Here is a 57,671-nt window from a genome sequence, read left to right as displayed (position 1 = left end):
CTGGACATCGACGCGACTCCCGCTGACACCACCGTTACCGATGTACAGGACACCACCGGCCTGAGCCTGAGCGCTACCGATTCGGTTGCCGAAGGTGGTCAAATCACCTACACCGCAACCCTGACCAACGCCGCTGGCTCACCAGTCACCGTGACCCTGAGCAACGGCGCCGTAATCAACATCGCTGCCGGCGCCACCACTGGCACAGTCACTGTCGATGCGCCAAAAGACGACGTCTACAAAGATGCTGGCAAAGTCGAAGTCAGCATCGACAACGCCACCGGCGGTAGCTTTGAGAACCTCGTTCCGAGCACGACTCCGGCAGTGACTGATGTCACCGATACCATCGATACGTCGACTGTCAGCCTGACCGCGACTTCCTCCGTGGCTGAAGGCGGCACCGTGGTTTACACCGCTTCGGTCAACGCGCCAGTCACCGGCGCTCCGTTGGTCGTAACGTTGAGCAACGGCCAAAGCATCACCATTCCAGTCGGCTCCAGCTCCGGTTCGGTGAACTTCGTTACGCAGAACGATGCCCTTGCCGGCGGCGACAACCTGAGCGTCAAGATTGATGATGCTCAGGGCGGCAACTACGAAAAACTGGAGATCGACGCGACTCCGGCGGACACCACCGTTACTGATGTGCAGGACACCACTGGCCTGACGCTCTCGGCCACTGACACCGTTGCCGAAGGTGGTTCTATTGTTTACACCGCAACCCTGACCAACGCCGCTGGTTCACCAGTGACCGTGACTCTGAGCAACGGCGCAGTGATCAACATCGCTGCCGGCGCTACCACCGGCACTGTGACCGTCGATGCGCCAAAGGACGACGTCTACAAAGACGCCGGCAAAGTCGAAGTCAGCATTGATAACGCCACCGGCGGCAACTTCGAGAATTTGGTGCCAAGCACCACGCCAGCCGTCACCGACGTGACCGATACCATCGACACTTCGACTGTCAGCCTGACCGCGACTTCCTCCGTGGCCGAAGGCGGAACCGTGGTTTACACCGCTTCGGTCAATGCTCCGGTTACCGGCGCTCCGCTGGTCGTAACGTTGAGCAACGGCCAGAGCATCACCATTCCGGTCGGCTCCAGCTCCGGTTCGGTCAACTTCGTGACCCAGAACGACGCCCTTGCTGGCGGCGACAACCTGAGCGTCAAGATCGACGACGCTCAGGGCGGCAACTACGAAAAACTGGACATCGACGCGACTCCAGCGGACACAACTGTCACGGACGTGCAGGACACCACCAGTCTGACGCTCTCGGCCACTGACACCGTTGCCGAAGGCGGTTCGATTGTTTACACCGCAACCCTGACCAACGCTGCTGGCTCGCCAGTCACCGTGACCCTGAGCAACGGCGCTGTAATCAACATCGCTGCCGGCGCCACCACCGGCACCGTGACCGTCGATGCGCCGACTGACGACGTCTACAAAGACGCTGCCAAAGTTGAAGTCAGCATCGATAACGCCACCGGTGGCAACTTCGAGAACCTCGTTCCGAGCACGACTCCGGCAGTGACTGATGTCACCGATACCATCGATACGTCGACTGTTAGCCTGACCGCGACCTCCTCCGTGGCTGAAGGCGGCACCGTCGTTTACACCGCTTCGGTCAACGCCCCGGTCACCGGCGCTCCGCTGGTGATCACCCTATCGAACGGTCAAAGCATCACCATCCCGGTCGGCTCCAGCTCCGGTTCGGTCAATTTCGTGACCCAGAACGACGCCCTTGCTGGCGGCGACAACCTGAGCGTCAAGATTAATGATGCCCAGGGCGGCAACTACGAAAAACTGGACATTGATGCCACTCCGGCTGACACAACTGTCACGGACGTGCAGGACACCACCGGTCTGAGCCTGAGCGCTACCGATTCGGTTGCCGAAGGTGGTTCGATCGTTTACACAGCGACATTGACCAATGCTGCTGGCTCACCAGTCACCGTGACCCTGAGCAACGGCGCCGTAATCAACATCGCTGCCGGCGCCACCACCGGCACCGTGACCGTCGATGCGCCGACTGACGACGTCTACAAAGACGCCGGCAAAGTCGAAGTCAGCATCGATAACGCAACGGGCGGTAACTTCGAAAACCTGGTGCCAAGCACTGCACCAGCGGTGACTGATGTCACTGACACCATCGACACCAGCACCGTTTCGCTCACAGCGACCGCGAATGTGGCCGAAGGCGGTACTGTCGTTTACACCGTCTCGGTCAATGCCCCCGTGACCGGCGCTCCGCTGGTGGTCACCCTGTCGAACGGCCAAAGCATCACCATCCCGGTCGGCTCCAGCAGCGGTTCGGTCAATTTCGTTACCCAGAACGATGCCCTTGCCGGCGGCGACAACCTGAGCGTCAAGATTGATGATGCCCAGGGCGGTAACTACGAAAAACTGGACATTGATGCCACTCCGGCTGACACAACTGTCACGGACGTGCAGGACACCACCGGCCTGACGCTCTCGGCAACTGACACCGTTGCTGAAGGCGGTTCGATCGTTTACACCGCAACCCTGACCAACGCCGCTGGTTCGCCAGTGACGGTGACCCTGAGCAACGGCGCTGTAATCAACATCGCTGCTGGTGCCACCACTGGCACGGTCACTGTCGATGCACCAAAAGACGACGTCTACAAAGACGCCGGCAAAGTCGAAGTCAGCATCGATAACGCCACCGGTGGCAACTTCGAGAATCTGGTGCCAAGCACCGCGCCAGCCGTCACCGATGTGACCGACACTATCGACACCAGCACCGTTTCGCTCACTGCGACCGCGAATGTAGCTGAAGGCGGCATTGTCGTTTACACCGCCTCGGTCAACGCTCCCGTGACCGGCGCTCCGCTGGTGATCACCCTGTCGAACGGTCAGAGCATCACCATTCCAGTCGGTTCCAGCAGTGGTTCGGTCAACTTCGTCACCCAGAACGACGCCCTTGCCGGCGGCGACAACCTGAGCGTCAAGATTGATGATGCCCAGGGCGGCAACTACGAAAAACTGGACATCGACGCGACTCCCGCTGACACCACCGTTACCGATGTACAGGACTCGACCGGCCTGACCTTGAGTGCAACCGATACCGTTGCTGAAGGCGGTTCGATTGTTTACACCGCAACCCTGACCAACGCCGCCGGTTCACCAGTCACCGTGAGCCTGAGCAACGGCGCAGTAATCAACATCGCTGCCGGCGCGACCACCGGCACCGTGACCGTCGATGCACCAAAAGACGACGTTTACAAAGACGCCGGCAAGGTCGAAGTCAGCATCGATAACGCCACCGGTGGCAACTTCGAGAATCTGGTGCCAAGCACCACGCCAGCCGTCACCGACGTGACCGATACCATCGACACTTCGACTGTCAGCCTGACCGCGACTTCCTCCGTGGCCGAAGGCGGAACCGTGGTTTACACCGCTTCGGTCAATGCTCCGGTTACCGGCGCTCCGCTGGTCGTAACGTTGAGCAACGGCCAGAGCATCACCATTCCGGTCGGCTCCAGCAGTGGTTCGGTGAACTTCGTTACGCAGAACGATGCTTTGTCAGGTGGTGATTCGCTGAGCGTGAAGATCGACGACGCCCAAGGCGGCAACTACGAAAAACTGGACATCGACGCGACTCCCGCTGACACCACCGTTACCGATGTACAGGACACCACCGGCCTGAGCCTGAGCGCTACCGATTCGGTTGCCGAAGGTGGTCAAATCACCTACACCGCAACCCTGACCAACGCCGCTGGCTCACCAGTCACCGTGACCCTGAGCAACGGCGCCGTAATCAACATCGCTGCCGGCGCCACCACTGGCACAGTCACTGTCGATGCGCCAAAAGACGACGTCTACAAAGATGCTGGCAAAGTCGAAGTCAGCATCGACAACGCCACCGGCGGTAGCTTTGAGAACCTCGTTCCGAGCACGACTCCGGCAGTGACTGATGTCACCGATACCATCGATACGTCGACTGTCAGCCTGACCGCGACTTCCTCCGTGGCTGAAGGCGGCACCGTGGTTTACACCGCTTCGGTCAACGCGCCAGTCACCGGCGCTCCGTTGGTCGTAACGTTGAGCAACGGCCAAAGCATCACCATTCCAGTCGGCTCCAGCTCCGGTTCGGTGAACTTCGTTACGCAGAACGATGCCCTTGCCGGCGGCGACAACCTGAGCGTCAAGATTGATGATGCTCAGGGCGGCAACTACGAAAAACTGGAGATCGACGCGACTCCGGCGGACACCACCGTTACTGATGTGCAGGACACCACTGGCCTGACGCTCTCGGCCACTGACACCGTTGCCGAAGGTGGTTCTATTGTTTACACCGCAACCCTGACCAACGCCGCTGGTTCACCAGTGACCGTGACTCTGAGCAACGGCGCAGTGATCAACATCGCTGCCGGCGCTACCACCGGCACTGTGACCGTCGATGCGCCAAAGGACGACGTCTACAAAGACGCCGGCAAAGTCGAAGTCAGCATTGATAACGCCACCGGCGGCAACTTCGAGAATTTGGTGCCAAGCACCACGCCAGCCGTCACCGACGTGACCGATACCATCGACACTTCGACTGTCAGCCTGACCGCGACTTCCTCCGTGGCCGAAGGCGGAACCGTGGTTTACACCGCTTCGGTCAATGCTCCGGTTACCGGCGCTCCGCTGGTCGTAACGTTGAGCAACGGCCAGAGCATCACCATTCCGGTCGGCTCCAGCTCCGGTTCGGTCAACTTCGTGACCCAGAACGACGCCCTTGCTGGCGGCGACAACCTGAGCGTCAAGATCGACGACGCTCAGGGCGGCAACTACGAAAAACTGGACATCGACGCGACTCCAGCGGACACAACTGTCACGGACGTGCAGGACACCACCAGTCTGACGCTCTCGGCCACTGACACCGTTGCCGAAGGCGGTTCGATTGTTTACACCGCAACCCTGACCAACGCTGCTGGCTCGCCAGTCACCGTGACCCTGAGCAACGGCGCTGTAATCAACATCGCTGCCGGCGCCACCACCGGCACCGTGACCGTCGATGCGCCGACTGACGACGTCTACAAAGACGCTGCCAAAGTTGAAGTCAGCATCGATAACGCCACCGGTGGCAACTTCGAGAACCTCGTTCCGAGCACGACTCCGGCAGTGACTGATGTCACCGATACCATCGATACGTCGACTGTTAGCCTGACCGCGACCTCCTCCGTGGCTGAAGGCGGCACCGTCGTTTACACCGCTTCGGTCAACGCCCCGGTCACCGGCGCTCCGCTGGTGATCACCCTATCGAACGGTCAAAGCATCACCATCCCGGTCGGCTCCAGCTCCGGTTCGGTCAATTTCGTGACCCAGAACGACGCCCTTGCTGGCGGCGACAACCTGAGCGTCAAGATTAATGATGCCCAGGGCGGCAACTACGAAAAACTGGACATTGATGCCACTCCGGCTGACACAACTGTCACGGACGTGCAGGACACCACCGGTCTGAGCCTGAGCGCTACCGATTCGGTTGCCGAAGGTGGTTCGATCGTTTACACAGCGACATTGACCAATGCTGCTGGCTCACCAGTCACCGTGACCCTGAGCAACGGCGCCGTAATCAACATCGCTGCCGGCGCCACCACCGGCACCGTGACCGTCGATGCGCCGACTGACGACGTCTACAAAGACGCCGGCAAAGTCGAAGTCAGCATCGATAACGCAACGGGCGGTAACTTCGAAAACCTGGTGCCAAGCACTGCACCAGCGGTGACTGATGTCACTGACACCATCGACACCAGCACCGTTTCGCTCACAGCGACCGCGAATGTGGCCGAAGGCGGTACTGTCGTTTACACCGTCTCGGTCAATGCCCCCGTGACCGGCGCTCCGCTGGTGGTCACCCTGTCGAACGGCCAAAGCATCACCATCCCGGTCGGCTCCAGCAGCGGTTCGGTCAATTTCGTTACCCAGAACGATGCCCTTGCCGGCGGCGACAACCTGAGCGTCAAGATTGATGATGCCCAGGGCGGTAACTACGAAAAACTGGACATTGATGCCACTCCGGCTGACACAACTGTCACGGACGTGCAGGACACCACCGGCCTGACGCTCTCGGCAACTGACACCGTTGCTGAAGGCGGTTCGATCGTTTACACCGCAACCCTGACCAACGCCGCTGGTTCGCCAGTGACGGTGACCCTGAGCAACGGCGCTGTAATCAACATCGCTGCTGGTGCCACCACTGGCACGGTCACTGTCGATGCACCAAAAGACGACGTCTACAAAGACGCCGGCAAAGTCGAAGTCAGCATCGATAACGCCACCGGTGGCAACTTCGAGAATCTGGTGCCAAGCACCGCGCCAGCCGTCACCGATGTGACCGACACTATCGACACCAGCACCGTTTCGCTCACTGCGACCGCGAATGTAGCTGAAGGCGGCATTGTCGTTTACACCGCCTCGGTCAACGCTCCCGTGACCGGCGCTCCGCTGGTGATCACCCTGTCGAACGGTCAGAGCATCACCATTCCAGTCGGTTCCAGCAGCGGTTCGGTCAACTTCGTCACCCAGAACGACGCCCTTGCCGGCGGCGACAACCTGAGCGTCAAGATTGATGATGCCCAGGGCGGCAACTACGAAAAACTGGACATCGACGCGACTCCCGCTGACACCACCGTTACCGATGTACAGGACTCGACCGGCCTGACCTTGAGTGCAACCGATACCGTTGCTGAAGGCGGTTCGATTGTTTACACCGCAACCCTGACCAACGCCGCCGGTTCACCAGTCACCGTGAGCCTGAGCAACGGCGCCGTAATCAACATCGCTGCCGGCGCCACCACCGGCACGGTCACTGTCGATGCGCCAAAAGACGACGTCTACAAAGACGCCGGCAAGGTCGAAGTCAGCATCGACAACGCCACCGGTGGCAACTTCGAGAATTTGGTACCGAGCACCACCCCAGCCGTCACCGACGTGACCGATACCGTCGATAACACCATCGTCAGCATCACCGGCAGCACCTCGGTCACCGAAGGCCAGGCCGCGACGTACACCGTCAGCCTGACGAACCCGGCGCAAACCGAAGTGACGCTCAAGATCGTCTACAGCGGTACCGCCGCCGACGGTACGGACTTCACCGGCGTCTACACCGTGAAGATTCCGGCCAATGCCACCAGCGCCACTTTCAACGTGGCGACGCTGGACGACAAGATCACCGAAGGTACCGAAAACTTCGTGGTCAAGATCGACTCGGCCACCGGCGGCAACTTCGAAAACCTGGCCGTCAGCGGCACCAACGGCAGCGTCAGTACCTCGATCATCGACAACGATGCACCGCCGGTACTGGACCTGGATGCCAACAACTCCAGCGGCAAGACCGGCGCCGATTACCAGGTGACCTTCACCGAAGGCACCACCGGTCCGGGCGTGTCCATCGGCGACACCGACCTGAAAATCACCGACCCGGACAGCACGATGCTGACCGGCGCCACCATCGTGCTGACCAACCGTCAGCCCGGCGATGCGCTGAACCTGGGTAACAGCGTCAACGGCATCAGCATCAACGCCAACAGCACCAACGGCACGGTCACCCTGACCCTGTCGGGCAATGCGACGCTGGCCGACTACATGCAGCAAATCAAGAACATCAGCTTCACCAACAGCAGCGACGACCCGAGCACCGTGCCGCGCATCATCACCGTGACGGTGACCGACGGTACAAACTACTCCAACACGGCCACCACCACCGTGAACGTGGTCGGGGTCAACGATGCGCCGGTCGCAACCGGCGGCGCGGTGACCGGTACCGAAGACACCTCGTTGATTCTTGGCTGGTCGACCTTTGGTGTCAGCGATGTGGACAGTTCGGCATCCAGCCTTGGGGTAAAAATCACCGGACTGCCCGCTGACGGCAAGTTGCAGTATCTGGACGGTGCAACGTGGAAGGACGTGGCCAACAACCAGACCTTCACCAAGGCCGACATCGACGCCGGCAAACTGCGCTTCACACCGGATACCCATGAGTCCGGCGCCAACGGCAACGCGAACGGCGTGGGCGATCAGAAATCCGATTACGCGCAGATCAAGTTCCAGCCAACCGACGGTCAGGCGCTGGGCACTACCGGCACCGTGAAGATCGACATCACGCCGGTCGCTGACGCACCAACCCTCAACGTAGCCGGGAACGCCGTAAACTCCACTGGCCTGATCAAGGAAGTCTGGACCGGTCTGTCGGGCCTGGGCACCGATGGCAGCGGTGCGCCGTCCGGTACGCTGAAATCGGTGATCGATGCCGCCGGAACCCCCAACAGCAGCACCACCGTGAACAACGTGCAGTCCGACAGCAACGTGAATCCGGGCACCGCGTCGAAAACCTCGGGCCTGATTTTCCTCGAAGCTGGCAAGACCTACACCTTCAGCGGTACCGGCGATGACAGCCTGTTAGTGACCATCGGTGGCAAGGATGTCGCGGGCATCACCTGGGGAGCGGGCGGCAAGCTCAATGGCTCGTTCACCCCGACCACCAGCGGCTACTACACCCTGGACATCTACCACCACAACCAGACCGGCCCGGGCAGCTATGACGTGAACCTGTCGGTCAACGGCAGCACCCCGACCGACCTGAGCAGTGCCGGCGTGCCGCTGTACACCGGCGTGGCTGATCTGGTGAATGCGGGCGTGACTGTTTCGGACCTGCACGGCACCAATGGTGAAGGCTACTACGACGGCTTCAAGCTCAACGAAGGCGCCGAAGGCGGCAGTGTGAACCTGTCGAAGATCACCACGGCGCTGACCGATACCGACGGCTCCGAAAGCCTGAGCGTGAAAATCGGCGGGATCCCGGAAGGCAGCGTGCTGAGCGACGGTGCCGGCCACACGGCGACCGTGGGCAGCAATGGCGAGGCCTCGGTCACCGGCTGGAATCTGGGCAGCCTGACCCTGACGCCACCGACCTACTACAACGGCCAGTTCAACCTGACCGTAACCTCGACTTCAACCGAAGCCCTCGGCGGCTCGGCAACCACCACGGCGCAGATTCCGGTCACGGTTCATCCGGCGGTCTACACCTCCGCCACCGCCACCTCTGGCAGTGACAACGTCACCGGCACCGACGGCAACGACATTGTGGTCGCCGACATCGGCGGGCTGACCGTCGTGCCAGGCGTCAACTACAACATCGCCTTCATGGTCGACAGCTCCGGCAGCATGAGCGCAGCGTCCGTCACAGCCGCCAAGGACTCGTTGACGTCGGTGTTCAACACCCTCAAACAGAGCATGGGCGGCAACTCCGGGACGGTGAACATCTTCCTGGCGGACTTCGACAGCCAGGTGAATAAAACCGTATCGGTCAACCTCAATGACCCGAACGCCCTCGTGCTGCTCAAAAGCGTGCTGGACTCGATGGTGTCCGGCGGCGGCACCAACTACGAGGACGTGTTCAAGACCACGGCCAACTGGTTCAAGAGCAGCGAAGCGCTGAGCAACACCGGCGCGACCAACCTGACGTACTTCATCACCGACGGCCAGCCGACCTACTACCAGTCCGGCGAGCAGACGAACCCGACCTTGTATGGCGACGTGAAGCTCGACAGCCTCATCACGACAGCCAACTACAAGCTGGGCCAGACGTTCAGCGCCGACCTGGACAGCAAGCATCGCATCCAGGTCGACACGGACGGCAACGTCACGCTGCAGTCCTGGCACAAGTCCTGGGGCGGTTACTGGAGCAGTGAGGAGCTGGGCACTCTGCGCGCCCAAGGTGATGGTACCTACGAGTTGTCGTACCGCGACGGCACTGGCAGCAGCACCAGCTCGACCACCACCAGCAACTCCCTGAGCGCTTTCGCGCTGTTGAGTTCGGTGTCTGGCGTGGAAGCCATCGGCCTGAACAAAGGCGTGACGCTGGATGACCTGAAGGACTACGACTCGGACAAGACTCCGCAGACCAACATCGATCCCAAGAACCTGGCCGACTCCATCATCGGACACACCGAAGCGACCCTGCCGGGCGCTGACACAGTCAACGGGGCAGACGGCAATGACATCCTGTTCGGCGACCTGGTGAGCTTCAATGGCATCGCCGGCGAAGGTTATCAGTCCATTCAGGCCTTCGTGGCCCAGCAGAGCGGTGTGGAAGTCAGCAAAGTCACCACCAGCAACGTGCACCAGTACATCACCGAGCACTACAACGCTTTCGATGTGTCCGGTGCCAACGATGGCAATGACACACTGCTGGGCGGTGCCGGTAATGACATCATCTTCGGCCAGGGCGGCAACGACCTGCTCAACGGCGGCAAGGGCAATGACATCCTGCTCGGCGGCAAAGGCAACGACACGCTGATCGGCGGCCAGGGCAACGACACCCTGATCGGTGGCCTGGGTGGCGACACCTTTGTCTGGAAGTCCGGCGACACCGGCACCGACGTGATCAAGGACTTCAAGGCCAGCGAAGGTGACCGGATCGACCTGCGGGATCTGTTGCAGGGCGAAACCGGCAGCACCATCGACAACTTCCTGAAGATCAGCACGGTCGATGGCGTGTCGTCGCTGCAGGTCAGCACCTCCGGCAAGTTCAACGCGGGCGACGCCGCAGCGGCCACCCCTGATGTGACGATCAAGCTGGAAGGTAACAACTGGTCGAACATCAACCTGAACTCGTTGATCGCCGGCAGTGATCCGACCATCAAGGTCGATCACAACAACAGCTGACCGTGGCTTAACGGCCGCCCTTAGGGGCGGTCGTACCGGGCTGCATTCAGGATGACGATTTTGTCGCCACCCTCCATACTCGCGCACAGTTGGCCTATGCTGCCCAGCATGACGCCGCTTCATACATGAGGGATGCCCGATGTTTTATGTGCAACGCGATGCACAAGGCCTGCTGGTGCGCGTGGAAGCCACCGCTTATGCGGAGGCCACCGAAACCCTGCCGGCCGACAGCCACGAAATCCAGGACTGGTTCGCCAACCAGGCGGTAGAAAACAGCCTCAAGCAGCTCAAGCAGAGCGACCTGGAAATGATCCGGGTACTCGACGACTTGATCCAGGTGCTGACCAGCAAAGGCGTCATCCGCGTCACCGACCTGCCCCCCGCAGCCCAGGCCAAGCTGATGGACCGCAACCAGGCCCGGGAAGCCTTGGGCGGGTTGAGCCGGTTGATCGATGATGATGAGAAAGGGTTGATCTAAGCCTGGTTCATCGGTGTCGGGGCTGCCTTCATCGCGAGCAGGCTCGCTCCCACAGGGGGATGGGGTAAGTCGCAGATGTTGCCGTCACGCAGTTCTTATGTGGGAGCGGGCTTGCTCGCGAAAGCGGTGGGTCAGTTTGCGATGATGCTGGATGTGCCGACGCCTTCGCGAGCCTGCTCGCGATGGCAATCGTCAATCCACCACAGGCCTGTCAGTTCGACGCTTGCACTTCAAGCCGATCCATCGCCCGCTCCACCAACAAATGCACCCCGTCGGCCATTCGGCTGATCGCCAGGATCACGCTGCGGCGCGAGCCGTCGACGTCATCAGCCAGGTCGGCTGCGATGGCGCTGATGGACAGCAGGTCTTCGGAGGCATTGGCCAGTAGGGTTTCGGTGTCGATGTTCGGGGATACGATGAAGAGCTGGCCCGCTTGGGCCTCGTCGACGGGTTTGGGTTTGAGATAGTAGTCGAGAGCGCGCTCGGCGGCTTCGTCGAGTTTTTTTGCTTGCAGGGTTTCGACTCGGGATTTGGATGAGGGCTGTGGAGGGTTAGGCGTAGCTTTGAACATGGTTTGGGCTTCCTATTCAATTCAGAGCCGCCCTGGCTCGCTTGCACGCGATGAAGGGTGGCAGCTATGTGCGAGTGTGCAAGACCGAGTAAGACAACGCCCAAAAACCTCGGCAGACCCGAAGGTCTCCCGCACACAGCTGCCATAAAACATGAGCACGAATGCACGATAAGTGGCTGGTGATATTGTTGGGCGTCTTTCTAACCGGCTTGCACGCCGGTGTCACCGTTTTTTCAGTGACAAACCCAGACTAGCCACGGGGCAGACGCCGGACAAGTTCACCAAGTTCGCCACAACTCGAAGGAAATCTCCTAGGACCTGACTTTTAGAGGGGGTGTATATCCGTTTCTGCGGTAACGGCTACTGGCGGTTCCGCTCTTACAGCGGGTCACTTTCGAAAAGCGCGAAAGTAACCAAAGCGCTTTTGCCGGTATGACTCACCCACATGGGTTACAAATCAGTTCACGCACATAGGTAACAGTTTTTAACTGGCAGGGTCGATTTCGCGAGGATCTGACCATGCCCTGGAGAGAGCTGAAACCTATGGACCTCAAAGTGATGTTCATCGCTGAGTATCTGTCTGAAAAGCACAGCTTTAGCCAGCTGTGCCAGGACTATCAGATCAGCCGAAAGACTGGCTACAAATGGGTCGAGCGCTATGAACTGGAGGGTCCCAGTGGGCTCGACGAACGTAGCCGCCGACGGCACAACCAAACCTATGTGGTGCCATTGGTTGTGAGGCAGGCAATCATTGAGTTTCGCTCTACTGGCGAAACAGTTCCGGGTCCTAAAAAGATCCAGAACGACCTGATGAAACGCTTTCCGGGGCAGGATCCGCCGTCGAAAACGACCATCTACAACATCCTTAAGGCAGCGGACTTGATTCTGTCTCGACCGTTACGCCAGCGTGTTGCTGTCTACCCCAAGCCTTTGCGTAAGGCAGAAACGCCTAATCAGCTCTTCAGCGCAGATTACAAAGGCCAATTTCTCACCGGGGCGGGCGTTTGGTGCTATCCACTGACGATCATGGATCATGCCAGTCGCTTCTTGCTTGCCTGCGAGAGCATGGCCAATACCAATCTCAAGGAGACCCAGCAAACCTTCGAGCGCGTTTTTCGTGAATACGGGATGCCTGAACGTATCCGCACCGATAACGGCGTGCCGTTTGCCAGTACGGGTCGTGCAGGGTTATCGCAGTTGTCGATCTGGTGGTTGCGCCTTGGGATTATTCCTGAGCGAATTGAGCCCGGTCGGCCAGATCAAAATGGGCGTCATGAGCGCATGCACCGAACATTGAAAAGTACTTTTCCCAAACCGCCAGCCATTGCCTGGGAGGCTCAGCAAAAACACTTTGATCGATTTATGCAGCACTACAATCACGAGCGGGGACACGAGGCGCTCGGCCAGAAAACCCCGGCCTCCTGCTATACACCCTCAACCCGAGCTTACCCGGAAAAACTACCGGAAATGGGCTATGCGAGCCACGTTGAGTGTTACCTGGCTGATAGTTGCGGAATCATTAATCGAGCGGGTCTGCGGATATACGTGGGGAATCTGCTCAGGCATCAAAACATTGGAATGGAGATGATCAAAGATGGGGTATGGAATGTGATCTTCGGTCCGGTGATCCTAGGTCACGTCAACGCTAGGGACGCAAAGAATGGCTATGTTTCAATCAAAGTGTCACCTATGTGAATGCACTTTTTTGTAACCCATGTGGTTGTCCCGTACATGCCCCACCACTCGGCACCTCGCTTAGGCTCGGTGTGCCCGAACGAAGGCATTGCTCCGGGGGCCCGCCGCGAAGGGCCATCCATGGCCCAGCGCGGCTACCTCGGCATCCATGCCGAGGTGCCCCCTACGCAATGCCTGCGTTCGGCCAGCGTGGTTAACGGGGCGTCCCAGATCAAAAGCTTGGCGAGGCGGCCTGACAGCCGACCTGTTTTTTGATGACCGCGTTCATCCTGTGGGAGCAAAGCTTGCCCGCGATGGCGGTGGTTCAGTTGATGAAGATGTTGAATGTGTCGGCCTCATCGCGAGCAAGCTTTACTCCCACAAGTGCCTGCTCAAACAGGTTTGATTGATGCACAGCCGCAAGAGACAGGCCGGCTGTCAGGCCGCCTCGCGAGCAAGCTTTGCTCCCACAGGGAATTGAGGGCAGTCGCGGATATTCAAACCAGCACAAAACAAATGTGGGAGCGAGCCTGCTCGCGATGGCGGTGTATCAGTCAACATTGATGTCAACTGAACCACCGCTATCGCGAGCAGCCTCGCTCCCACAGGTTTTTGTGCGCTGATCACTCCCTCGAGGGAATGATCAGCAACAGTCAATCAAACATTCGGGCAAGGCACCGGTGCCCAGTCACCCAGGTCCGGGTTTTTGCACATGCTGTTGACCTGGCTGGTGCCGGCGCTGGCGACCTGCTTGCTTTCATCCTGCTTGGCCTTGGCGGTCTGCAGGGTTTTCTCAGTGGTTACCGCTTCTTTCGGCACGGTTGGCAACACCGGTTTTTTCGCCGGTTTCACCGCTTTTTTGGTCTTGGTCGAAGCCACAACCGGCTTGGTTTCGGCGGTCGCTACGGTCACCACGTCAGTACGCTGCACACCCACTTGTTGCAGGTCTTTTTCATAGGCCTGGGTGTAGTTGTTCAGGTCTTCGGCGGCTTTGCCGTTGACCGCGACGATCAGGTCGTTGGACTCTTTCAGGCCGGAGACGATTTCTGCCAGGCGCTTGCGGCCTTCAGTTTCGTTGACGGTCTTGGCCTTGCGGTCGGCCACCAGCTTGGTGAACGCGCTCTGGTAGCACTGCTGCGAAGCCTTGGCGTACGCGGTGCTGCGATCGATATCGGCGGCGCTTTTGTTGACGTCAGCGGCGTAGGAGGCGATGCGCTGGTTGTCATCGGCGATCTGCTTCTGACGTTCGGTGTAGTAACCGGTTGCGCCACCGGCCAAGGCACCACCGGCGGCGCCGATGGCGGCGTTGCGGCCACGGTTTTCCGAATCGGTCAGCGCACCCAACAGGGCACCACCAACCGCACCGACGGCTGCGCCGGTGAGTACCGATTTGGTCATGTTCCCCTCGGTGGAGCGCAAGTGCTGCACCGGCTCGTAGCAGTTAGGGTAGTACTCGACCTTGGTGCTCGACGCGACCTTGGAAGTCGGCGACGTAGCGCAGCCGGTCAAGACGGTGCTGAAGCCGACAGCGACCATCAGCAGGTGACGCTTGGAAACCGAAGCAAAAGGTTTACGGGAGAAAAGCATGATTGTGTTCTCTTTTTAAGTGTTGACCAGCTCAGCACGGCCCACCGCCGTCTGAGTCCCTTCCAAGCTCGCTGACAATCAACGATCAAGACCGCTGACTGCTCGATGCGAGCAGTTCCTTCAATATCGCCGCCGGGTCGGCTCGTTTTTGCTGACGATACTGACCGACATGGCGAACGAATAACGTTGCGCGCGCCACCAGGCTCTTGCCCAGCACCGGCTTGCGCTCCAATTCCTCCTTGATGCGTTGAAACTGCGCCTGGATCACGGCATCGGTGTAACGCGTGCCGGTGGCCAGGTTGTCGATGTAAATCGCCACGGCGCCATCGAGCGCGCTGCGGCCGTTGTTGATGGCCGTGGCGAACAGCTTGGCGCTGGCCTCGTCCTTGGCGTCCAAGGCCTGCTGGCGACTGTTCTGCAAATTGGTCAGGCGAATGTTGTAGTTATTGATGGTCTCGACCACCAGGGCCGCCGACTGGATCAGGTTGCCTGCCGCTTCCTCGCGCTGCTGGGCGATGAGCGAGACGTTGCGCTTGAGCTCTTCGTTGACCAGCCCCAGCTCGGCCTGCAGGCGTGGGTCGACACTGGCGGCGATGATGCTGTCCAGGCGCTTGGTCGGGTCTTCGGCTTCATCGATAGCATCGGTCAGGGATGCGAGGCGGCCTTCCTTCTCCCATTGGGCGAACAGCTCTTTGTAACGCGAACGCGGCGCCAACAACGCCCCGACCGCCACGCGGAACCCGGTGGTTTCGTTGCTTTGCTCGGTGCCGTCGGCGGCGAACAACGGATACTCGCGGCGCATTCCGGTGAACAGCGTGCCTTCGCCTTCCAGGTAGTTGCCGCCCTTGACCACGAAGCCACCGTAGGCGCCCTGACGGCGACCGGCATGCACCAGTTGGAAGGACTCCTGAACCATCTCGGCGGCGTTGCCAATCACGTCGAACAAACCGATGGGGTTCGGCAGTTTGATGCCAACGGGCATCAGCCGCGCCGCCTGGCCGGTGCCGCCAGCGACCTGATTGAACACCGCCCAGTCAGCCAGTGGTCCGTCGCTTTCACTGCCTTCCAGACGCCGGGGAAACAAGCGCCCCTCCAGGTCCTGGCGGCTGACGGCTTGCCCGCCACGGGCGGCGAATTCCCACTCGACTTCGGTGGGCAAACGCACGAAGCCCAGCCCACCGTCCTCGGCCGAGCTGCCGCGACCGCTCACCGGCAGCAGATCCTTGTGGTATTTCATCAGCCAGGCGCTATACACCGCCGCAAAACGTTCGGCCTCGAACTTGGACAGTTTCACCTTGGGCAAACGCCCGGCCATGCCTTGGGGCAGCTCGGTTTTGAGGGTCTCGCAGGCCGGCGCGGGTTCGCCGCTAGCCAACGACTGCGCCTGGGCCATGACCTGGGCGTATTGGCGAGCGGTGACCTCGTATTTACCGATGAAGTACAGCATCGGTTTGAGCGGGGTCTTGGCGTCAGCCTTGGGCATCAACGGCGCGATGGTTTTGTTCCAGTCCTTGGGCAGGTCCTTGAGGGTGAACTGGCCGTTGATGAAGTCCCGACGATAACCGGAAATGAACGACTGCTTATAGCCGGCCTCGCCCTCGCTGAACGGGTAGCCAAGGCTGATCTCCCGATCATCCAGGGTGCCTTGGGCGAGGATGTAGACGTAACGGAACACCATTTGCCCTTCGCACGGCAGCGGCAGGCTGACGTCACCGGGCAGCGGTTTGGGGTTGTCCAGTTTGTCGGTGCTTTCATCGGCCCAGGTTAAACCGGCCAGGCTCAGCGCCACGGCGGCGCCCAATAACTTATACATCGCGAATTCCTTCACACGCCTGGATGCGCGCCACCCGCCAGCCACCACAGGCCGCCGCCACGGCGCTGACGCCGAGCACGGCCACCAGGGCCAAGGTGTAGTGACGCGGCAACAGATGGCTGGCGTACTCGCCCGGCAACTGCGCAAATAAATAATTGAGGCCCGACTGCGCCAGGCCATACAGCCCGGCACTCAACAAGGCCGCCAGTGCGGCGCTGTAGAGCGCCTGCAACACCACGAACAACAACAGCGCCGCCGTAGAAACCCCCAGCAGGCGCAACACCGACAGTTCCCGGCGCTTACGCTCGACCGCCGCCAGGGCACCGGCAAAAATCGCCGCGAACGCTCCCGCCAACGCCAACCCGGCGATGATCCAGAACACGATCGACAGATTGCGGCTCAGCGATTGCACCTGTGCGATGGTCTGGGCCTGGGTAGACACCAACAGGTTCTGTGCCGCGAAATACTCGCGCAGCGGCTCCACATCACCCAGGCTGCGGGCGTACAGGCGAAACGCCGGGTAGACCCGCTGCGCGCTCTGCCCCACCGCGTCGCCCGGCCAGCCGAACGCGGGCACGGCGCGACCGTCGCGGTAATCCTCGGCCGCTTCCAGCAGCGCCAGCGGCGCGAACAAACCATCCCGGGCAAAGGCTTGCAGCGGCAGTACGTGCAACACCTGCACGCGCGTGCGCTGCGCCTCGCTACGACCAGCCACCTGCCGACCGAAACTGGCCTGCAGCCAATCACCGGCCCTGGCGCCGAGTTTTTCGGCGGCGGTGTGGCTGAGCACCACTTGATCCAGGCCTTGCGGCACCGGCAGGCGCTCAAACAAAGGATCATTGGCCGCCGTGGGGATCATCTCGACGGTGACGGGCTCAGCCTCGCGGCTCAAATCCGCAGTGGCCGCAATCTGCCGCGTGCGGGCCAGGGCAAACGCCACGTCGTTGCGCCGGCCCAATTGCTCGACGAACTCAGCGCTGAACCGCCCCCCGCCCAACGGGATGATTTCCCGGGTAGCCGGGTCATTCTCCAGGCGCTCGGTGAGGCTGCTGACCAGGCCGAATTTCAGGCCGAACAGCACCAGCAACGGCGCGACCACCGCCACCAGCGCCAGCACCGAACAGGCCGACAGCCAGGCATCGTTGCGGTAATCCTGCCAGGCCAGGGAAGCCACCAGCGCGCCGCGCATCAGCAAGCCTCCCCAAGGGTCGCGGTGACGCCGCCATCGGCGTCGCGACGACAACTGATGCGCCGCACCTGCAAACCGCTGGCGCGGGCCAGTGACTCATCGTGGGTGGCGACCACACAACACACACCGTGATCGCGGGCCTGGGCCACCAGTAACTGCATGACCCGCTCAGCGTTCAGCGGGTCGAGGGCGGCGGTGGGTTCATCCGCCAGCAACAGGCGCGGCCTATGCGCCAGGGCGCGAGCGCAACTGACTCGCTGGCGCTGGCCGACGGACAAATCCGCCGGCTTCTTGCCCAGCTGGTCGGCGATGTCCAGTTGCCCGACCAGGCGCGTGACGCTGCCGTCATCCGCCATGCCAAGCAGTTTGCGCGACAACTCGATGTTGCCGCGCACGTCCAGAAAACCCAGCAAACCACCGGTCTGTAGCACATAACCCAGATGCCGGCTGCGCAGGTCCGCCAAGGCGCCCTGCTGCCCCGCACGCCACAGCGCGGCGATGTCCAACGGCGTGTTAGCCGGCGTGAAATCGAACTGCCCGGCCTGATCCGGCGCCAGCACCAAGGCCAGCAGATCCAGCAAGGTGCTCTTGCCGCAACCGCTGGGGCCGACCACCGCCAGTTGTTCGCCGGCACGCAATTGCAGCCGTGGAATTACCAGGCTGTAGCGCTGGCTGCCGGCGCCCCGGCTTTTGTGTACGGCGCTCATATTCAGCATCACGGCAGCGTCGACAACGGAACGCGGTACAGGGCATCGCCCGGCTCGGCATCGCCGAACCGCACCCAGTTGGCCAGATCGTTGTGGAAGGTCTCGTAGAGGCGGATTTTCGAATCCAGCTCGTCGATGAAATCTTCCTGCTCGGCCACGCTCAGGGACAGCCACAAATCCTGGGTCATGTTCAGCGACTTGCTGCGGTAAGGCAGCCCTTCGAGGTACTCACCGAGAATCCCACCGTCAGCCAGGTTGCCGCCCTTGCGCAACGCCGAAGGATCGCGGCTCATGTAGGCACTGGCGCTGGCGATTTCCTGGAAGAAATCCTTGGGCGAAGTCTGGGTCTTGCGCGCCGCATCGACGATCAGCTTCAGCGACTGCTGCAAGTCGTTGAGTTGCAGTTTGGTCAGCATCACACACACCTGGAACGCCGGCAGCGCCGGGTTGGTCAGGTCACGGTCGGCGGTCCAGGCGCTGACCAGTTGCGGGGCCTGGCTGGCAGATTTGCGCCCCAAAAAGTCCATGTGCATCGCGTAGCCCACCGCCGCCGATTTATCGCTCAGGCTCGGCGCCGCGCCCAACTGCGGTACGCTTTGCGGCTTGTTGCTGCGCACCTGATGCACCAAGTCGGCGAACACCGAGCCGATCTCGTCGACGCGCTCACCCAACTTACGCACATCGGCGCCCGGCACCGGAATGTACAGGTCACCGATCTGCGGGTTGGCGTCAGCGGTCAGGGTGCGATATTGGCTCTGCGCACCGCCGTGGGTTTTCTTGCCGGCGTCGCTGAGCAAGTGCAGGGCGTAGATCTTGATCTGTTTGCCCAGCGCCGCTTGTCTCACTTCGGCTTCGTTCATTTGCGTGGCGGCAAACGGATCGTTCTTGCGCAGGGCGCCGGCATCGGTGACCAACAGGATCAGGCGCCCGCCATAACCGGACCAGTCCATGCCCTCCACCGCTTCCATGACACCGGCAAACGCATCCTCATTGAACGAATGGCTCGACACCGTGGACGCCTTGACCTGTCGTGCCATCTCCATGAAGCGTTGCGGGTCGCGGCCCTGCTCCAAAGTGATCAAGGTCTTGGCGACGTATTCCAGGCCGGGGGTTTTCTGGGTGCTGCTGCGAAAACCCACCATGCCGAAGCTGACACTGTCCAGCTCGCCACGCTCGGCGATGCGGCTTTGCAGTTCGTGGACCACGTCGCGAACCTGATCGATGTACGGCTGCATCGACACGGTGGTGTCCACCACCAGCACCACGGCGGTACGGAACGCGTCGGCGTTGGTGGTGCTGATCGGCGTGTTAGTGGTAGCCCTCGGCGTGTTGCCAGGGTCGATGGACGCCACGTTCAGCAACTGCACCGGCTGGCCGGTTTCATCGAAGCTTTCGCGGGAATCGAAGATCGGCAACAGGTAGAACTGGTTCTGCGGCACGGCGCTGGCAGCCGGTTCCAGGGCCAGCACTTGCTGGTTGTCTTCACGGTTCTGCTGGGCCTTGAGCAAGACATTCCTGGCCGCTGAAGGGTCGGCCAGCAACTTTTCCACTTCGCCGGGCTGGCGCAGGAACATTACCGGCGCACGGCCGGAACGCTCGGTGAACTTGAGCACCAGGCTTTGCTTCCAGTCGCTGACCTGCGTGGCCGGCAACCAACCGTCGCTGCGCCCGTCCGTGGCCGCGCCAACCCGCAACCAGGGGCTGCCATCGAGGTCTTTGCGCTCATACACGTAGAGCACGGAAAACGCCGGCAACGCCTTGCCCGGCGCAGCGCCCGCTTCTTCAGTGAGCTTGGCGCCCGGTTTACTCAGCACTCGCTGGAACAGGGTTTTCTTGCCAGCCATCAACAATGGACGCTGGCCGCCATCGGCCTGCGTTGCCACAGGCGGTTTTGCCGGGGGCACATCTGGAGTTTTCACCGGCGGTGGATTTACCGGCGGCGTCGAGACAATCGGCGGCTTCGTGGCTTCTCCACCATCGCCCGACAGCCACCAATAAGCCCCACCCCCCAACGCCAGCGCAACGGCCACCGCAACGGCGGCCAGGGCGAACAGCGGAGTCTTGGGCTGCGACGAAACGCTAGGGCGTTGAGTCGGGTTCACCGGCGGCGGGGTTGGCTTGGGCTGGGATTGCGGCTGTGCCGGCCCTGTCGGAATATCGATGGACACCGGGGTCAATCCAGCCAGGTCATCGCCGCTCGGAGGCGACGACACGGGCAGCGGCAACGGCCGGATCAGCGTCGCTTGCGCCGATTCCTCAGGCAGATTGTCCAGCGCCCGCAAGAGAGCCGCTGCATCCGGGAAACGCTCCGCCGGGTCTTTGGCCAGCAGTTTGCGCAGTACGTCCTGGTAATGACCGTGATGCACCGGCAACTCCGGCAGCGGTTCGGTCAAGTGCGCCAGGGCCGTGGACAGCGCGTCGTTGCCGGTATACGGCAGTTTGCCGACAAGGATTTCGTAGAGCACCACGCCCAGGGCATACAGGTCGGCCCGACCGTCGATGTCTTGCCCACGGGCCTGTTCCGGGCTCATGTAGCTGGGCGTGCCGACGGCGAAACCGGCCTGGGTGAATTGGGTGCGGTCGTCCAGGGACTTGGCGATGCCGAAGTCCGAGAGCACCGCCGTACCGTCAGCGCGGAACAGGATGTTGGCCGGCTTGACGTCACGGTGCACCAGACCCAAGCCATGGGCGTAACCCAAGGCCGAGGCAATCTGGCGGATGTAGATCAGGCCCTGCTCCGGCGACAGGCCGGCGGCGATGCGCTCCTTGAGCGTGCCGTTGGGCAGGTATTCCATGGCCATGTAATACAGCTCACCGACGTTGCCGATGTCATGGATGGTGACCGTGTGCGGGTGGGACAGACGCGCCAGGGTCTTGCCTTCGCGCAGGAAGCGCTCGCAGAACGTCGGGTCGGCCGCCAACGCGGCCGCCATGACTTTCAACGCCACCTTGCGCTCCAGGGAACGCTGGGTCGCCAGGTAGACGCTGGCCATCGCGCCTTCACCGATCGGCCCTTCGATGTCGTAGCCAGGGATGACAATGTTCAAGGTCAAGCTCATGACGGCACCTTCACGACAACCACGGTGATGTTGTCCGGCGCGCCACGCATCAGGCCCAGGGACACCAGGCTACTGGCGATCTCGCCGGGATCATCGTGGTTCAGGACTTCACGGATTTCATCGTCCTCGACGGTCTTGGTCAGCCCGTCGCTGCACAGCAGGTAACTGTCGCCGGGCACCAGCAGCAGCTCGACCATCGCCAGATTCAGTTGCGCCTCGACCCCGATGGCACGGGTGACGATGTTGGCCCGTGGATGCACCCGGGCTTCGGCTTCGCTGAGCAGGCCGCTGTCCTGCAGGTCCTGGACGTAGCTGTGATCGCGGGAGATGCTGTCGAGCTTGCCGTCGCGCAGGCGATACAAACGACTGTCACCGGCCCACAGGCACATGCCGCGCAGGTCCCGCGCAACCAGCAGCACCACGGTGCTGCCCATCATGGTCACGCCACGGTTGGCGGTTTCTTCACGCACGGCGGCGTTGACCCGCAGCAAGTCGCTGTGCAGCGCGGCGACGTATTCGTCCAGCGAGCGGCCCGCGGCAATGCCACGCAGGCTGTCGACGATCAGACTACTGACGTAGTCGCCCGCCGCGTGCCCACCCATGCCATCGGCGACCACCCACAGGCCGTTTTCCGGCAGTTCCAGGCACGCGTCTTCGTTGACCTGGCGAACCATGCCGACATGGCTCTTACTTGCAGACTTGAAGGCTTTCCCAGCACTTGGACGCATCTACACAACACCTTCTTGGCCGAGCAAAAATTGCGCAAAATCAGCGGCGGCCGGCAAACCCTGGCAGCGCATCAGACCGGGCGCGATACGTTCCGAACCCTGGCCCCACCACACGCTGACGCCTTCGCAGGCCGCTTCGGCCAGGGCGCTCATGCGCCGCTGCGGGTCGGTGGCGTCGAAGCGATGCAGGCTGGCAAAGCGGCTGCTCGGCGTGCGCGGCAGATACATCGGGCTGCCAAGAGTCTCCAACTGTTCGTTGAACGCTTCGAAACTGGCCTCCACACTCAACGTGCTCAGCAACAGGTTCTCCACCCGCTCAAACCACTCGTCCGCACCGCCCACCACGGACGCCGGGTCCGCGTCGGGCTCCAGCAGCACCGCGACGGTCAGCGGAAAATAGCGGCCGACCCGATCGATACTCGGCATCACCACGCCCACGGCGGCGTCGGGCCCACAGACCCCGGGCGCGACCATGAAGCGCCACAGCGGGCTGACCAGATAGGCATCCAGCCAACGCTCGCCCAGGCCGGTCTGGCTGGCGAGCAACCCCGCCGCCAGCCACGAATCCCACGGGCCGATAAAACTCTGGGGCAAGCCCCGGCTGACGAAGTCCCCGCGGCTGGCCAACTTTCCATAGAAGCCCGGTGTACTCATAGACGCTCCGGCAGGCTGAAGCCGCTGAGCACGCGGCTCTTGAACGGGTTGAAGGCACTGTTGGCCCGCAGCTCGTAAGAGGCGCTGGCGCCGTCGACCCGCAGCCGCAGGTTGAAGCGGTCCGGCGAATTGCCGGCGGTCAGGTCCGATTGCTCCAACAGACGGAACCAGGCCCACGGGCCGTCCAGGGTGATGCCGGAGCGCCCATTGGCCGAGGGCGGCATGATCGAGATCCGCACCACACCGATGCTGCCGGGGTTGGGCCACTGCATGGCGGTCGGACGACTCGGGCCGTGGTCGTAGCTCAGTTGCTGGCCGTCGAGGTCGAGCAAAAACTGGGTGATGGTCGAGTCCATCGCCACCGGCTTGAGCTCGAAGCGCACCATCGGCTGGGTGCCGCCGGAACGGAAAAACGCATCGCGGATGGTGGCCGCACGCTGGAAGGTTTGCAGCACGCCAGGGGCGATACCGAGCTTCTGTGCCGCACCCGGCTGCCAGCGCCAGGCCGGGGTCGAGGTGTCGACGTAGGGCTGCAGGTATTTGCGGAAGTAGTTGTCCATCACCCCGCCGACGCCGAAGAACTGACCGAAGTCGTCCAGGGTTGCGTCCCGCGCACTGCCCGGCGACATGGGATAACGACCGGCCAGGGACTGGCGGTAGATGTTCACCACTTCGCTGGTCCAGGCGGCGTTCAGTTGATTGCGCACCCCGCCCATCATGCTGTTGGTGGTGGAGTTGACCACCGATTTGACCAGGCCTTGCACCAGCGGCGGCTGGCGTTCGGCGTTGAGGCTGACCCGTGTGGCAGCAGCCTGGGCCTGGTTCTTGGCTTCGCCGAGCAGGGCGTCGCCGCTGGCGCCGACCATGGCGCTGACCTGCACGTACAAAGCATTCATGTCGGCAAGCAGACCATCGATGGCCGCCGGTTCGCCTTCGTTTTTGCTGACGATGCTGTTGAGTTCGGCAAAATGTGCGGTGACCGGGTCAACGCTGGCCTGGGGTGCGTTTTGTGCCGCCTGCTCCTGGCCGAGCAAGCTGCCCAGACGCTCCTTGAGCTTGTCCACACCGCCTTCGACCTGCTCGCCTTGGGCCGCCAGCAAGCGTTCCTCCTGTTGCAGGTCGGTCTCTTTCGCCACCGCCACCAGCAGTTTTTTCAATGGCGAACTTGGCCCGGACAGAACCCGCAAGACATCGGCGGCCTGAGCCACGCTGGTGATCGGCACAAAGTCGATGTCGGCCAGCAAGGCGTCCCATTGGCGCTGATAGTCCTGGAAATACAGGCGGCGCACTTCGGCGGCCAGGCTGGCGACGTCCTGCTGCCCGGCCTCGTCGCGCCCCAACACCCATTGCTCTTCAGCCAGCGTTCCAGCCTGGTTCAGGCTGGTGAGCAAAAAGCCCTGGCGGTAGCCCTTGACCGTGAAGAACCCGCTCAGTGGCTCGCCCAAGGGTTTGCCGCTCTTGCGGCTGAATACCAGCGCAGCGTCGCGCCCGGCGGCTTCGTTGAGGCGAAAATCGGCGATGCCCTCGGGCAGTTTCTGGCGCTTGACCCGGTCATAGACGCGCTGGGCCACGGGCAGTTGCTGCAATTGCCGGCGCAGGTCTTCGATCAAGCGCGGGTCCAGGCGGGCGGTGGGCGGACGACGCTCGAACAGCGCCTGCAAATGCTCGCCCAGGGCCAGACGTTGATCGGCCGGCAGGTCACGCGGCAGGCTGCGGTCCCAATCCAGAGCAACCCAGGCCTTGATGAAGTCGGCATCGTAGTGCTCGTTGTCAGCGAGCATCAGGTAGGCCTTCAATCCTTCATAGAGGAAATCCGAACTGCCGCCGCTGTGCAGTTGCTCTTCGATACGCGTCAGCAAGCGTGGCGCGAACACGGCGATCAGCAACTTGCGATAGACACTGCCGGACTCGGCTTCGAGCATGTCGCCCTGATACAGACCCAGGCCCTCGGCCCAATCGGGCGCGTCGTCGGCCAGGTGCTTCACGGCGTTGAGCAATGGCAATACGGCGAGGACATCGCGTTGTGCCGGACTGAGGCTCTGCACGGCCTGACCCAGCGGCGCGACTTTCTGATCGACCTGGGTGATGTACGCCTGGTTGGCCCGATAGCTGATCCACCACAACGTCGAAACCACCAGCACCAAAGCCACCGTGGAGGCCAATACGCCCCGGGCGATCCACTTGCGCCGACGCTCGACCTTGGGATCGACGCCCACCAACCCACGCTCGGCGAACGCCACGGCGGTGAAGAGTTTTTCGATGAAGTAACTGCGCCCGGTGCCAGTCTGGCGTGCCAGGTGCTGGCGGTCCAGGTTCATGCTTTGGGCCATGGAACCGATCAAGCGATCGATCGGACTGCCTTCCTGGGTGCCGCTGGTGAAATACACCCCGCGCAGCAGCACACGCTCTTCGAAAGCGTTGGGCTTGAACACGCCTTCGAGGAAACTTTGCAGACAATCTTTCAGCGCGCCGAACTGCTGCGGGAAACCGTAGATCAAGTCGCGCCGCGCCGGGTCGCGCTCTTGCTGCAAGCGTTCCACCAGGCGGTCGTTGAGCCGCTGCTCAAGGCCGGCGAATTCGCTTTGCAGATGCGCCAACGGACTGTCGTTGCTCTTGCCATCGTCCAGGGCGAAGGTCATGCCCCAGACCTGGGCGCGCTCTTCCTTGCTCAGGCTGTCGAAGAACTCCATGAACCCGGGCACCAGGTCGAGCTTGGTCAGCATCAGGTAGATCGGGAAGCGTACGCCCAGTTGGGTGTACAGCTCCTGGATGCGCAAGCGAATCGCCGCAGCATGAGCCGCGCGCTCGGCGTCGCTGCCCAGCAGCAGGTCCGACAGACTGATGGCAATGAACGCACCGTCAATCGGGCGACGGGCGCGTTGTTTTTTCAGCAGCCCGAGAAAGCCCAGCCAGGCGGCCTTGTCGACGGTCGCGTCGCTGTCCTGAGTGGTGTAGCGGCCAGCGGTGTCGAGCAGCACCGCCTGGTCAGTAAACCACCAATCGCAGTTGCGCGTGCCGCCCACGCCGCGTACCGCGCCGGCGCCCAGTTGCGCGGCCAACGGGAAATGCAGCCCGGAGTTGACCAGCGCAGTGGTCTTGCCCGAACCCGGCGGGCCGATGATCACGTACCACGGCAGTTCGTAGAGGTTGCGGCGCTCGTCCCCACCCAGCTTGGCTTTCTTCAACAGCGCCAAGGCTTCGTCCATGCGCTGGCGCAGGGTTTCGAGTTCTTCGGCCGTCGCGATGCTGGTAGGGTCGGGCGGGGTTTGCGCGGCCAGGCTGCGCATGACTTCGGCGGCCTGCCGGCGCGCCTGGATGATGCGAAACACCCGGTAGGCGATCCACACCGCAAACACCAGGATGATCAACGCCCAACGACGGCCTTCGGGCACCAGCCAGTCCAGCAACGGGCCGACGAACCAGATGATCAGGCTCAGGGCGATCAGCCCCAGCAGCGGGATGACCCAGCGGATCATAAAACTGAAAAACGCCTTCACTCGACCCCCTCCGCCAATACTGTGATTTCAACCCGACGATTGCGCGCACGCCCCTCTGCGGTGGCGTTGGAAGCCAACGGCTCGGTGTCGCTGCGGCCTTCGGCGCTGAAGCGCTCGGCCTGGCCGGTCTTGGCCGAAAGGATTTGCAGCACCGACTTGGCCCGCGCTTCGGACAACGCCCAGTTGGATGGGAACCTGAGGGTGGCAATCGGGCGATTGTCGCTGTGGCCGGTCACCAGGACCTGGCCCTTGACCTTGCGAATGGCATCGGCGATGCGCAGCATCAGCGGCTCCAGATCATCGGAGATGCTGGCGCTGCCCGAGGCGAACAGTTCATCGCCACGGATGGTCACCACTGAGCGATCCACGGCATCTTCCACCGCGACCCGACCGGCCCGGATTTCATCGGCCAGGAAACCGGCCAGGCGTGGTCGCTCGATCACTTTGGGCTGCACCACGGGGCGGTCGATGGCCTGCACCGGGATTTCTCCCAGGGCATGGATGTTCTTGAACACCGGCTCGGCATCGGAAGCCAGTTTCATGCGTAGACCGAACAGCAGCGCCAGCAACAAGGCCGCGCCGATGGCCACGGCGATCCACGGCGGCATGAATTGCGCCAGCCGATCCCGGGCCACGGTAACGCCGCGCCAGTGCGGCGACAGCTCACGTTCGTAGTCGCCACGGGCGCTGCGGATCACCGCGCTGGTGCGCTCGCGCAAGGCTTCCAGTTGGCTGCGCCCGTCGTTCATCACCCTGTAGCGCCCTTCAAAACCCAGGCACATGCACAGGTACAGAAGCTCCAGTAGGTACAAGCGTTCCCGTGGACTTTGCAGGCAATGCTCCAGAAGCTGGAACACCTTCTCGCCGCCCCAGGCTTCGTTGTGCACGGTGATCAGCAGGCTCTGTTTGCCCCAGTCGCTGGTGCCGCCCCAGGGGGTACTCAACACGGCTTCATCCAGGGCGGTGCACAGGGCGTAACGAGCCAGCAGCACGTCATTGCGCACCACGCCGGCGGCTTCGGCGCGCTCCTCGAATTGACGCAGGTACGCCAACAGTTGCGCCCGCAGGCTGGCCGGAGCCGGATGGGCAATGGTGTTGCGCAGGCGCGTCAACAGCGCCAGCAGCGGACCGGCCGCGCTTTCCAGCGGGTTGAGGCCTTGGGCCTTGCCGGTCAGGACCGGGGCGGCCGGCATCGACAGCGGTGCGGGCGCCGGCTGTGGACGACCAGGGTCCGGACGGCCAGAGTCCGGGCGGAATGGGTCGGCGCCACGGCCACCGGGCGTCGGCATGAACTGAGTACGATCGTCGTTGCTCATCGCGGTTTATCCTCGGATCGCCCAGAAAGCCAGATTCAGCCCCGGGAACTGGCCGGCGATGTGGAACGCGAACCCGCCGGAGTTGCTCAATTGCTGCCAGTGATCGCTACCGCGGTCGAGTTCGTAGTAAGTGGAGCCGGCGTGGTACGGAAGCTGGCGTGGCGCCACCGGCAACGGCAGCAGGCCGATGCCCGGCAGCTGCAGGTTGACCAGATCGCGAATGTGCTCCACCGAACCGACCTTGCTTTGCTGGCCGAAGCGACCGCGCAGGGTTTCGGCCGGGACATCGGCACGCACCACCAGGATGAAACTGGCGCTCTCGAGCAGGGTTTTGTCGGCCAGCATCGCCACGTGGATGCCGTAGGCTTTCTCGACAATCGGAATCGGCGTGGCCTTGCTGTCGATCAGCATCGACAGGGCCTCACGCAGGGCTTGCATGACCGGCGCGTAGCTGAGCGCCAGGTCATCATGCTGGTATTGCGGATATTCCTGCGGCCGACGCCCCGAAGCGGTGAAGGTCGAGAACTCACCGGCCAGGCTGACCAGCTCGCTGTAGAACCGTTCGGGGTGCAATGGGCTCAACTGGCTCAGGTGCTGGATCAGCGGCTGTGCGCGATTGACCAATTGCAGCAGCATGAAATCGGCGATCTCTGAGGCGCCCCCGGCACCGGACGCCACCACCCGCCCGGCGAGGGCTTCGCCGCGTTGATGGAGCAGCCCCAACAGTTCGCTGCGAAACGCGGCCAACGGTTTGGAGGCGGCCACATCCAGCAGCGGCGGGATGTAGCTGTCGTCCAGCACCAGGGCGCGGTCGGCGCGTTTCTCCTTGATGCGTACCAGGCCGATGGCGGCGTAGTCACTGATGCCGTCCTGCGCGGTCAACAGGCGCAAGGCCCGCGAACCCAAGGCAACCGGCGCACGGTTCTCGAACGGTGCGTTATCGTCGCGCACTTCGCACACTTGGCTCACGTAGCGCGCAGCGCCGAGGGCTTCACCTTCGTCAACGGTGTCACGCGCACCGGCACGCTTGAGCGGCAAAGCCAGGTACACCAGACCATCGCGCAGGTTGTCATCGACGTTCAGCGCAGGCGGCGCCAAGTCATCCTCGGGGATGTTGAACGGTGTGCCGTCCGGCAGCAGGCCCCGCGCCGAAACGATCGCCAGCTTGCCCTGGGCCAGCAGGCCCTGGTCGATCAGCAATTGGGAAAAACCCCAGGCGCCGGCCGACAGCGGGCGGCTGCGGGCGTCGATGAGGTTTTCCAGGTAACGGTCATGCTGCTGGAAGTGCTGCGTTCCAATGAACATGCCTTCCGACCAGACCACGCGATTGTTCCAGGACATGGGGGCTCCGATTGCTTATTGGGCAGGGCTGGATGGGGGAACGACGACGGCGCTGCGCACGGCGCGCACGTCGAGGCTGATCTGGTATTCGGTGTATTGGCGCGGTGGGACATTCATCACCGTGCGCCACAGTGACCGGTCCAGTTCGCGATAGCCCACCAGCACGCCGATATGGCGGGTAGCCGGATCAAGATCGCGTTGCAGGCTCAACTGCTGACCGGGCTGGACCAGCACTTCGTCCTGATCGATCAGGTCGGCACCGAGGGTCGCCTGGGCCCGTTCGGCCAGGGCGAAATAATCGGAGCGGGCGAAGGTGGCGGCATTTTTCAGTTCGAAAATTCGCACCCGGACCGGCGCCGGATGGCCGGTGGCGCCGGGGTTGAGACCGGCAATGGCGTGAAAGTGCAGTTCGACGGCGGCGGTGTCAGCCTCTTCGGACTGTGGATCGGCCGCATCCTTGGCGCATGCCGTCAGCAGAAGCACGGTGGCGACTGCGAGTAAAAACCTGAAAATCATCCTGCGTCCTCAATGACGTTTGAGCTATCCGTTGATTGCTTTTAAAAGTGTTATAGGCGGCGCTGTCGCGCGCTGTGCTCTTCGTAGGCGCGACTGAATTCGCGTCCGAACAGGTCCTGGAAATCCTCCTGGGCTTCCCGGGAAATGTTGCTGTAGAGCTCGGTGAATTGCTGCCAGTACTGAGCCTGTCGCGAGCCGTTGAAAATGCTCGACAGGCCAGCGGGTTTGCCCATGCGCTCTTCCAGTTGCGCCGGCTCAAAGCGCGCCAGCAAATGCTTGATGGCCGCTTCCACGCCGGCCATTACTGCCAGTTGGTGAGCGCGCAGGTCGTCGAAGCTGTCACGCACCGCCACATCCGGCGCCATGAACGCCTGGTTGCCATGGCGCAGCAGCAACAACATGGCCTCCTCGACATTGGGGGCGAACTTCAGCGGGTTGTTTTCCACCGGCTGGATCATCGTTTGCTGAATGCGGAACTCGCCCTTGAGGCTGCTGCGGGCACGCAGGACATCGATCAAGCCTTCGACCATCAGCCGATAGCTGCGCCCGATGCTTTCCATCTGCGCCTCGGCCTGGGCCTGGTCCAGGCGCAACTGATCCAGCCCGGCGCCGCGCAGGAAGGCTTGCAACAGGTCGGGTTGGGCGGCGTCGAGCGGCTTGGGCGGCGTGGCCGGGGTTTGAACGCTGGTCACCGGCGCCTCGCGCAGCGGCGCAGGTTCGGCGGAGGCGTGGGCCTGAGGCGGGGGTGTCGGCACCGGCTCTACGACAGGCGGCTCTACGACAGGCCGCTCGACAACGGGCGGTGGCGCAACTGGTGGCGCAGCGACAGGAATCGGAGCAACTGCCACGGGCGCGGGCTTGTCGCTGAACGGGTCCCAGTCCTCCGGTATCACCGAGGCCTGCGCCACAGGCTCGATCACCGGCGGCGGGCTGGGAGGAGCAATGGGCGTCGGTGGACGGAAATCATGCTGTTGGGCCGGCACATGGTCAGGCTGGGTGGCCGGCGGGACACTGCCCGGGCTCAGGAAATCGAACAGGTCGGGCAAGGTGTCCATGGCCGAGGCACCCTGGAAATGGGCCGGGGGAGCCACGGGCATCGGCGTAGGTGTATTCAAGCCGGCACCCTGATGTCCCATCAAGGCTTCGAAGCTGCTGGGCGCCTCAGCGAACGGATTGCTGTCGGAGACTGGCAGGTTGAAATCCACCCGCGCCTGGATTTCATAATCGCCAATGCGGATAACTTCGCCGTCTTGCAGCGGCTCACTGTTGCCCTTGCGCAAACGGACACCGGCCTTGACCAATTCCACACCATTAGTGCTGTTATCGGTTAAGTAATAACGCCCATCTTTGTATTGAATAACGCAATGTTTGCCGGAAACCAGGCGCTCAGGGTCCGGTAATACCCAGTCATTATCGGAATTACGGCCAATTGCCATCACTCCCTGATCCATGGACTTCTCAGAACACTGTCCCGGGGTAATCTTGTGATAACTAGTGATAGTCAAACACAGCGCCATCTTGCCTCCTTGCTGAACACTTGCGCATGCGATCGAGTGCCGGGATCTACGCCCGAACGACTCGCCGACAAACCTTTGCAACCGACTGCGAAACGGCTTTTTGCCAGCATGATTGCTGATATTAACCCGCCTGCATGACAAAAAACCTGCATCAGTGCCTGCCTTGACCTACTGGTCGCGCAGGTTGTTAAGCGCCTCACAACTGTCACACAGGGGAAATAGCTTACCTTGACAAGCCATAAGTACTACACCAAAAATGCACAACTTCTTGAATATACGTGATGGCACTTTAAGATCATTAAGCATCTAAAGAGCCATTAGCCTCAAGGAACATGTGGAGTTCCATTCGGAACTTGCGTGTGCACTGCCCGAGTTATTCAGCGGGCGATAGGGAGATCGAACGAAGTGGATGTGCCTCTGCTGCTCGCCGCCGTATCCGCGACTTCGCCGTGCGGTGAAGATTTGGAATATGACGCGGATTTCTTGCGCCTGGAACGCGATTCCCAAGGTCAGCCCGAGCGCAGCATGGGCGATTCGATATTGCCTGCCGAACCCCCTGAGTGGCGCAGCATCCAACAGCAAAGCCTGGACCTGCTGCAACGCAGCAAAGACCTGCGCATCACCCATTTCCTGCTGCAAAGTTCCCTGGCCCTGGAAGGCATACCGGGCCTGGCCCGTGTGTTGACGCTGACCAGCGAATTGCTCAAGCAGTACTGGGCCGAGCTGCATCCGCGCCTGGACGCCGAGGACGACAACGATCCCACCGTGCGCATCAACGCCCTCGCCGGCCTGACATCCGATATCACCATTGGCCTGCTGCGCGAAAGCATTCTGGCCCGCTCGCGCACCTTCGGTGCCGTGAGCCTGCGCGCCGCCGCCAATGCCAGCGGCCTGCAAAGTTTCCCGAATGAAAGCCTCGGCGCCGAACAGCTCGCCGGAGCCCTGCTCGACAGTGATCCCGAGCAGCTGGAAATCACCCGCGCCGCCCTGTTGGAAGCCCGCAGCGCCGCCGAAGCCATCGAGCAACACGTCAGCGATCAAGTCGGTTCCGCCCAAGGCGTGGACCTTGGCCCGCTGAAGCAACCGCTCAAGATGGCCTTGCAGATTCTCGGCCAGTTCGCCCCACAGAGCGGCGACAGCGCCCTGCCCGAGGTCATTAGCGGCGACGACAACACCGCGCCGGTTGAACACGCCACCGCGCCGAGCGCGGGCGCGCCACGCAGCACCGCCCCTGGCGAAATCAACAGCCGCGACGACGTGCTGCGCAGCCTGGACCGGATTCTCGCGTACTACGCCCGTCAAGAGCCCTCCAGCCCCCTGCCGGTGCTGTTGAATCGGGCCAAGATTCTGGTGAACGCCGACTTTGCGACCATCGTGCGCAACCTGATTCCCGACGGCATGAGTCAATTTGAAAACCTGCGCGGCCCAGACAGCGAATAAAAGCGAACGGATCACGCAGTCACGTCACCGGCACCCCCGATGACGCCAACACCGTCGCTCAAGCGACCAGGAGCAGCAACGTGGCGAAGCAAAGTTCTCAGAAATTCATCGCGCGCAACCGTGCGCCTCGAGTGCAGATCGAGTACGACGTCGAGCTCTACGGCGCCGAGAAAAAGGTCCAGTTGCCCTTTGTCATGGGGGTGATGGCGGACCTGGCCGGCAAGCCCGCCGAGCCTCTGGCACCTGTGGCCGATCGCAAATTCCTTGAAATCGATGTCGACAATTTCGACTCGCGCCTCAAGGCCATGCAGCCTCGCGTGGCGTTCCATGTTCCCAACGAACTGACCGGCGAAGGCAACCTGAGCCTGGACCTGACCTTCGAAAGCATGGACGACTTCAGCCCGGCGGCCGTGGCCCGCAAGGTCGACTCGCTGAACAAGCTGCTCGAAGCGCGCACCCAACTGGCCAACCTGCTGACCTACATGGACGGCAAGACTGGCGCCGAAGAAATCATCATGAAAGCGATCAAGGACCCTGCCCTGTTGCAGGCCCTGGCCAGCGCGCCCAAGCCCGCCGACAACGAGCCCAAGGCTTAATCAGGACGAATGATCATGAACGAATCAGCACGTGAAAATCAGTCCCAGGCCCTGGGCACCACCGAAGTACCCAGCGAGTTCGCCTCGCTGCTGATGCAAGAATTCAAGCCCAAGACCGAGCGCGCTCGCGAAGCCGTCGAAACCGCCGTGCGCACGCTGGCCGAGCAGGCCCTGGCGCAGACTGACCTGGTGTCCAACGACGCCATCAAGTCGATCGAATCGATCATCGCCGCCATCGACGCCAAGCTCACCGCCCAGGTCAACCAGGTCATCCACCACCCCGACTTCCAGCAGCTGGAAAGCGCCTGGCGTGGCCTGCACTACCTGGTCAACAACACCGAGAGTGACGAGCAGCTCAAGATCCGCGTGCTCAACATCTCCAAGACCGACCTGCACAAGACCCTGAAGAAATTCAAGGGCACCGCGTGGGACCAGAGCCCGATCTTCAAGAAGATGTACGAAGAAGAATACGGCCAGTTCGGCGGTGAGCCGTACGGTTGCCTGGTGGGCGACTACTACTTCGACCAGTCGCCACCGGACGTGGAACTGCTGGGCGAGCTGTCGAAAGTCTGCGCCGCCATGCACTCGCCGTTCATTGCCGCCGCATCGCCGACCGTGATGGGCATGGGCTCGTGGCAGGAACTGTCGAACCCGCGCGACCTGACCAAGATCTTCACCACACCGGAATATGCCGGCTGGCGTTCGCTGCGTGAATCGGAAGACTCGCGTTACATCGGCCTGACCATGCCGCGTTTCCTGGCGCGCCTGCCGTACGGCGCCAAGACCGACCCGGTGGAAGCCTTCGCCTTCGAAGAAAACACCGACGGCGCCGACAGCTCCAAGTACACCTGGGCCAACGCCGCTTATGCGATGGCGGTGAACATCAACCGTTCGTTCAAACACTTCGGCTGGTGCTCGCGCATCCGTGGCGTGGAATCCGGCGGTGAAGTGGAAAACCTGCCAGCCCACACCTTCCCGACCGATGACGGTGGCGTGGACATGAAGTGCCCGACCGAAATCGCCATTTCGGACCGCCGTGAAGCGGAGCTGGCGAAGAACGGTTTCATGCCGCTGCTGCACAAGAAAAACACCGACTTCGCCGCGTTCATCGGCGCCCAGTCGTTGCAGAAACCGGCCGAATACGACGACCCGGACGCCACCGCCAACGCCAACCTGGCCGCGCGCCTGCCGTACCTGTTCGCCACCTGCCGTTTCGCCCATTACCTCAAGTGCATCGTGCGCGACAAGATCGGCTCCTTCAAAGAGAAGGACGAGATGCAGCGCTGGTTGCAGGACTGGATCCTCAACTACGTCGACGGTGACCCGGCGCACTCCACCGAGACCACCAAGGCCCAGCACCCACTGGCCGCCGCCGAGGTCATCGTCGAGGAGGTCGAAGGCAACCCGGGGTACTACAACTCCAAGTTCTACCTGCGTCCGCACTATCAGCTCGAAGGGCTGACTGTGTCGCTGCGCCTGGTATCGAAACTGCCTTCGGCCAAGGGTGCGTAAAGCTTTACTGAACGGTACAAGGCCAATGTGGGAGCGAGCTTGCTCGCGATGACGGTGGATCAGTTGTCATCAGCATGCCTGACACTCCGCTATCGCGAGCAAGCTCGCTCCCACAGGGGGTCTTCAGTGAATTGGAGATCGCCTTCGTAGCGTTCAGCAGAACAGATTTCGCAAGGTCGGCGTCAATCAAACAATGTGGTAGAGACCACACAGGGAGAAAACATGGCTGTTGATATTTTCATCAAGATCGGCGACATCAAGGGCGAGTCCATGGACAAGGCCCACAAGGACGAGATCGATGTCCTGAACTGGAGCTGGGGCATGTCCCAGTCCGGCAACATGCACGTGGGCAGTGGCGGTGGCGCGGGCAAGGTCAACGTGCAGGATCTGTCGCTGACCAAGTTCGTCGACAAGGCATCGCCCAACCTGATGATGCATTGCGCCAGCGGCAAGCACATCGACAAGGTCAAGCTGACCGTGCGCAAGGCCGGTGGTGAAAGCCAGGTCGAGTACATGATCATCAATCTTGAAGAAGTGCTGATCACGTCCCTGAGCACCGGTGGCTCGGGCAACGATGATCGCCTGACCGAAAACGTCACCCTGAACTTCGCCAAGGTGATGGTCGACTATCAGCCGCAAAAAGCCGACGGCACCAAGGAAGGCGGCCCGGTCAAATTCGGCTGGAACATCCGTCAGAACGTCAAGGTGTAATCGAACACGCCCCCGGTGCCATGCGCCGGGGGTGTTTGGTGCTTGCTCGAATCCAATCCTTTCCCACCCGGTATCTGAGTCATGGCCAAGCCTTCGTTTATCAATTTGTGGAACAGTTATCCCGCAACGTCAACGCCCTGCGATGGGCCTTGGGATAATCAATGCGCGATCAGGATGAGCATCACGCTCAATGCGGAACAAACGATCAAGGTCAACAAGTCGACTTATAGCGAACCCAAGTGTGCGCACGAACATGCTCGGGGTGCCGAGTCGTTGGCCAACTGGCTTTGGCGTCATCATCTAGGTCGTCCAACGATTCTCACGGGAAGCGCCGAGGACCGCCGCACACTCAATCAGAAGACAGGAATCATTTTCTTCAAGGACTGTTTTGCACGGCTCGGGCAATCCGAGGAGGCGCGCACCGGTGACCATATCGATTTATGGAATCGCGGCAGGGCCACTGGCGACTTCGCCGATCAGGCTCATCGTTCAAAGCAAGTCTGGTTTTGGGAGCTGACATGATCAAGCGAGCGCTGCTATTGGCGTTGTCGAGCTGTCTTTTCCTAAGCCTGAACGCCTGCGCCGAACAAACCGACCCTCCGGCGGCACAAAACGTTCAGGTCGATCTCGCCGGTCAGATCCTGACCCTGGAAAACCATAATCAACGCTGTGCCTTGCGCAAACCGGACCAAAGCCTATTCACCCTGGACATGCCGTGGCCCTGCCACTTAAGCGTTGACCGCAAAGGCTTGCCACGCGTCGAAAGTTTTAACAACGCCTTGATCATCATCGTGCAGCATTTCGAACCAGAACCTGCGCCAAGCACTGAGTGTCGCTCTCAATACCAAGCCATCAGACAAATCGAAGGCCTTCTGGAGGCATCGATTGTGGCCAGTGGTGGCCGTTGCATGGCCGGCGCCCTTGACCAGAAAAACTTTGTGGCCCTTTTTACGTGGTAACCGAAATCGCCACCCGCGATCGCCTGCAACCGTCCCTGTTGGACCGGTTGACCGACGACGATCCGAGCAACCCCAAGGAAAGCGCCGACAAGCGCGTGTTGTCGCTCACCCAGTTGAAAGCCTCGGTGCTGCGTGACTTGGCGTGGTTGCTCAACACCACATCGCTGCTCGATACCGACGCCACGCTGCACACCCCGGCAGGCACGTCTGTGGTCAATTTCGGGTTGCCGGCGCTGGCCGGCAACAGCGCATCGAACGTCGACCTTCCGGCCTTGGAAGCGTTGATCCACCAAGCCATCGCCACGTTCGAACCGCGCATCTTGCGCCACACCCTGAGGGTGCGAGCCCGAGCAACCGCCGAGATGAACCACAACGCCTTGAGTTTCGAGATCGAGGGTGACCTCTGGGCGCAGCCCGTGCCGCTGCGCCTGATGCTGCAAACCGACCTGGACCTGGAAACCGGCCACGTGCGCGTGGTCCAAGCCGACCAGCGGAGACGCCCATGAATCCGCGCCTGCTGGAGCTGTACAACCAAGAACTGCACCACGTGCGCGAAAGCGCGGCGGAGTTCGCCAAGGAATACCCCAAGATCGCCAGTCGGCTGACGTTGTCCGGGATGGACTGCGCCGACCCGTACGTCGAACGTTTGCTGGAAGGCTTCGCCTACCTGACGGCGCGGGTGCAGCTCAAGCTCGATGCCGAGTACCCGACCTTCACCCATAACCTGCTGGAAATCGCCTACCCCCACTATCTGGCGCCCACGCCGTCGATGACCGTGGTGCAACTGCAGACCGATCCCGATGAGGGCTCGCTGAGCGGCGGCTTTGCGCTGCCCCGGGACACCGTCCTGCGCGCCGCCCTGGGGCGTGAAACCCAGACCTGCTGCGAGTACCGCACCGCCCACGCGGTGACGTTGTGGCCGTTGCAGGTCAGCCAGGCCGAGTACTTCGGCAACCCGTCCGCCGTGCTCGGACGCCTGGCCGCCAGCGAACCGAAGGCCAAGGCCGGCCTGCGCCTGACCCTGCGTACGGGCGCCGAACTGCCGTTCAACAGCCTGCCCCTGGACAACCTGCCGCTGTACCTCAGCGGTGCCGACGAACAGCCCTTCCGTCTCTACGAACAACTGCTGAGCAATGCTTGCGCGGTGTTCGCCCGCAAGCCCGGCGGCGATTGGGTTGAACGCTTGCCTCAGGACGCGCTGTGCTCGCGGGGTTTCGACGATGCCGATGCCGCGCTGCCCGTGGTCTCGCGCGCCTTCCAGGGCTATCGCCTGTTGCAGGAATACTTCGCCCTGCCCCATCGGTTCCTGTTCGTCGACTTCACCCAATTGAGCCGCGCGGTCAAGCGCTGCGACGGTCAGGAGCTGGAGCTGATCGTGCTGTTCGACCGGCACGACCCGAGCCTGGAGGGCAGCGTCGGCGCCGCGCAGTTTCTGCCGTTCTGCACCCCGGCGATCAACCTGTTCCCCAAGCGCCTGGATCGCATCCACCTCTCGGAGCGGGTCAACGAACATCACGTCATCGCCGACCGCACCCGACCGATGGATTTCGAAGTGCATTCGCTGACCGGCCTCACCGGCCACGGCACCGGGCCGGAGCAGCCGTTCCTGCCGTTCTATGCCGTGCGCGATCCGTCCCGTTATGGCCGCGACCAGGCCTATTACACAATACGGCGTGAGCCACGAGTATTGTCCAGCGACCAACGACGCAACGGCCCGCGCTCGACCTACGTGGGCAGCGAAACCTTCGTCAGCCTGGTGGACAGCCAGCAGGCGCCCTATCGCCACGACCTACGCCAACTGGGCGTGACGGCGCTGTGCACCAACCGCGACCTACCGCTGTTCATGAGTGTGGGCAACGGCAAGACCGATTTCACGTTGGCCGACAGCGCGCCCGTCGGCGCGATTCGTTGCGTAGCAGGTCCCAGTCGGCCACGGGCCAGCCATGCCCACGACGCCAAGGCCTGGCGCTTGATCAGCCAGCTCTCGCTCAATTACCTGTCCCTGAGCGAGCAAGGCCAGGGCGCCGCCGCCCTGCGCGAGCTGCTGCGCCTGTACGGCGACAGCAACGATGCGGCGGTGCAGTTGCAAATCGAAGGCCTGCGCGAAGTCAGCAGCAAGGCCTGCACCCGACGCTTGCCGATGCCCGGTCCGATCGTGTTTGGCCGGGGCCTGGAAATCACCCTGGAATTCGATGAAAACGCGTTTCGCGGCACCGGGGTGTTTTTGCTCGGCGCGGTGTTCGAGCGCTTCCTGGCACGCTACGTGTCGATCAACAGTTTTACCGAGACGGTGATCCGTACCACCGAACGCGGCGAGATCATGCGATGGAAAGCCAAGCCCGGACGTCGTCCGACCCTTTGAGTACCCTGGACGCGATGCACCAGGAGCCCTGGGAATACGACTTCTTCCAGGCCTTGCGCCGTATCGAGTGCGAATCCCCCGAGCTGCCGCGCCTGGGCCATTCATTGCGCCTGGCCGATGACCCGCTGCGCCTGGGGCAACAGGCCGAATGCACCTTCGCCCCGGCGACCCTGGCCTCGGTGCAACCGGGCCTCGACGGTGCGCCGGCACGCCTGGAGCAGTTCTTCTTCGGCCTCGGGGGCCCCAACGGCCCGCTGCCGCTGCACATCACCGAATACGTGCGCGAACGTCAGCGCAACAACGCCGACAGCACCAGCAAACGGTTCCTGGATGTGTTCCACCATCGCCTGCTCAGCCTGTTCTACCGGGCCTGGGCCGAAGCGCGGCCAACGGTCAGCCATGATCGCCCGGACGATGACTACTGGTCGGCGCGCCTGGCCGCCCTCAGTGGTCGGGGCATGCCGAGCCTGCTCAAGCAGGGCCTGATCCCCGACACGGCGAAGCTGCATTACAGCGGCCACTTGTCGGCGCAAACCCGCTACCCGGACGGCTTGAAGGCCATCATCAGCGAGTACTTCGGCCTGCCGGTGGAGATCGAAGAATACGTCGGCCAATGGCTGGAACTGCCAGAACGCAGCCGCGTGGGCGTCAACGCCAATCAGTTGGGCGTGGACTTTTGCCTGGGCCGCTACGTGTGGGATCGCCAGCACAAATTCCGCATTCGCCTGGGGCCACTCAAGCTCGATGACTACATGGGCATGTTGCCCGGCAGCCAACCCTTCAACGAGCTGGTGGCCTGGGTCGCCGAGTATCTGGGCCATGAACTGGACTGGGACCTGAACCTGATCCTGGAACAACCCGAAGTACCGGCGCTGCAGCTCAACGGTAGTTTGCGCCTGGGGTTCAACACCTGGTTGGGACGCCCCGAAACAGATGCCAAGGATTTAATACTGGCCCGGCATTACGCCGAACAGGCCAACACCTCACAGACCTCAAGGAGCCATGAGCATGGGTGAAATCAGTCGCGCCGCGTTGTTCGGCAAACTCAACAGCGTGGCCTACAAAGCCATCGAAGCCGCCACCGTGTTCTGCAAGTTGCGCGGTAACCCCTACGTGGAACTGGCCCACTGGTTTCATCAGTTGCTGCAACTGCAGGACTCGGACCTGCACCGCATCATCCGCCAGTTCAATATCGAGCCGGCACGCCTGGCCCGCGACCTGACCGAAGCCCTGGACCGCCTGCCACGGGGCTCGACCTCCATCACCGACCTGTCTTCCCACGTTGAAGAAGCCGTGGAACGCGGTTGGGTCTACGGCAGCCTGATGTTTGGCGAAAGCCAGGTGCGCACCGGTTACCTGGTGCTGGGCATTCTCAAGACGCCAAGCCTGCGCCATGCGTTGCTGGGGCTGTCGTCGGAGTTCGACAAGGTCAAGGTCGAGGCCTTGAGCGAGCGCTTTGACGAATACGTCGGCGACTCCCCGGAAAACGCCCTGACCGCCAGCGACGGTTTCAACGCCGGCGCCGTGCCGGGCGAAGCCAGCGGCGCCATGGCCCCCAGCGCCATGGGCAAACTGGAAGCCCTCAAGCGCTTCACCGTCGACCTCACCGAACAGGCGCGTAGCGGTAAGCTCGACCCCATCGTCGGTCGCGACGAAGAGATCCGCCAACTGGTGGACATCCTCATGCGCCGCCGGCAGAACAACCCGATCCTCACCGGTGAAGCCGGCGTGGGCAAGACCGCCGTGGTCGAAGGCTTTGCCCTGCGCATCGTCGCCGGCGACGTGCCGCCATCGCTCAAGGACGTGGAACTGCGCAGCCTCGATGTCGGCCTGTTGCAGGCCGGCGCGAGCATGAAAGGCGAGTTCGAACAGCGCCTGCGTCAGGTCATCGAAGATGTCCAGGCGTCGCCCAAACCGATCATTTTGTTCATCGACGAAGCCCACACCCTGGTGGGCGCCGGTGGCGCTGCCGGCACGGGTGACGCGGCCAACCTGCTCAAGCCGGCCCTGGCCCGCGGCACCCTGCGCACGGTAGCGGCCACGACCTGGGCCGAGTACAAGAAACACATCGAAAAAGACCCGGCCCTGACCCGGCGTTTCCAGGTGGTGCAAGTGGCCGAGCCGTCCGAAGACAAGGCGCTGCTGATGATGCGCGGCGTGGCCTCGACCATGGAAAAACACCATCAGGTGCAGATCCTCGACGAAGCCCTGGAAGCCTCGGTCAAACTGTCCCACCGCTACATCCCGGCGCGCCAGTTGCCGGACAAATCCGTGAGCCTGCTGGATACCGCCTGCGCCCGTGTCGCTATCAGCCTGCACGCGGTGCCGGCCGAAGTGGACGACAGCCGTCGGCGCATCGAAGCGCTGGAAACCGAGCTGCAAATCATCGCCCGTGAACACGCCATCGGCATTGCCATTGGCAGCCGTCAGACCCAGAGCGAAAACCTGCTGAGCGCCGAACGCGAACGCCTGGCCGAGCTGGAAGGCCGCTGGGCCGAAGAGAAAGCCCTGGTGGACGAGTTGCTCGCCACCCGCGCCACCCTGCGCGAGCGCGTCGGCGTGGTAGACAGCGAGGATGGCAGCGAGACTAGCCACGAACTGCGCGAGCAACTGGTGGACCTGCAACAGCGCCTGACCGCGCTGCAAGGCGAAACCCCATTGATTCTGCCGACCGTGGACTACCAGGCCGTGGCCTCGGTGGTCGCCGACTGGACCGGTATCCCGGTGGGCCGCATGGCTCGCAACGAACTGGAAACGGTGCTCAACCTCGACCAGCACCTGAAAAAACGCATCATCGGCCAGGACCACGCCTTGCAGATGATCGCCAAGCGCATCCAGACCTCCCGCGCCGGCCTGGACAATCCGAGCAAACCCATTGGCGTGTTCATGCTCGCCGGCACCTCCGGCGTGGGCAAGACCGAAACCGCCCTGGCCCTGGCCGAAGCCATGTATGGCGGCGAGCAGAACGTCATCACCATCAACATGAGCGAGTTCCAGGAAGCCCACACCGTGTCCACCCTCAAGGGCGCGCCACCGGGCTACATCGGCTATGGCGAAGGCGGCGTACTGACCGAAGCCGTGCGGCGCAAACCGTACAGCGTGGTGCTGCTGGACGAGGTGGAAAAAGCCCACCCGGACGTGCATGAGATTTTCTTCCAGGTGTTCGACAAAGGTGTGATGGAGGACGGTGAAGGCCGGGTGATCGACTTCAAGAACACCTTGATTCTGTTGACCACCAACGCCGGTACCGAACTGATTGCCCAGGTCTGCAAAGACCCGCAGAACGTGCCCGAGCCCGAGGACATCGCCAAGGCCCTGCGCCAGCCGCTGCTGGAGATTTTCCCTCCGGCCCTGCTAGGTCGCCTGGTGACAATTCCGTACTACCCGCTCAGCGACGAGATGCTCAAGGCCATCACCCGCCTGCAACTCAACCGCATCAAGAAGCGCGTAGAGAACACCCACAAAGTCGCCTTCGACTACGACGACGCGGTGATCGACCTGATCGTCTCGCGCTGCACCGAAACCGAAAGCGGCGGACGCATGATCGACGCCATCCTGACCAACAGCCTGCTGCCGGACATGAGCCGCGGGTTCCTGACCCGCATGCTCGAAGGCAAGGCGCTGGCCGGCGTGCGGATCAGCGCCCGGGATAACGAATTGCAGTACGATTTCAGCGACGCGGCCTGACGGTAAGGAACACCGTAAAACCCTGTGGGAGCGAGCTTGCTCGCGATAGCGCAAGTACATTCAACATCAATGTTGACTGATACGCCGCCATCGCGAGCAAGCTCGCTCCCACAGTGGCATCTTCCACAGTGGGGGTTGCGTTCCTTCAGCTATTACAACTTGCACGGGACACTCGATGTTATTCAACCAAGCCTCACGCCTGGCCAAAATCACCAGCCCCCTGGGACCTGAGGTGCTGTTGCTCAAGGACATGGGCGGCGGCGAAGAGCTGGGGCGGCTGTTCAACTACGAGTTGCAGTTGCACTCGCTGGACAACGCCATCGACCTCAACCAGGTGCTCGGCAAACCCATGTGCGTGAGCCTGCAACTGGACGGCGGCGGCGAGCGGCATTTCCACGGCATCGTTTCGCGCTTCAGCCAGAACGTTGACCAAGGCCAGTTCGCCAGTTACCAGGCGACCTTGCGCCCCTGGCTATGGCTGCTGACCCGTACCTCCGATTGCCGGATTTTCCAGAACCTGACCATCCCGCAGATCATCAAGCAGGTGTTTCGCGACCTGGGTTTCTCCGACTTCGAAGACGCCCTCAGTCGCCCCTATCGCGAGTGGGAATACTGCGTGCAGTATCGCGAAACCAGCTTCGATTTCGTCAGTCGCCTGATGGAACAGGAAGGGATCTACTACTTCTTCCGCCACGAACAGGGCCGTCATGTATTGGTGCTGGCCGACGCCTATGGCGCCCACACCACGGTGCCCGGCTACGGTTCGGTGCCCTACTACCCCAAGAACGAACAGCAGCGCGAGCGCGACCATATCCACGACTGGCACCTGGCCCAGGAAGTGCAGCCCGGCTCGCTGGAACTCAACGACTACGACTTCCAGCGCCCCAGCGCGCGCATCGACGTGCGTTCGGCCATGCCGCGCCCGCACACCGCCGGCGACTATCCGCTGTACGACTACCCCGGCACCTATGTGCAGAGCCAAGACGGCGAACACTACGCCCGCACCCGCATCGAAGCCTTGCAAACCCTGCACGAGCAAGTGGAGCTGGCCGGCAACGCTCGCGGTCTGGGCTCGGGCCACCTGTTCAGCCTCACCGGCTTCACCCGCCAGGACCAGAACCGCGAATACCTGATCGTCGGCGCGCGCTATTACGTGTCCCAGGAAAGCGGTGAAACCGGCGGCGGCGCACCGTCGGCCCAGTTCGAAAGCAGCCTGACCTGCATCGTCGCCCAACAAAGCTACCGGCCGCTGCCCACGACCCATCGCCCCATCGTCAAAGGCCCGCAGACCGCGTTGGTGGTCGGCCCCAAGGGCGAGGAAATCTGGACCGATCAGTTCGGCCGGGTGAAGGTGCATTTCTACTGGGACCGTCACGACCAGTCCAACGAAAACAGCTCGTGCTGGATTCGCGTGTCACAGTCCTGGGCCGGGAAAAACTGGGGCTCGATGCAGATCCCGCGCATTGGCCAGGAAGTGATTGTCAGCTTCCTCGAAGGCGACCCCGACCGGCCGATCATCACCGGTCGCGTCTACAACGCCGAACAGACCGTGCCTTATGACCTGCCCGCAAACGCCACCCAGAGCGGCATGAAAAGCCGTTCGAGCAAGGGCGGCACGCCAGCGAATTTCAACGAAATCCGCATGGAAGACAAAAAAGGCGCCGAGCAGTTGTACATCCATGCCGAGCGCAACCAGGACATTGTGGTGGAGGTGGATGAAAGCCACTCGGTGGGTCACGACCGCAACAAGAGCATCGGCCACAACGAGACGGTGACCATCGGCAACAACCGCCTGCGCATCGTCAAGCAGGAAGACATCCTGTCGGTGGGCCTGCGCAAGACCGACAGCATCAGCCAGAGCTACGTCATTGAAGTGGGCGAGAACCTGCGCCTGGTGTGCGGCGAAAGCATTCTGGAGCTCAACGCCAGCGGCCAGATCAATCTGACCGGCGTGCAAATCAGCTTCTATGCCAGCGGCGATGCCGAATTCAACACCGGCGGCGTGCTGCACCTGAACAACGGCGGCGGCCCCGGTGCCACGCCCGACGGCCAGGGCGTCAAGGCCAGCATCGACGCCAACATCGCTGCCGCGTTCCCCAAGGGTTAACCTCGAGATTTATGCGCCATGACTTACCGCATCAATGAATTCCAGTTCCAGCTGCCGCCCAGCGAGTTGCTGGATGCAACGATCAACATCCTCAAGTTCCCTGAACTGGGCACCTCCTTGATCGTCAGCCGCAGCTTGCTGGCCGACGGCGAAACCCTGCAGAGCAACCTCGACGACCAGCTCAAACGCCTGGAAAAACAGGTCCAGGACCTGCGCGCTCAACCGGGCGTCGCCGTGCGCCTGGGCGCCAATCAGGAAGTCGAAGGCATCGAGCTGCGCAGCCAGTTCAACAAGGGCAACGAAAAGGTCTTCCAGTTTCAGCTCGCCCTGGTACTGCCCGGCACGCGCAAGATGCTTGCCTTGAGCTATGTGAAAGCCGAGAAGCTCGGTGATGCTGAAGCAGCGCATTGGGCGACGATCAAGGGTTCGTTGTTGTTTGACGTTCCGGCTTGATGAGCGAACTGCATGTCTGACGCTCTCTGGGCCGCCCGGCTGGGCGATGCGCTGGACCACACCTCAATGATGGCTGACATTCTTGGAGGCGTGCTGGAGGTAGCAGCCAACATTGCGATTACCGCCCTAGCGACGGCTGCGGTAGTGGCGGCTACGGGCATCACAGTCGCCACAGGCGGGTTAGGTTGCTTCCTGCTCGGCGCCGTGGTGGGCGCCGTCGTTGGCCTTGCCATGAGCAAGACCGGGGCCGACGAAGGGCTGAGCAATATCTGCGAAGGCATTGGCAACGCGCTGTTCCCGCCCACGGTGCAAGCGAACATCCTCACCGGCTCAACCAACACCCTGACCAACAACATCCCAGCCGCTCGCGCCGCTGGGGCGATTCAATCCCATGTCGCACCAGCAGGCACCGAGCTTGAGGCACCTGAGCCGCAAGCCGAGCCCAGCTATCTGGACATGGCCGAGAACTTTTTCTCGCAGATGTGGCGCCCCACTGTTGCAACACCCGCGCCCGGCGCCGTACCCAAGCCGCTGGACATGATCGCGTGCATGAAACATCCGCCGATGCCGCCGCAGTTTTTGGCCGAAGGGTCGGACAAAGTCACCATCAACGGCCAGCCAGCAGTGCGCAGCGGCGACCGCAGCACCTGCGATGCCAAGGTCGTGTCATCCGGGCTGATTTCACCCGATGTCACCATTGGCGGCGGCTCGGTGGTGGTGCGCGAGATTCGCAGCGGCAAGACTCCGGGCGTCGGTCTGGCAGTCACCGCGCTGCTGATGCTCAAGGGCGGCAAAGGCAAGTTCCTGAGTAACCTGCCGTGCATGCTGGTGGGCGGTGCGGCGTCGATGGCGGTCAGCAGCGCGATGGGCGCCGCGGCCAACGCTACTATGGGTTCGTCGAACCCGGTGCATGCCGCTACCGGGGCCAAAGTTCTGGGCGATGTAGAGGAGATGGACTTCGTCCTGCCCGGCATCTTGCCAATCGACTGGCAACGCTTCTACAACAGCCGCGACGAACGCCGCGAAGGTATGTTCGGTGCGGGCTGGAGCGTGGCCTACGAGGTGCGCGTCGAGATCCTGCCTCACCCCGAGGGCGGTGAAACGCTGGTCTACACCGATGAACAGGGCCGGCGCATCGACATGGGTTCCATCCCTCTGGGCGGCGCCGTGTTCAGTCCCGGTGAAGGGCTCAGCGTACGACGGCATGCCAATGGCCAATTGCTGATCGACAGCTCAGACGGCCTGTACCGGCTGTTCGAACCCACCCCGGGCCGTGCATCGCTGCTGCGCCTGAGTCAGTTGGGCGACCGCAATGACAACCGCATCTACCTCGACTACGACGACACAGGTCGGTTGGTACAGCTGCGAGACACCTTTGACCTGACCAGCATCGCGCTGGCGTACCACGAACGCTGGCCGCAACGGGTCAGCCGGATAGACCGGCTTTATGCTGATCAACGCCGTGAAGTGCTGATGCACTACGATTACGACGCCCAGGGTGATCTGACCGAGGTCCGTCAATCCAACGGTCACGTGAAACGCCGCTACGCCTACGATGCCGGACGGCGCATGGTTGAGCACCAACTGCCCACCGGGCTGCGCTGCTTTTACGAATGGGCCTTAATCGAAAAGCGAGAATGGCGGGTTGTTCGCCACTGGACCGACGCGGGCGACACTTACGCCTTTGACTACGACCTGGCTGCCGGGACTACGCGCATCACCGACGGTTTGAATCGCATCAGCATCCGTCGCTGGGATAGGCGGTATCAGATCACCGAAGCCACCGATGCCCTGGACCGTACCTGGGTATTCCAGTGGAACGACGAAAGCCAGTTGGTGGCGGCAACGGCCCCCAACGGCGGACAACATCAATTCAGTTATGACGAGGCGGGTAACCTTTGCCAGACGTCTGACCCACTCGGACGCAGTGAGTCAACACTGTGGCTCGAACACTGGGCGCTGCCCCTGACCGAAACCGATGCCGCGGGCAATACCTGGCAGTACCGCTATGACTCGCGTGGCAACCGCATTCGCGAAACCGATCCGTTGGGCAACGTCACCCGCTATCGTCATGACGCCCACGGTCAGGTGGTGGAAGTTGTCGACGCCATCGGCAAACGCAAAACCATGCGTTGGACGCCCCTTGGCCAGCTCAGCGAGCACACTGATTGTTCCGGCTACACCACACGGTTCAGTTATTGCGAGCGCGGGACGTTGCTCAGCAGCACCGACGCACTGGGGGAACGGACGCTTTTCAGCTATGACGACCAAGGCAGGCTGCTGACCAAGCAATTACCGGACGGACGTACCGAGCAATATCAGCGCGATGCGAGCGGCCAGTTGATCGGCTACAGCGACCCCGCCGGGCACACCACGCATTTCCAGCACACCCTCAATGGGCAACTGCGCGTGCGTACCGACGCGCATGGTCGACGGGTAGAGCTGAGCTACGACAACTACGGCCGCCTGCTGGCGCTGACCAACGAAAACGATGAATGCTACCGGTTTGCCTGGGACGCTGGCGACCGTTTGACCGCCCAGCACAGCCTGGACGGCAGCCTCAAACGCTACGCCTACGACCCGCTGGACAACGTCACCCGCATGGAAGCGCTCGCGGTTGCGGGCAGCACCGACCTGGACCTCGCGCCGCAAGCATCGATCACCCATGAGCTGGAGCGCGACGCAATGGGTCGGCTGGTGGCCAAAGTCACCACAGACGGGCGCACCGAGTACTGCTATGACGCGCTCGATCAGGTCAACACCATCACCTTCACCGCGCTTACCGGTGAGCAGCAAAGCATCGGCTTGAACTACGACGCTCTTGGGCAACTGATCGCCGAGCAAGGCTGGGCCGGACGCCTGGAGCATCGCTACGATGAGCTGGGCAATCTGACCCAGACGCTGCTCCCCGATGGTCGCTGGCTAAACCGACTGCATTACGGCAGCGGCCACCTGCACCAGATCAACCTTGACGGCCAGGTCATCAGCGACTTTGAACGCGACCGCCTGCACCGTGAAGTGCTGCGCACCCAAGGGCGCCTCAGCACCCGCAGCGAATACGACCGCAGCGGTCGCCTGCGCGCACGCCAACGTCGGCAACAGGGCCAGTCCGCGCTGTTACCACCGGCGGCGCAATCACTGTTCGGCTATGACAGCAGTGATCAACTGGTAGAACGCTTCGACAGCCAGCCTGACGCCCCTCATCGCCATCTGCTGCACTACGACGCCACCGGACGCATTCTCGCCAGCCAGGACAATCTCCAGGGCCAGCGTGAAGGCTTCGCCTATGATCCGGCCGCCAACTTGCTCGATAGCCTGGGCACCGAACGGGTCGCTCATAACCGTTTGCTGACCTATCAGGACAAGCGCTACCGCTATGACGGCTTCGGCCGCATGGTGGAAAAGCGCAGCGCCCGGCGGGGTGTCCAGCGCATGCGCTACGACGCCGAACAGCGTTTGGTGGAGGTTAGAAACGATAACGGCTCGGTCGTGAAAATGACCTACGACCCGCTGGGCCGGCGCATCGAAAAAGCCGAATACGACCGCCATGCCACCCTGCTTAGCCGCACCCGCTTCACCTGGGATGCACTGCAACTGTTGCAGGAACACCGCGACAACCAGACCAGCCTGTACATCTACGCCGACGACAGCCACGAACCGTTGGCAAGGGTCGACGGCCTGGGTGAACACCAGAAAATCCGTTACTACCACAACGACTCCAACGGCCTGCCCGAACAACTCTCGGAAGCCGACGGGCACACGCTTTGGCGGGCCCGTTACCAGGTGTGGGGCAACACCGTAGAAGAGCTACGCGAACCGTATTACATCGAAGAGCAGAACCTGCGGTTCCAGGGCCAATACCTGGACCGGGAAACCGGGCTGCACTACAACACCTTGCGCTTCTACGACCCGGACATCGGTCGCTTTACCACACCGGACCCCATCGGTTTGGCCGGTGGGCTGAACCTCTACCAGTACGCGCCAAACCCGGTGAGCTGGATCGACCCCTCGGGTTTGATGAAGTGCTCGACGCCACCTAAGGGCCGCAAGGTCAACCGGACGGTTTATCGTTTTGAAGAGCCAGGACGGATCAGCACAACCTGGACGGCGCACAAGTGGAACGTTGCCTCCAGACACCGTTACACCGCCCCCGGACTGGGTGGTGTCTATGGCGCCAACTCACGCAAGACCGCCATGGGCGAGGTCAATCACTGGGGAGTGGACCTTTCCACCCGGGTGTTGGTAAGCAAGAAAGTGCAACTCAACAACGTTCTGGATCTGACCCGGGCTGATGTGCGTAAACAACTGGGGGTTTCGCTAAAGAGCATTACCGGCAACAAATACACCCAGACTCATCAAATAGGCGCCTGGGCCAAGGCCAATGGTTATGATGGGATCCTGGCACCGTCGGCGCGAAACCCGACCGGCAGCAACTTGATTTCCTTTGCAGGTTTTTAAAATGGGACTGGAAGACGAATACGTCGGCGATGCCGATTGGCAAACTTTCGTGCGGTTGTACGAAGAGGACTACCTCGACGACAACGCCCGCATGCTGGCCAAGGCCATGGATGACAACCTCGACATGGCAGTGGTGCTCTACGGAAAAAGGGGGCTCAAGGAAGGGTTCTGGTGGCTGGAACAGACCGTGCCCGCCCTGGGTAACAAACGCCCGGCCGATTGTCTCAAGACCCCGAAACTGATCAGGCGTCTGAGAATGGCCTTGATGAGCATGCCCTAATCCACCAGTAGAAGAACCGCGTGCTGGAGAACATTACCCCGCGATGGCCTCTACCCCTCAGGCCTGTGGCGCGGGAACTTGCTCCCGCCAAGGCGGCGAAGCCACCCCGAAAAGGTTGACCGGACACGCCGCACCATGGCGCTAGCGGGGCCACGCTCGCATCGCTCGGCCGGTCTGTTTCGCTGCTCAAGATCACTAAAAATCAAAAGCTGATCTGGATTAAGACCGATGACCCACGCGGTCTACCTGGACGCACGCCTCAGGCCCTTTTGCACGTCAACCAAGCACTCCAGAACAGGCTGCTGAAGAAGCGGGTGGCATCGCCGAATCCCGCCTCATGCAACAATTGCTGAACCGCCGCCTCGGAATGCGGCGGGTCCGCGCCCTGGAGGATTTTCCCAAGCTTGGCCTTCACTTCATCCGGGCTTGCGCCGTGCTGCCGCCAACGTTGGCCCCAGGCGGCGAGCAACAACGGTTGGCTGGCGTAAGCGTATTGATTGCCCGCGACGATCAGCGGCGCCCCCGGCTTGAGACGAGCCCGAATGGCTTGAAAAATCTGGCGCTTGGCCTCATCGCCATCAAGATGATGGAACACACCGACCAACGTCGCGGCGTCGTATGACTCATCTGCCGCCAGGTCCTCGACATGCCCCAAGTACACGCGGGTTCTTTCAAGCAAATGGTGGGCCTGCAACTGCTGCTTGGCGGCCTCCAGCATCGGCTCGGATGGATCAACCGCCGTGAAGCGCCACCCCGGCTCCAGCGAAGCCATCGCGATAATTTCCTGCGCCGTACCGCCAGCACCCACCACCAGTATGTTTGCTGAGCGTTGATCCCCAAGGCTCGCCGCCAGCATGCACGCCGCCAGATCCTGGCAGGCGTCATACCCAGCCAGCGCTATACGGCTCTGTCGGCCGTACTCATTGGCGCGAGAAGTATCGAATTTATCAACTGAGGTGTGGGTGGATGATTTCAAGGCGGTTCTCCTGTCCGCCAATCACGCTACGTCATGCGCCGCGATTATAAAAATTCATTGTTTTTATGCGCTGCATTCCCACAAGGAATGACGCATCAGTCTCTGTTCGTTACCGGTGGCTCAGGCTATTGAACAAAAATGCAAACGGGCACGGTACAAGCGCCACTCTCTCGCCACAAATTGCAGGCATCCTTCAGACCGTGCCTACAACTGCGCCAGAATCCCTCGACAATTGAGTCGTGAGCGAAAGATCAGGATCAAAAGATCGCAGCCTTCGGCAACTCCAACACTGCACCCGGCCCTTCGTCGCCTGAAAAGGAACTTCGCCCCGAATCCCTTATCTCAAAGAGCACTTCGCCATACTGGCGGGCTTTGGAGCAAGCGCGTGCCAATCCACAGCAGTGCACGTTCTTTGAGATTTGTGCCGATGGTCGACAAGAACCTACAGGATTCATCCCACCCTCATTGGCCCGAAGCGGCCCAGACGCTCATGGCGCTGATGCACGCCCAGGGCGAAGTCGCGCGCCTGAGCGAGCGTGAGCAGCTATTCAGCTCATTGCTGGTCAGCGTCAACGCGGTGCTCTGGGCGTTCAACTGGGAAACCCGACAAGTCCTGTATGTCAGCCCCGCCTATGAACGAATCTTCGGTCGGCCGGCAGGTCTGGTGCTGGCTGATTTCAACGAATGGCGCGATGCAATCTACCCCGACGACCTCGAATACGCGGAGCGCAGCCTGGCCGAAGTGCTGGTCAAAGGTGCCGTGGAGGATCGTGAGTACCGCATCATCGCTGCCAATGGCCAGATCCGCTGGCTGAGCGACAAATGCTTCATCAACCGTAAGGCTGAGTCGGGGCAACCGGTGATCGTGGTGGGCATTGCCGAAGACATCACTGAAAAGAAGCTGCTGGAAAGCGAACTGCAACGACTGGCAACCACCGACGTGCTGACTCAGAGCAGCAATCGCCGCCACTTCTTCGAATGCGCTCACCGTGAATTCGAGCAGGCACGACTGCAGGGCACACCCATGGCGTTCCTGTTGCTGGACATCGATGATTTCAAAGTGATCAACGACACCTACGGTCATCAGGAAGGCGATAACGTGCTGCAGAAAATCGCCGAAAGCGGACGTTCCGTTCTCAGACGCGGTGATCTGTTTGGACGAATCGGTGGTGAAGAATTCGCCGCGGTGTTCCCTGGCTGTGCCCCGGACATGGCACTGCAAGTCGCCGAGCGTCTGCAGCGCGAGATTCAGCGCCTGGCTTTCCGCAGCGGGGAGAAAGGCTTCGGCATCACCGTCAGCCAAGGCTTGACCAGCCTCACCCCCGAAGATCAGAGCCTCGACACCCTGTTCTCCCGCGCCGATGCGGCCATGTACGAAGCCAAGCGCCAGGGGAAAAATCGCATCATTGCGGCTTGAGCAATCTCGTCGCCAAGGCGTAAGCAAAACTCCAGTCATACCCCCTGTGGGAGCGAGCCTGCTCGCGATGAGGGGTGTGCCATTCACGGATGCGCTGGCTGTCAGTCCGCCATCGCGAGCAGGCTCGCTCCCACAGGGTTGGTCAGCGGCCTTACTTGCGGCGCAATCGCATCAACTCCGGCAATCCGATCTTCAGCAAACGCGCCGTGCGCCCACGGGCCAGCTCTTCCAGCCCTTCATGCTCGGTCAGATGGGCCATTTGCGCCGCCATGTTCATCACCAGTGCCTCGCGGGAGTAAACCCCGCCGCCCAGGCCATAGGCCGCCGCAATCAACTCTCGCAGCTCCAGCGGCAGACGCCAGCGGGTGCGCAGCGCGGAACCGAAGCTGGCACCGAACTGATCGAGCAAATTGCCCACCTCCTCCGATTCGTCGAGCTCGCCGCCGGCCTGCGTCCATTCTTCCAGGCATCGCAACAACGCCAAGTCTCCAAGGCGATGCAACAACCCGGCGCAATAGCAGCGCTCCTGCTCCAGGTCCAGCAGCCGCGCCAGCATCCGGGCGTACTCACCGGTGTGCAGCGACAACTCCCAGTAACGCTCGGCATAGTCTGCCAGGCACGGGACACTGAGTCGGGCACAGCGCTTGAGGGTCAACCCCAGAATCAGGTTCATGCTCTGCCCGGTACCAAGCTGATGCAGCGACTGCGCGACCGTCTGCACCAGGCCGCCGCCCTGATGCTGCGCAGCGCTGTTGGCCGCAGCAATCAGCACGGCGGTAATTTGCGGGTCGGTGCGGATTTCTTCTTCCAGCAGTTTCAGGTCCAGACCGCCGGGGTTGAGGCTGCGCTTGACTGCCACTTGCACATCGGTCATCAACGGCGCGCCTTCGGAAGAATCACGTCGACGCTCCAGAAAGGTTGTCAGGGTCTGCTCCGGGGCTGACACGTCGCTGGAGCAATCCTCTGCGCTGCTCAACAGTAGCCCCTGCAAACGCTGGGTCAGGTCTTCCCGGTTCAAGGGTTTGGTCAGGTAGGCCGCAGGCGCCAGCGGCAAGACCTCACGTACGCTGGCGCTGTCGTTGCGCCGGCTCATGAGAATGAACGGCAACACCGGTTTTCGATGCTGCTGGCGAAGGCCCCGCAGAATGCTCAGGCCATCGACGCCCGGCAATTCCCAATCGGCGATCACCAGGTCATAGGCGTTGTGCGCAAGCAGATTCAGGGCCTGCTGGCCCTCGCCGCACGTATCCACCCGGGCATCGCAGCGTATGCCCGATAGCACCTGCTCAAGCAGCTCCCGAGACACCGGATCGGCCTCGGCGATCAACACACGGGGTACAGCGGGTAAATCCACGGCAGTCATGCAGCATCGCTCCCTCGCAATACTTGCACCTTAGCCAATGGTGGCCGTTGCAGACAGCTCCACCCCTGGGAATATGTTCCCGAATATGAAAAAACCCGCTGCGAAGCGGGTTTTTTGTGGGTCAGCGCACAGCTCAGGGCTCGTACAATCAGAGCTCGGAGAAGCACTCTTCGATAATTGCCAAGCCTTTGTCCAATTGCTCGTCTGGCGAGGTCAGCGGTACCAGCACCCGCAGGACGTTGCCGTAGGTGCCGCAGGACAGCAGGATCAAGCCCTTGTCGCGGGCCTTGGCCACAACCTGAGCCACGGCCGCCGCGTTCGGCTTGTGGGTATCGCCATTTTCGAACAACTCCACGGCGATCATCGCACCCAGGGCACGGACTTCGCCGATGACCGGGTATTTCTTCTGGATGGCCTTGAGGCCAGTCACCAGACGCTCGCCCACCGCCTTGCAGCGATCCAGCAAGTGCTCTTCCTCAAACACCTCCATCACCGCCAGCGCAGCAGCGCAGGCAATCGGGCTGCCAGCGTAGGTGCCACCCAGGCCACCAGGGGCAATAGCGTCCATGTACTCGGCCTTACCGCAGACACCGGCCAACGGGAAACCGCCGGCGATGGATTTGGCGAAAGTAGTCAGGTCGGCGGCAACACCCATTTGTTCCATGGCGAAGAAGGTGCCAGTCCGACCGGCGCCGGTCTGTACTTCGTCAGCGATCAGCAGAATGCCGTGCTGATCACAGAGGGCGCGCAGGCGCTTCATGAATTCCTTGGGCGCCACGTAGAAACCACCCTCGCCCTGTACTGGCTCGATGATGATTGCCGCGATGTCACGTGGTTCGGCGTCGTTCTTGAAAATACGCTCGATGCTGGCAATGGAGTCGTCGATGCTCACGCCGTGCAGTTCGTTCGGGTACAGCGCGCGGAAGATGCCGCCGGGCATCAAGCCCATGCCGGCCGAATACGGCACGACTTTACCGGTCAGGCCCAGGGTCATCATGGTGCGGCCGTGGTAGGCACCGGTGAAGGCAATTACACCGGCGCGACCCGTGGCGGCGCGAGCGATTTTTACCGCGTTCTCCACCGCTTCGGAACCGGTGGTCACCAGCAGGGTTTTCTTGGCGAAATCACCCGGCACCTTCGCGTTGATTTTTTCGCACAGTTCCACATACGGTTCGTAAGCCAACACCTGGAAGCAAGTGTGGGTCAGCTTGTTCAGCTGTTCGGTCACGGCGGCGATGATTTTCGGATGTACGTGGCCGGTGTTCAGCACCGCGATACCGCCCGCGAAGTCGATGAATTCACGGCCTTCAACGTCGGTTACCGTGGCATTCTTCGCCGATTCGGCGAAGATCGGGTGAATCTGGCCAACACCGCGTGGTACAGCGGCTTCGCGGCGTTTCATCAGGGAAGCGTTGGTCTTGTTGCTCATTGAATATGTCCTCATTCGCCGCTCATCGGTCGGCGTGGGTCAAGGCGTACATGGACGGGAGGCAACTGCGACAGCATGCGATGATCGACTGTCACAGCGTTCCGGCCACAAGAAACAGAACGGGTAAAACGCGCAAAGGGACAGCGCTCTCGTGCCCTTTGCGCTTGCAGCAGGATCAGATACCGAGGCAGAGGTATTTGATTTCCAGGTAATCCTCGATGCCGTACTTGGAGCCTTCACGGCCCAGGCCGGAGGCCTTGATGCCGCCGAACGGCGCGACCTCGTTGGAGATCAACCCGGTGTTGACGCCAACCATGCCGTATTCCAGGGCTTCGGCCACGCGGAACACACGGCCCAGGTCGCGGGCATAGAAGTACGAGGCCAGGCCGAACTCGGTGTCGTTGGACATCGCGATCACTTCGGCTTCGTCTTTGAAGCGGAACAGCGGCGCCAACGGGCCGAAGGTCTCTTCCTTCGCCACGGCGGCACTCGAGGGTACGTTGGTCAGGATAGTCGGCTCGAAGAAGTTGCCTTCCATGGCCTTGCCGCCAGCCAGCACGGTCGCGCCTTTGCTGACCGCATCAGCGATGTGCTCTTGCACCTTGGCAACTGCCTTGCCGTCGATCAAGGGACCGGTGGTGGTGCCATCTTCCAGACCATTGCCGATCTTGAGCTTGGCGACTGCCACTTTGAGTTTTTCAGCGAAGGCGTCGTACACCGAATCCTGGATGTACAGACGGTTGGCGCAGACGCAGGTCTGACCGTTGTTGCGGTATTTGGAAATGATTGCGCCTTCGACGGCCTTATCCAGGTCCGCGTCGTCGAACACGATGAACGGCGCGTTGCCGCCCAGTTCCAGGGAGACTTTCTTGATGTCCTTCGCACATTCGGCCATCAACTGACGACCGATTTCGGTCGAGCCGGTGAACGACAGCTTGCGCACGATCGGGTTGCTGGTCAGCTCGCCGCCGATGTCGCCGGCACTGCCGGTGACCACGCTCAGCACGCCCTGCGGGATGCCGGCACGGTGGGCCAGCTCAACCAGCGCCAGCGCCGAGAACGGGGTTTGCGAAGCCGGCTTGATGACCATGGTGCAACCTGCGGCCAGAGCCGGGCCGGCCTTGCGGGTGATCATCGCAGCCGGGAAATTCCATGGGGTAATGGCAGCAGTCACACCGATTGGCTGCTTGATCACGATCAGGCGCTTGTCGGGCTGGTGACCAGGAATCACATCACCGTAGATGCGCTTGGCTTCTTCGGCGAACCATTCGATAAACGAGGCGGCGTAAACAATTTCACCCTTGGCTTCGGCCAGCGGCTTGCCTTGTTCCATCGTCATCAGGCGGCCGAGGTCGTCCTGGTTTTCGATCAGCAATTCGTACCAGCGGCGCAGCTTGTTGGCGCGCTCTTTGGCGGTGAGGGCGCGCCAGGCCGGCAACGCCTTGTCGGCGGCTTCAATCGCCCGCCGGGTTTCGGCAGCGCCCATCTTCGGCACAGTGCCCAGCACTTCACCCGTTGCCGGGTTGGTAACCTTGATCGTCTGACCATTGTCCGCGTCGACCCAAGCGCCATCGATAAAGGCTTGCTGGCGGAACAACTGGGTGTCTTTAAGCTGCATGTCGGCTTTCCTTAACAGCACCGCGCGCACGCGGAGCGAATTAGATTTGTAGAAAGGCGCCCCAAGGGCTGCCGTCAGGGAAATCATCCACCGGGCTGAAGCACAGAAATAACGCACATAAGCACAGACGTGCGGTTCAGCACCCAGACAAGAGCGTTTGAAATCTCAAACGAATCCTAGGGCCGATGGGGGGGAAGGACAATAGGCTGTTCGAAAAAAAGAACGAAAAACCTGAATTTGCCTGCTTTTTCTGATCAGCGTAGCCCATGCCCGCCTATGCTTATGAAAACACCGGCAAATCAGCAGCATGGACGCCCGCATTGCATATGAGTATCATGGCGCCCGCGTCGCACCAGTAGCTCAGCTGGATAGAGTACTGCCCTCCGAAGGCAGGGGTCGTGGGTTCGAATCCCGCCTGGTGCACCATCTGCAGAATCAAAAGCCCCAGTCCTTACGGATTGGGGCTTTTTTTGTGGCAAGCCCTCCAGGACCTGTAAGGGGAAAATTCAGCCAATAAAAAACCCTGAGCAGTATCAGCACCGAAGCGCATCAACCGACAGGGGCTGTGTTGCTAATGCAATAGGGAAAGGGCCCTCCCCGTGAAACCCGTCATTGGCAGGTATCAGTGGTCGAGATCGACCTCAAGTTGCTCAGGGGCTGGCTCAACATCACCTAATGACTTCACTACAAGCCCGCACTTCTGAGCCTTGGAATAAAGCCCCGCATCATGAGTCCACACTTCATCAGCGTTGGTTGCGAGAGCAGTAGCAATAATCTGGCGATCAAAGCGTAACTTGGCTTTCGTTGCTGCCGGATCGAGCACCTTCAGTTCACTGTCATCGACCATACGGGCACATTCGACCGCAGCGATCTGATCAAACGATACGATCTCGAAACACGAGAAGCCGTTTATGACATCGAGGTGGCTCTGATGAAAATTCCGATCAATGCCGACCAGATACTCAGCCAATGCAGGTGTTGGAATCAG

At 61.7% G+C, this 57,671-nt stretch carries 36 protein-coding genes and 1 tRNA gene (2 of these 37 cut by a window edge); 19 read left to right on the top strand and 18 right to left on the bottom strand.

The features are described from left to right. Both GKKCFE_RS26910 and GKKCFE_RS26905 read left to right on the top strand, forming a co-directional pair. Nucleotides 1-10,668 carry the 3' portion of an immunoglobulin-like domain-containing protein gene (locus GKKCFE_RS26910; RefSeq protein WP_445577316.1) on the top strand. The gene continues 7,071 nt to the left of window position 1, outside the view, so 10,668 of the gene's 17,739 nt are visible here — the last part of the coding sequence; its start codon lies beyond the left edge, outside the window; its stop codon occupies nucleotides 10,666-10,668. A gap of 139 nt (nucleotides 10,669-10,807) precedes the next feature. Continuing rightward, on the top strand, nucleotides 10,808-11,146 hold the full coding sequence (locus GKKCFE_RS26905) for a hypothetical protein (RefSeq protein ID WP_047230543.1): 339 nt from the start codon (nucleotides 10,808-10,810) through the stop codon (nucleotides 11,144-11,146). A 211-nt stretch (nucleotides 11,147-11,357) separates the two neighbouring features. On the opposite strand, the gene GKKCFE_RS26900 is transcribed toward GKKCFE_RS26905, so the two are convergent. After that, entirely contained in the window at nucleotides 11,358-11,717 is a 360-nt protein-coding gene (locus GKKCFE_RS26900; RefSeq protein ID WP_274090585.1) for a DUF6124 family protein, read from the bottom strand. A 519-nt stretch (nucleotides 11,718-12,236) separates the two neighbouring features. Here GKKCFE_RS26900 and GKKCFE_RS26895 point away from each other — a divergent pair. Further along, the gene (locus tag GKKCFE_RS26895) at nucleotides 12,237-13,412 is read left to right on the top strand and encodes an integrase core domain-containing protein (RefSeq protein ID WP_139051192.1); all 1,176 of its coding nucleotides are present in this window, start codon (nucleotides 12,237-12,239) and stop codon (nucleotides 13,410-13,412) included. Nucleotides 13,413-14,048: 636 nt separating this feature from the next. Here the strand turns inward: GKKCFE_RS26895 and tagQ are convergent. The 12 genes from tagQ to tagH form a co-directional block, all read right to left on the bottom strand. After that, complete coding sequence (gene tagQ / locus GKKCFE_RS26890) at nucleotides 14,049-14,978, bottom strand: type VI secretion system-associated lipoprotein TagQ (RefSeq protein WP_047226786.1); 930 nt, start codon at nucleotides 14,976-14,978, stop codon at nucleotides 14,049-14,051. Nucleotides 14,979-15,063: 85 nt separating this feature from the next. Then, nucleotides 15,064-16,791, bottom strand: coding sequence for a formylglycine-generating enzyme family protein (locus GKKCFE_RS26885; RefSeq protein ID WP_445577315.1), 1,728 nt, complete (start codon nucleotides 16,789-16,791; stop codon nucleotides 15,064-15,066). Continuing rightward, nucleotides 16,784-17,980, bottom strand: a complete 1,197-nt coding sequence (locus GKKCFE_RS26880) for an FtsX-like permease family protein (RefSeq protein ID WP_188252447.1) — start codon at nucleotides 17,978-17,980, stop codon at nucleotides 16,784-16,786. The genes GKKCFE_RS26885 and GKKCFE_RS26880 overlap by 8 nt, the downstream gene beginning before the upstream one ends. After that, complete coding sequence (locus tag GKKCFE_RS26875; protein ID WP_316913209.1) at nucleotides 17,980-18,696, bottom strand: ABC transporter ATP-binding protein; 717 nt, start codon at nucleotides 18,694-18,696, stop codon at nucleotides 17,980-17,982. Before GKKCFE_RS26875 ends, GKKCFE_RS26880 begins: the two co-directional genes overlap by 1 nt. After that, nucleotides 18,696-21,746, bottom strand: coding sequence for a serine/threonine-protein kinase (locus GKKCFE_RS26870; protein WP_445577314.1), 3,051 nt, complete (start codon nucleotides 21,744-21,746; stop codon nucleotides 18,696-18,698). Before GKKCFE_RS26870 ends, GKKCFE_RS26875 begins: the two co-directional genes overlap by 1 nt. Next, nucleotides 21,743-22,474 (bottom strand): PP2C family protein-serine/threonine phosphatase, encoded by a 732-nt coding sequence (locus GKKCFE_RS26865; protein ID WP_445577313.1) that lies wholly within the window; start codon nucleotides 22,472-22,474, stop codon nucleotides 21,743-21,745. The genes GKKCFE_RS26870 and GKKCFE_RS26865 overlap by 4 nt, the downstream gene beginning before the upstream one ends. Then, nucleotides 22,475-23,128 carry a type VI secretion system-associated protein TagF gene (gene tagF / locus GKKCFE_RS26860; RefSeq protein ID WP_107323114.1) on the bottom strand — a complete coding sequence of 218 codons (654 nt, stop codon included), beginning with the start codon at nucleotides 23,126-23,128 and terminating at the stop codon, nucleotides 22,475-22,477. It abuts the gene before it with no gap. Then, nucleotides 23,125-26,625, bottom strand: coding sequence for a type VI secretion system membrane subunit TssM (gene tssM, locus GKKCFE_RS26855; protein WP_445577312.1), 3,501 nt, complete (start codon nucleotides 26,623-26,625; stop codon nucleotides 23,125-23,127). The genes tagF and tssM overlap by 4 nt, the downstream gene beginning before the upstream one ends. Next, the gene (locus GKKCFE_RS26850; protein ID WP_047226778.1) at nucleotides 26,622-27,941 is read right to left on the bottom strand and encodes a DotU family type VI secretion system protein; all 1,320 of its coding nucleotides are present in this window, start codon (nucleotides 27,939-27,941) and stop codon (nucleotides 26,622-26,624) included. The genes tssM and GKKCFE_RS26850 overlap by 4 nt, the downstream gene beginning before the upstream one ends. Before the next feature lie 6 nt (nucleotides 27,942-27,947). Continuing rightward, the gene (tssK, locus tag GKKCFE_RS26845) at nucleotides 27,948-29,282 is read right to left on the bottom strand and encodes a type VI secretion system baseplate subunit TssK (protein ID WP_047226777.1); all 1,335 of its coding nucleotides are present in this window, start codon (nucleotides 29,280-29,282) and stop codon (nucleotides 27,948-27,950) included. A 15-nt stretch (nucleotides 29,283-29,297) separates the two neighbouring features. Continuing rightward, nucleotides 29,298-29,798, bottom strand: a complete 501-nt coding sequence (tssJ, locus tag GKKCFE_RS26840; RefSeq protein WP_047226776.1) for a type VI secretion system lipoprotein TssJ — start codon at nucleotides 29,796-29,798, stop codon at nucleotides 29,298-29,300. A 50-nt stretch (nucleotides 29,799-29,848) separates the two neighbouring features. Then, nucleotides 29,849-31,315: a type VI secretion system-associated FHA domain protein TagH gene (tagH, locus tag GKKCFE_RS26835; protein ID WP_445577311.1), complete on the bottom strand. Its 1,467-nt coding sequence runs from the start codon at nucleotides 31,313-31,315 to the stop codon at nucleotides 29,849-29,851. A gap of 405 nt (nucleotides 31,316-31,720) precedes the next feature. Between tagH and tssA the strand changes: the two genes are divergently transcribed. The 14 genes from tssA (at nucleotide 31,721) to GKKCFE_RS26765 (ending at nucleotide 49,880) form a co-directional block, all read left to right on the top strand. Then, entirely contained in the window at nucleotides 31,721-32,755 is a 1,035-nt protein-coding gene (gene tssA, locus GKKCFE_RS26830; RefSeq protein WP_316912436.1) for a type VI secretion system protein TssA, read from the top strand. Nucleotides 32,756-32,835: 80 nt separating this feature from the next. Then, nucleotides 32,836-33,351 (top strand): type VI secretion system contractile sheath small subunit, encoded by a 516-nt coding sequence (gene tssB / locus GKKCFE_RS26825; RefSeq protein ID WP_047226773.1) that lies wholly within the window; start codon nucleotides 32,836-32,838, stop codon nucleotides 33,349-33,351. A gap of 15 nt (nucleotides 33,352-33,366) precedes the next feature. Then, on the top strand, nucleotides 33,367-34,863 hold the full coding sequence (gene tssC, locus GKKCFE_RS26820; protein ID WP_047226772.1) for a type VI secretion system contractile sheath large subunit: 1,497 nt from the start codon (nucleotides 33,367-33,369) through the stop codon (nucleotides 34,861-34,863). Nucleotides 34,864-35,085: 222 nt separating this feature from the next. Next, complete coding sequence (locus GKKCFE_RS26815; RefSeq protein ID WP_047226771.1) at nucleotides 35,086-35,574, top strand: Hcp family type VI secretion system effector; 489 nt, start codon at nucleotides 35,086-35,088, stop codon at nucleotides 35,572-35,574. Nucleotides 35,575-35,655: 81 nt separating this feature from the next. Beyond that, nucleotides 35,656-36,096, top strand: coding sequence for a type VI secretion system amidase effector protein Tae4 (locus GKKCFE_RS26810; protein WP_139048770.1), 441 nt, complete (start codon nucleotides 35,656-35,658; stop codon nucleotides 36,094-36,096). Nucleotides 36,097-36,113: 17 nt separating this feature from the next. Continuing rightward, a complete protein-coding gene (locus GKKCFE_RS26805) occupies nucleotides 36,114-36,533 on the top strand; it encodes a hypothetical protein (protein ID WP_306670309.1) in 420 nt (139 codons plus the stop codon). After that, nucleotides 36,527-37,039: a type VI secretion system baseplate subunit TssE gene (tssE, locus tag GKKCFE_RS26800; RefSeq protein WP_047226768.1), complete on the top strand. Its 513-nt coding sequence runs from the start codon at nucleotides 36,527-36,529 to the stop codon at nucleotides 37,037-37,039. The genes GKKCFE_RS26805 and tssE overlap by 7 nt, the downstream gene beginning before the upstream one ends. After that, nucleotides 37,036-38,895 (top strand): type VI secretion system baseplate subunit TssF, encoded by a 1,860-nt coding sequence (gene tssF / locus GKKCFE_RS26795; RefSeq protein WP_047226767.1) that lies wholly within the window; start codon nucleotides 37,036-37,038, stop codon nucleotides 38,893-38,895. Before tssE ends, tssF begins: the two co-directional genes overlap by 4 nt. Beyond that, nucleotides 38,859-39,911, top strand: coding sequence for a type VI secretion system baseplate subunit TssG (gene tssG / locus GKKCFE_RS26790; RefSeq protein ID WP_445577310.1), 1,053 nt, complete (start codon nucleotides 38,859-38,861; stop codon nucleotides 39,909-39,911). Before tssF ends, tssG begins: the two co-directional genes overlap by 37 nt. After that, nucleotides 39,904-42,582: a type VI secretion system ATPase TssH gene (gene tssH, locus GKKCFE_RS26785; RefSeq protein WP_445577309.1), complete on the top strand. Its 2,679-nt coding sequence runs from the start codon at nucleotides 39,904-39,906 to the stop codon at nucleotides 42,580-42,582. Before tssG ends, tssH begins: the two co-directional genes overlap by 8 nt. Before the next feature lie 175 nt (nucleotides 42,583-42,757). After that, entirely contained in the window at nucleotides 42,758-44,689 is a 1,932-nt protein-coding gene (locus tag GKKCFE_RS26780) for a type VI secretion system Vgr family protein (protein ID WP_047226764.1), read from the top strand. Nucleotides 44,690-44,707: 18 nt separating this feature from the next. After that, entirely contained in the window at nucleotides 44,708-45,142 is a 435-nt protein-coding gene (locus GKKCFE_RS26775; RefSeq protein WP_305386930.1) for a DcrB-related protein, read from the top strand. Between the two features lie 12 nt (nucleotides 45,143-45,154). Further along, nucleotides 45,155-49,600, top strand: a complete 4,446-nt coding sequence (locus GKKCFE_RS26770; protein ID WP_445577308.1) for an RHS repeat-associated core domain-containing protein — start codon at nucleotides 45,155-45,157, stop codon at nucleotides 49,598-49,600. Nucleotide 49,601: 1 nt separating this feature from the next. Then, nucleotides 49,602-49,880 carry a hypothetical protein gene (locus tag GKKCFE_RS26765; protein WP_445577307.1) on the top strand — a complete coding sequence of 93 codons (279 nt, stop codon included), beginning with the start codon at nucleotides 49,602-49,604 and terminating at the stop codon, nucleotides 49,878-49,880. A gap of 259 nt (nucleotides 49,881-50,139) precedes the next feature. Here the strand turns inward: GKKCFE_RS26765 and GKKCFE_RS26760 are convergent, their stop codons facing one another. Next, nucleotides 50,140-50,856 carry an SAM-dependent methyltransferase gene (locus GKKCFE_RS26760; RefSeq protein WP_316912434.1) on the bottom strand — a complete coding sequence of 239 codons (717 nt, stop codon included), beginning with the start codon at nucleotides 50,854-50,856 and terminating at the stop codon, nucleotides 50,140-50,142. A gap of 427 nt (nucleotides 50,857-51,283) precedes the next feature. On the opposite strand from GKKCFE_RS26760, the gene GKKCFE_RS26755 reads away from it, so the two are divergent. Beyond that, nucleotides 51,284-52,273 (top strand): GGDEF domain-containing protein, encoded by a 990-nt coding sequence (locus GKKCFE_RS26755; protein WP_339492572.1) that lies wholly within the window; start codon nucleotides 51,284-51,286, stop codon nucleotides 52,271-52,273. A gap of 151 nt (nucleotides 52,274-52,424) precedes the next feature. Here GKKCFE_RS26755 and GKKCFE_RS26750 read toward each other — a convergent pair whose 3' ends face one another. From GKKCFE_RS26750 to gabD, 3 genes are all read right to left on the bottom strand, one after another. Next, nucleotides 52,425-53,636, bottom strand: coding sequence for an HDOD domain-containing protein (locus tag GKKCFE_RS26750; RefSeq protein WP_445577306.1), 1,212 nt, complete (start codon nucleotides 53,634-53,636; stop codon nucleotides 52,425-52,427). Between the two features lie 148 nt (nucleotides 53,637-53,784). Next, nucleotides 53,785-55,065, bottom strand: a complete 1,281-nt coding sequence (gene gabT / locus GKKCFE_RS26745; protein ID WP_047226758.1) for a 4-aminobutyrate--2-oxoglutarate transaminase — start codon at nucleotides 55,063-55,065, stop codon at nucleotides 53,785-53,787. 175 nt (nucleotides 55,066-55,240) lie between these two features. Then, a complete protein-coding gene (gene gabD, locus GKKCFE_RS26740) occupies nucleotides 55,241-56,683 on the bottom strand; it encodes an NADP-dependent succinate-semialdehyde dehydrogenase (RefSeq protein ID WP_047226757.1) in 1,443 nt (480 codons plus the stop codon). 349 nt (nucleotides 56,684-57,032) lie between these two features. Here gabD and GKKCFE_RS26735 point away from each other — a divergent pair. Next, a tRNA-Arg gene (locus tag GKKCFE_RS26735) sits at nucleotides 57,033-57,109 on the top strand. A gap of 196 nt (nucleotides 57,110-57,305) precedes the next feature. On the opposite strand, the gene GKKCFE_RS26730 is transcribed toward GKKCFE_RS26735, so the two are convergent. After that, nucleotides 57,306-57,671, bottom strand: partial view of a PIN domain-containing protein gene (locus GKKCFE_RS26730; RefSeq protein WP_439125355.1) — the 3' portion only. It continues 93 nt past the right edge of the window; only the last 366 of its 459 coding nucleotides appear in the window; its start codon lies beyond the right edge, outside the window; its stop codon occupies nucleotides 57,306-57,308.

The sequence above is a fragment of the Pseudomonas sp. E141 genome, from assembly GCF_052659885.1.
The sequence above is the reverse complement of the archived record's forward strand: the minus strand, read 5'-3'. Positions and strand labels throughout refer to the sequence as shown.

Bases quoted from the DNA above. Each gene is read 5' to 3' on its own strand.
- GKKCFE_RS26905 (WP_047230543.1), top strand. From the start codon at position 10,808: ATGTTTTATGTGCAACGCGATGCACAAGGCCTGCTGGTGCGCGTGGAA.
- GKKCFE_RS26900 (WP_274090585.1), bottom strand. From the start codon at position 11,717: ATGTTCAAAGCTACGCCTAACCCTCCACAGCCCTCATCCAAATCCCGA.
- GKKCFE_RS26895 (WP_139051192.1), top strand. From the start codon at position 12,237: ATGCCCTGGAGAGAGCTGAAACCTATGGACCTCAAAGTGATGTTCATC.
- tagQ (WP_047226786.1), bottom strand. From the start codon at position 14,978: ATGCTTTTCTCCCGTAAACCTTTTGCTTCGGTTTCCAAGCGTCACCTG.
- GKKCFE_RS26885 (WP_445577315.1), bottom strand. From the start codon at position 16,791: ATGTATAAGTTATTGGGCGCCGCCGTGGCGCTGAGCCTGGCCGGTTTA.
- GKKCFE_RS26880 (WP_188252447.1), bottom strand. From the start codon at position 17,980: ATGCGCGGCGCGCTGGTGGCTTCCCTGGCCTGGCAGGATTACCGCAAC.
- GKKCFE_RS26875 (WP_316913209.1), bottom strand. From the start codon at position 18,696: ATGCTGAATATGAGCGCCGTACACAAAAGCCGGGGCGCCGGCAGCCAG.
- GKKCFE_RS26870 (WP_445577314.1), bottom strand. From the start codon at position 21,746: ATGAGCTTGACCTTGAACATTGTCATCCCTGGCTACGACATCGAAGGG.
- GKKCFE_RS26865 (WP_445577313.1), bottom strand. From the start codon at position 22,474: ATGCGTCCAAGTGCTGGGAAAGCCTTCAAGTCTGCAAGTAAGAGCCAT.
- tagF (WP_107323114.1), bottom strand. From the start codon at position 23,128: ATGAGTACACCGGGCTTCTATGGAAAGTTGGCCAGCCGCGGGGACTTC.
- GKKCFE_RS26850 (WP_047226778.1), bottom strand. From the start codon at position 27,941: ATGAGCAACGACGATCGTACTCAGTTCATGCCGACGCCCGGTGGCCGT.
- tssK (WP_047226777.1), bottom strand. From the start codon at position 29,282: ATGTCCTGGAACAATCGCGTGGTCTGGTCGGAAGGCATGTTCATTGGA.
- tssJ (WP_047226776.1), bottom strand. From the start codon at position 29,798: ATGATTTTCAGGTTTTTACTCGCAGTCGCCACCGTGCTTCTGCTGACG.
- tagH (WP_445577311.1), bottom strand. From the start codon at position 31,315: ATGGCGCTGTGTTTGACTATCACTAGTTATCACAAGATTACCCCGGGA.
- tssC (WP_047226772.1), top strand. From the start codon at position 33,367: ATGAACGAATCAGCACGTGAAAATCAGTCCCAGGCCCTGGGCACCACC.
- GKKCFE_RS26815 (WP_047226771.1), top strand. From the start codon at position 35,086: ATGGCTGTTGATATTTTCATCAAGATCGGCGACATCAAGGGCGAGTCC.
- GKKCFE_RS26810 (WP_139048770.1), top strand. From the start codon at position 35,656: ATGGCCAAGCCTTCGTTTATCAATTTGTGGAACAGTTATCCCGCAACG.
- tssF (WP_047226767.1), top strand. From the start codon at position 37,036: ATGAATCCGCGCCTGCTGGAGCTGTACAACCAAGAACTGCACCACGTG.
- tssG (WP_445577310.1), top strand. From the start codon at position 38,859: ATGGAAAGCCAAGCCCGGACGTCGTCCGACCCTTTGAGTACCCTGGAC.
- tssH (WP_445577309.1), top strand. From the start codon at position 39,904: ATGGGTGAAATCAGTCGCGCCGCGTTGTTCGGCAAACTCAACAGCGTG.
- GKKCFE_RS26780 (WP_047226764.1), top strand. From the start codon at position 42,758: ATGTTATTCAACCAAGCCTCACGCCTGGCCAAAATCACCAGCCCCCTG.
- GKKCFE_RS26775 (WP_305386930.1), top strand. From the start codon at position 44,708: ATGACTTACCGCATCAATGAATTCCAGTTCCAGCTGCCGCCCAGCGAG.
- GKKCFE_RS26770 (WP_445577308.1), top strand. From the start codon at position 45,155: ATGTCTGACGCTCTCTGGGCCGCCCGGCTGGGCGATGCGCTGGACCAC.
- GKKCFE_RS26765 (WP_445577307.1), top strand. From the start codon at position 49,602: ATGGGACTGGAAGACGAATACGTCGGCGATGCCGATTGGCAAACTTTC.
- GKKCFE_RS26755 (WP_339492572.1), top strand. From the start codon at position 51,284: ATGGTCGACAAGAACCTACAGGATTCATCCCACCCTCATTGGCCCGAA.
- GKKCFE_RS26750 (WP_445577306.1), bottom strand. From the start codon at position 53,636: ATGACTGCCGTGGATTTACCCGCTGTACCCCGTGTGTTGATCGCCGAG.
- gabT (WP_047226758.1), bottom strand. From the start codon at position 55,065: ATGAGCAACAAGACCAACGCTTCCCTGATGAAACGCCGCGAAGCCGCT.
- gabD (WP_047226757.1), bottom strand. From the start codon at position 56,683: ATGCAGCTTAAAGACACCCAGTTGTTCCGCCAGCAAGCCTTTATCGAT.